Here is a 57,671-nt window from a genome sequence, read left to right as displayed (position 1 = left end):
CCGATTGGCAAAACGGCACGCCGCAGTCCATACAGCGGGCGCCCTGCTCGCGAAGGTGTTCGACTTTGGGTTCGGTGTAGATTTCGTCGTAGTCGTTGATGCGGACGACGGGCAAGCGCCAGGCGACTTTCTTGCGGTCGAACTCTTTGAATCCTGTGGGTTTGCCCATGGTGAAGGCTCCGAAAAGGTGATCGATGTGGGATGTTTTTTATGGGAGGTCGGGTTCCAGGCCCCAGAGCGAGCTGCCGCGGCGGCTCGCTTCGTTTGCGCGCAGTCGGTTCGCGTGCCGTCGGTTTCTGACGGCAACGCCTACACCGCGGCCGCTTCGCCTTCGCTTTCGGCGGCCATCTGTTCCAGCACGCGTTTGTAGTCGATGGGCATGACTTTGACGCACTGATCCAGGAAGGTCTGCCAGTTGTCCAGGACTTCGGCGGCGACCGTGCTGTCGGTGTACCGCTGGTGTTTCTGGATCATCTCCTTGACCTCAGCTTCCTCATCGGCCGTTTCGATCCGTTCCAGCAAGACGGTCGCCAGGTTGCACTGCAGGTTGAAATCGCCCTGTCGATCCCAGACATAGGCGATACCTCCGGACATCCCGGCGGCAAAGTTCCGTCCGACCGATCCCAAGATGACCACTCGGCCTCCGGTCATGTATTCGCAGCCGTGCTGGCCGACGCCCTCGATGACCGTCCGAGCACCGCTGTTGCGGACGCAGAACCGTTCGGCCGCGACCCCGCGGAAGTAGGCTTCGCCCGACGTCGCTCCGTACAGGCAAACGTTGCCGACCAGGATGTTCTCTTCGGGAACGTAGCTGGCATCACGCGGCGGATAGATGGCGATCCGGCCGCCCGAGAGGCCTTTGCCGACGTAGTCGTTGGCATCGCCCTCGAGTTCGATCGAGATCCCGTGGGCCAGGAACGCACCGATGCTCTGGCCGGCCGAACCGGAGAACTTCAAGTGGATCGTGTCTTCGGGCAATCCGGCTTGACCATATCGCTTGGCGACCTCGTGGCTGAGGATCGTACCGACGGTGCGGTTGATGTTGACGATTGGCGATTCGATCGTGACCGGCGTCTTGTTTTCCAAAGCGGCCTGGGCCTGCGGAATCAAGGTGGTCACGTCCAAGGATCGTTCCAGCCCATGATCCTGAGCCTGGGTGCAGCGGACGCCGACAGCATCGTGCGGCTTGACCGCCGGGGTCAGAATCGCCGACAGGTCCAGCCCGTCGCTCTTCCAGTGCTGGATCGCTGTATCGGTCTGCAAGACATCCGAGCGGCCGACCATCTCGTCGATCGTGCGGAAGCCCAGCTTGGCCATGATGTGTCGCGCCTCTTCGGCGACCATGAACAGATAGTTGACCACATGCTCGGGTTTGCCGGTGAATTGCTTTCGCAGCTCCGGATCCTGGGTGGCGATCCCCACCGGGCAGGTGTTCAGGTGGCACTTCCGCATCATGATGCAGCCCAGGGTGATCAGCGGAGCGGTCGAGAAACCGAATTCTTCGGCCCCCAGCAGCGCCGCGATCACGACGTCGCGTCCGGTCTTCAGGCCACCGTCGGTTTGCAGGACGACGCGGCTGCGCAGGTCGTTCAGGACCAGCACTTGATGGGTTTCGGCGATCCCCAGTTCCCAGGGCAGGCCGGCGTGTTTGATGCTGGTCAGCGGCGAGGCGCCGGTGCCACCGGTGTCGCCGGAGATCAGGATGTGGTCGGCATGGGCCTTGGCCACGCCCGAGGCGATCACACCCACGCCCACTTCGCTGACCAGTTTCACGCTGACCCGAGCGGCCGGATTGGCGTTCTTCAGGTCGTGGATCAACTGGGCGAGGTCTTCGATCGAGTAGATGTCGTGGTGCGGCGGCGGGCTGATCAAGCCCACGCCGGGCGTGCTGTAACGGATGCGAGCGATGTTCTGATCGACTTTGCGACCGGGCAATTCGCCGCCTTCGCCGGGCTTGGCACCCTGCGAGATCTTGATCTGGATTTCGTCGGCGTTGGACAGGTATTCGATCGTGACGCCAAAGCGGCCGCTGGCGACCTGTTTGATGGCCGACCGTTTGCTGTCGCCATTTTCCAACGGCTGGAAGCGGATCGGATCCTCGCCGCCTTCGCCGGTATTGCTCTTGCCGCCCAGCCGGTTCATCGCCACGGCCAGCGTCTCGTGCGATTCGGCGCTGATACTGCCGAAGCTCATCGCCCCGGTGCAGAATCGTTTGACGATCTCTTCGCGCGGCTGGACTTCGCTGAGCGGGATTGCCGGGCCGGCAACGCCTTCTTTAAAGTCCAGCAGACCCCGCAGCGTACAGCGGACTTGATTGTCGTGGTTGATCGTCTGAGCGAACTTCCAGTAGGCGTCTTCGTTGTTGCTGCGGGCGGCGATCTGCAGACTGGAGATCGCTTGCGGGCTCCAAGCGTGCTTTTCGCCCTCGGCTCGCCAGTGGAACTCGCCCAGGTTGGGCAGCTGTGGCAGATGGCGGTCGCCCTTTTCGGGATAGCCCAGAGCGTGACGACGCAGCGTCTCCTCGGCCAAGACGTCGAAGTCCACGCCGGCGATGCGGCTTTGCGTACCGGCAAAGCACATGTCGATGACGTCGCTCTTCAGTCCCAGCGCCTCGAAGATCTGAGCACCCTTGTAGCTTTGCAGCGTGCTGATGCCCATCTTGGCCATGACTTTCAGCATGCCTTTGGCGACACCCTTGCGATACGCCGCGACGACCTTCTCGTCGGTCAAGTCTTCGGCCAGCAGGCCATCGGCGTGCGATTGCCAGAGGGCTTCGAAGGCCAGGTAGGGATTGATCGCGTCGGCACCGTAACCGATCAGCAGGCAGTGGTGATGCACTTCGCGAGCTTCGCCGGTTTCCACGACCAAACCGATCCGGGTCCGCTTGTGGCGGCGGACCAGGTGATGGTGAACCGCACCGGTTGCCAACAGAGCGCTGACCGGAACGCGATCGGCGGAGATCTTGCGGTCCGACAGCACAACGATCTGAATGCCCTCGTCGGCCGCCGCTTCGGCTTCGGCGGCGATCCGCGAGAGTGTCGCTTGGAAGCCGGCTTTGCCTTCGCCGCGATCGAAGGTGATGTCGATCACGCGGGATCGCCAACCTTCGTAATTGATGTGTTCCAACGCCGCCACTTCTTCGTTGGTCAGAATCGGATGCTCGACGAGCAATCGGTGGCAGTGCTCGGGCGTCGCTTCCAGCAGGTTCTTTTCCGGACCGATGTAACACTCCAGCGACATGATCACTTCTTCACGGATCGAATCGATCGCCGGGTTGGTCACCTGGGCGAACAACTGCTTGAAGTAGTCGTAGATCATCCGCGGCTTGTCGCTCAGGCAGGCCAGCGCGCTGTCGTTGCCCATCGACCCGACCGGGTCGCGTCCCTGCTCGACCAGGGGCCGCAGCATGAAGGACATCGTTTCCAGGGTGTAGCCAAAGGCCTGCATCCGGGGCAGCAGCGTGCCGGGATCAAAGCCGTGCGGTTCGCCGTCGGGATTCAGGTCGGCCAGCCGGATGCGCTGTTCACGCAGCCACTTGCCGTAAGGCTTGCGTTTGGCGAAGCCCAGTTTCAGCTCGTCGTCGGGAATCAAGCGACCCTGTTCGAAATCGACCAGGAACATCCGGCCCGGCTCCAGTCGGCCCTTCTCCTTGACGAGGCCGGGATCGACCGGCAGCACGCCGACTTCGCTAGCCATGATCACGCGGTCGTCGTGCGTGATGTAGTAACGGCTGGGACGCAGCCCATTGCGGTCCAGCGTCGCGCCGATGTACTGGCCGTCGGTAAAGGCGATCGAGGCGGGTCCGTCCCAGGGCTCCATCAACGACGAGAAATACTCGTAGAACGCCCGCTTCTCTTCGGGCATCGTCTGATGCTTCTGCCAGGCTTCGGGGACCATCATCATGATGGCCTCCTGCAGCGTGCGGCCGTTCATCAACAGGAACTCCAACACGTTGTCAAACGTGCCCGAGTCGCTCAGGTGCGGTTCGACCACCGGGAACAGTTTCTTCAGCTCTTCGCCAAACAACTCGCTGGCGGCCGAGCCCTCGCGAGCCTGCATCCAGTTCTTGTTGCCCCGCAGGGTGTTGATCTCGCCGTTGTGGCTCATGAACCGCAGCGGTTGGGCGCGGTCCCAGGAGGGGAATGTGTTGGTCGAGAAACGGCTGTGCACCATCGCCAGATGGGTGCTGAAATCTTCGTCCCGCAGGTCCGGGTAGTAGGGCAGGACCTGGGCCGGCGTCAGCATCCCCTTGTAGATGATCACGCGGGTGCTGAGCGAGCAGACGTAGAACATCAGGGCCTGCTCGAGCGTCTCCGAGCCGCGCAGCTGGTGGCTGGCCTGCTTGCGAATCAGGTACAGTTGGCGTTCGAAGGCACTGCGGTCGAGGCCTTCGGCGGCGGCGACGAACAGCTGTTCGACATAGGGTTCGGAGCGCCGGGCCGTGGGGCCGACGTCGGCCAGATCGGTCTCCTGAGGCACGTCCCGCCAGCCCAGCAGTTGCTGGCCGGTCTCCTTGACCAACGCCTCGACCGCGTCCTTGCACGTCTTCCGCTCTTTCGGATCGGTCGGCAAGAAGATCAGACCGGCGGCGTAGCGACCTTCTTCGGGAAGTTCGACGTTCAGATCACGCTTGGCAACCTTGCGGAGGAAGGCGTCGGGCAAGCCGCACATGATTCCCGAACCGTCCCCGGTGTTGGGCTCGCATCCGCAGGCCCCGCGGTGGTCCATGTTCTGCAAGATAACGTCCGCGTCCAGGACGATCTGGTGGCTGGGCTTGCCCTTGATGTGCGCGATGAAACCGACCCCACAGCTGTCCTTCTCCAGTTCCGGATCGTACAAACCGTGCTTGCCGGGGAGGTGATGGGTGGATGGCTGGGGGTGAGATTGCTCGTTCATCTGTCGCTCTTCCAAATTCGCGTTGGCTTTCACTGAATCGTTCATAGGGGCCGAATATTGTGGGTTGCTTGATGGCAAAGGTTGATGCGGGTTCAACTCGTGATCGTGGCGCTGGCGGTTCATTGCTCTGGCCTCGAAGCGTTGCCCGCCGAAGCGGTCTGGCTGTTTCGCAGGGCCGGGCCGGGAGGCTCTTCTTTGCCTTTGCCGCCGACACGCGTCTTCGCGTCGGCCTTCGCTTTGGCTCGGCTGTCGCCGGTGGTTCGTCCGCCGGGGTTGGTTTGCAATTGACGGGACGGACTGGGCGACGCAGGGGGTTTCGCCTGTTTGACCTGCTCGACCTGCCTAACTTGCTTGTCCGGCTGGTCCTGCCCGGCCTGTTTGGCTTGCCGGACTTTCGCCTGCCGGATTGGCTTGGCGGGTTTGCCCGTCCGCCGGCCGGTGGTTTCCAGCGGTTTGCCCAACAGCATTTCGGCGAATTCACTTGCCGCCGGACTGAGCTTGCCGGAACGGCGGCGGATGATTCCCAGCGGCCGTTCCAGGGACAGTTCCGGACAGGCAACCACTCGCAGGCTGTCGTTGGCCGTTTCCCGTCGCACGGCCGCTTCGGGCAGCACTCCGATTCCACGGTTGGCCTGGATCGCGCGGATCATCGAATCCAGATTGTCGAACTCCATGAAGTACTCGACGCGGACGCCGTGCTGGGAGAAGAATTGATCGATCTCCCGGCGAACCTTCAGCGACGTCTCGAACCCGATCATCGGCAACCGATCCAGCTCGGCCAACTGGACCGGGCCGCCGGCTGCCATCGGATGTTCCGGGGCGCAGATCAAACGCATCGGTTCGCGTTGCCAATGCGTCGCCCGCACCGTCCGGGTGCTGCGCGCGTAACTGATCAAACCAAAGTCCACCTCGCCGCTGGCCGCCAGCTCCAGGACCTGGGTCGGCGTCGCCGGTTCGATCCGCAGGTCCACGTCGGGATGCATCTGCTGGAACGCTTCGCTGGCCTCGGGCATGTAGCTGGCCGCGACCGAATAGATGGCCGCCACCCGCAATCGTCCCTGCAGCCGACTGCCCAGGCTCCGCACCTCCTGCTCCAGGGCCCGGTAGTCGCCGAGGATCTTCCGCAGCCCCTGATGAAACACGGCCCCGGCATCGGTCAGGTTCAGCGGCCGCTTGCTGCGATCGACCAACCGCACGCCGAGGTTCTCTTCCAATTGCAGCACCGCTTGACTGACAGCACTCTGCGTCACCGCGTGGCTCTCGGCCGCACGGGAGAAGGATCGCTGTTGGGCGACCGAGCAGAAGAGTTCGAGCGAGCGAAGCTGCATAGAGCCACTGAATAAGAGTTGCTAATAATAACGGTGCGCTAGATCGCCCCGGACCGATAATGAGAATAGGAGCGGCCCCGCCGAGCGTCAATAGCCGCCGACCGATCCGCGGGTTATGCTATCGCCCGGCGGCCGAGCAATGCAACGGGGAGAAGCCGACCACTAGGCCAGCAGCGACCTTCTCATCGCGACCAACGCACCGCTGCGAAATACGAGTTTTCCAGGGTTTTTGAGCATTTGCCCCGGGCACCCGTGGGGGATTCCATCGGCCCTTGGACCTGCGAAAAGATCACTAGCACCATAAGCGGAGCTAATCTTGCCGCGCAAGAAAAACTGAAAAAACGATGCTTCCGAGGCTATTCCGGCTCGCCGCCGGCCGCCCAGCGTTTAGGCAGCGTGATGGCGTAGAGGATGATCACGGCGCCACCGCTGAGGAGGGCCCAGGGGACCGCTTCGGCAGGTTGCCAGACCCGGGTGGTGGCCGCCGGCGGCATGGTGGGGTCCATCAGTTCGGTGGCGGAGGATTGTTTGGCCGCGTACAGCGAAGCGCTCTCGATCATCAAGCATTCGATTCCCAGGATGATCATCATGATCGCCACGGCCAGGAAAAAGGAGCGCCACATCGTGTCCACCTCGAACGGTTTCTAGAACGGGTCAATCAACGAAACGTCGCGGCCCGGCTCGCCAATCTGCGACCGGTCCTGCGACCAATAGACCTATCGCTTATATCGCCCCGGCCGCCTCCAAACTGTACGCCCGGTACGCTGGCCCTCCACAGCCCCTACGGCTCGCATATCCGGAACCGCCCGTGCCCCCTGCCCGCCCGTGTCCCCCGCCCGCCCGTGTCCCCTGCCCGCCTCTGTCCCCTGCCCGCCTCTGTCCCCTGCCCGCCTCTGTCCCCTGCCCGCCTCTGTCCCCTGCCCGCCTCTGTCCCCTGCCCGCCTCTGTCCCCTGCCCGATCGGGCGGCAGATGCGGTAGGCTATCGGCGGCCCGGGCCGGTCCGCGGCCCACGTCCTAAAATCCCCCGTGCGCGTTCTCTTGGAATACCGTGGCTTCGTTAAGCGTCTCTCTGAACCGTCTGCAACTGAAGAACCCGATCCTGGTCGCCTCGGGGACGTTTGGGTATGCCCGTGAGATGGAGGGCATCGTCGATTGCGCGCGCTTGGGCGGGATCCTTCCCAAGACGATCACGGCCGAGCCGCGTGAGGGCAATGCGCCCTGGCGCACCGTGGAGGTCTCGGCCGGTTTGTTGAATTCGATCGGGCTGGACAACGATGGCGTGGACGCGTTTATCGCTCACCACCTGCCGTACCTGTCCCAGGTAGAAACAGCGATCATTGTCAGCGTGGCCGGCCGTACCGAAGCAGAATACGTCGCCTTGTCGCAGCGGATCGGCGAGTGTCAGGGCGTGGCGGCAGTGGAACTGAATCTGTCCTGCCCGAACGTCTCCGGGGGAGTGGATTTTGGCACCGACGCGGAGGCTTGCCGGCGGGTTGTCGCCGCGGCTCGGGCGGCCTGTCCCGTACCGATCCTGGCCAAGCTGACTCCGAACGTGACGCGAATCACCGAGGTGGCGGCGGCCGCCGCCGACGGCGGTGCCGACGCGGTGTGCTTGATCAATACGCTGCTGGGAATGGCCGTCGATTGGCGGCAGCAGCGTCCCTTGCTGGGCAACGTGATGGGCGGCCTGAGTGGACCCGCCATCAAACCGGTGGCGCTGCGCTGCGTGCATCAGGTCCGGTGCGCAACCGACGTACCGATCATCGGAATCGGCGGGATCGCCACGATCGACGACGTGATGGAGTTTCTGGTGGCCGGTGCTTCGGCCGTGCAGATCGGCACGGCGAACTACTACGATCCTCAGGTATCGACGCGTCTGATCGATCAATTGCCCGGAGCCCTAGCGGAGCTGCGGGCGGACTCGGTCGAACAGGTCGTGGGCAGCCTTCAACTGCCTCGCTGATGAAACATCGAAATACCGAAATACCCAAGCACCGAAGCACCGAAGCACCGCCAGGCGAGCCGCCGCAGGCGGTATCATCAAGAAACGATTCCTCGGTCCCAGGAGACGCCCGATGCCCAATGCCAAACCCGATCATCCGATCATCGACGCGATGACACGACGCTGGAGTCCTTATGCGTTCACGCCGCGCACCGTCGAGCGTGACAAGGTGCTGCAGTGTTTCGAGGCGGCCCGCTGGGCGGCCAGCAGTTTCAACGAACAGCCATGGAGTTTTCTGCTGGCGTTTCGCGAACAGGAAGCGGAGTTTCAACGCATGCTGGCCTGTTTAAGTGAAGGCAACCAACAGTGGGCTGGCAACGTGGGCGTCTTGATCCTGACGGTCACCCGCGAGCATTTTCAGCGCAACGACAAGCCCAACCGGGTGGCCCAGCACGACCTCGGCGCAGCCGCCGCGCACTTTGCCCTGCAGGCGGCGGAGCTGGGTTTGCAGGCTCATCAGATGGCCGGAGTGGAACTCGAGAAGGTTCGCAGCACGTACCAGATCCCCGACGGATACCAGCCGCAGACGGCTATCGCCCTGGGATACCCGGATCCAGATCCGCCAGCCGGCAAACTGGCCGAGCGGGACGCCGGACCGCGCGAGCGGCGTCCGATCGAAGAACAGGTTTTTCACGGCCGCTGGCAACAACCGGCGTTTTAAGCACGTCGGCATGAATCTTTCGATAAAACCCCGTGACAACACCCTCCCGCGCAGCGGGAGGGTCGGGCTCTGAGGCCCGGGGAGGGCCCTACGAAAACCCTCTCCGGGCCTAAGAGCCCGACTCTCCCAGAGGGAGAGTAAAGCCGAATTAAATGTTGCGACGTGCTTAGAGGCGCTATACTGAGACGATGGTCCCCTCGCGAAACAATCTCTCTGGAGCTGCGATTCCCGCTTCGGCCGGCGGGGCGGCGGTCCGCCGCCGCAGGACGCGTCCGCAGATGAGCATCGCATTCATGTTGCTGTGCATGACGATCCTGTGCGCGATGTCGGGGGCGATGTTCTACGCGGCTCGGGTGCCGGCGGTCAGCGACGAAGTGGCCGCGTGGTTTGGCAAGGAGGTAGAACCTCAGGAAACCAAACGCACCGTGCATTTGGCCTTCTTGTTGTTCACCTATGCGTCTCCGCTGTTGCTTTCGGCTCTGTTGGGCGTGGTGGTCAGCGTGCTGCGATGGATCCGTCCAGCCGATCCGGCGGAGCGCGAAGTCGGCCCGAGCAGCCCCTGGGATGAACCTGCCAGCACCGAACCGAAGTCGGCCGCGGGCCAATTCAAGTGAGCTGAGCGATGAGCGATATTCTGAGGCTCTGTCCCCGGTGCGGCGCGAGGCTGGAGGTCCCCGAAACGGCGATCGGCAAACTGGCGCAGTGCCCGGTCTGCGAACACGTCTTCGTCGTCCCGGCCGAGGACACCACAGCGGCCCAAAGCGACGCCCCGGCACGTCCCGATCACGACGCGGCGCAGGCCGCCGCGGCCAACGATGCGTTGCCGCCGGTGGTTGTGCGCACGCCCGAGCCCTCGGCCTTTATCAATCCTCTGCCGGAGCTGTTTCGCGCCGCCTGGAAGCCGTTGGTCGCGGCCGGGTTGGTGCTGTTGGTCATCACCGCCACGTCGACTCTGCTGGGAATCGTGCTGACGGTCGCGGCTCAGGAAAGCGGCAATGCGATCTTCGGGCTGATGAACGGCGTGCTGCGATTATTGCTGACGCTGGCCTATTTCTATCTGGCTGTGGGATTGATCCGGATGAGTACGGACCTGGCCCGCGGCCGAGAGATCCGTGTGGGCACGCTGTTTCAGACCTCGATGGTCGTGTTTTGGCGAGCCGCCCTGTGCTATCTGGCCCTGATCTCGCCGCTGGTGTTGTTGCCGATTCCAATCCTGTTGGTCGGCCTGGCCAGCGGTTTCGAGCCCCAGCCGACGATCCTTGCTGGGATGGTCTGTTTGTTGCCCTTGATCGCGGTGGTAGTCGTGCTGGCGTTTCTGCTCTGGCCGGCGATCATGCTGGTGGTGGATCGCAACATGAAAACTCTCCCAGCGCTGCGGACGGCCTACAGAATCGCCGTGAGAAACAAGTTGAACACCCTGCTGTTGATGTTGCTGTCGATGGCCTTGAGCACCGCGGGCGTGTGTTTGTGTTATGTGGGCCAGGCGGCCAGCGTTCCCGCAACCACGTTGCTCGCGGCACTGGCGTATCTGCAAATGACTTCCCAGCCTTCGGTCAGCGGGGACACCAGCGGCATCCACGCGGCCAGCATGGATGGGCCCCACGCGGCTGTCCGTGGCGACTCCGCTGAGGGCACGGAGCCGAATGCATGACCACCCTGGAGACCTCGCCGCAAAACTTCCCCGGCCCGAACCTGTGGCGGCTGCGAACGCGCACGCTGACGCTGGGTCAGCGGCCCTTGGTGATGGGGATCTTGAACGTCACGCCGGACAGCTTTTCCGACGGCGGCCGGCACTTGGCCGAGGATGCGGCGGTCGAAGCGGCGCTGCGGATGGAGGACGAGGGAGCGGACATCATCGACGTGGGCGGTGAGAGCACGCGTCCGTACAGCGATCCGGTTGCGGCCGAAGCGGAACGAGCTCGGGTTGTACCGGTGCTCGAGCGATTGGCGGGGCGGCTGTCCGCCGCGGTGTCCATCGATACCAGCAAAGCCTTGGTTGCCGAAGCGGCCGTCGAGTGCGGCGCGGAAATCATCAACGACGTAACCGGTTTGACCGGCGATGCGGCCATGACCGAGGTGGCCGTGCGAACCGCGGCGGGCGTCTGTGTGATGCACATGCAGGGCACCCCTCAGACCATGCAGGATGATCCCCGATACGACGACGTTACGGACGACATCGTGCGCTACTTGCTCGAGCGTGCCGAGGCCTGTCTGGCGGCGGGGATCCAGCGGAATCGCATCTGCCTGGATCCGGGAATCGGTTTTGGCAAAACTCACCAGCACAACCTGACGCTGCTGCGCGACGCGGCCCGCTTCACCCGCCTGGGCTGGCCCATCCTGGTCGGTCACTCGCGCAAAGGTTTTGTCGGTCATGTGCTGGGCGACAAACAGCGTGATCGCGACGCCGGCACGCTGGGGGCCTCGCTGGCCCTGGCCCGCTCGGGAGTCCACGTCCTGCGGGTTCACAACGTGGCCCAAACGGTCGACGCATTAAAACTGTTCGAAGCCGCCGGCGGTTTTCAGTAGCAGCCTGTGGCATAGGCTTCCAGCCTGTGATCTTGTTTTCGAAGGCTGGACACCACGGCGCCTACTGTCCCTGAGACGGACGTTCCAGGATTCGCAGCAGGGCTTGGAAGGAGCGTTCGTAGATTCCCGGCGACGTGCTTTCTCGCGGGCCGGCGACGTTCAGCGTTTCCGGCCGCACGGCCGCGAACCACTGCCAAACCGTCTCCGGCGACCAAGGCCGATCGATGCGCAGGCTGAGACTCGGCCGAGCGTGCTGCTTGGCCAGTCGCCGCGTCAGCAGCGTGCCGCCTTTGAGCTTTGCTTCGTACAGGATCAACGTGGCGTCGCTGTCCAGCACGTTCTGTTCGGTCCGCACGGTGTAGTCGCGACTCTCATTCTCGCGCAGTTCGTACCGCGAGGGGACTTCGCCGTCTTCGGCCAAGCGGCCGCGGGGACACCAACCGCCATGGTCCAGGTCCAGCGCGATCGCCGCGTCCAGACCCGCTCGATCCACGCCTGTCTGTCCGCCGGAGACGATGCGAATCGGACGATACGTAAGCGATGGTGTTTTCCCGGCGGTCAACCCGTGCCCTCCCTCTGCCCCAGACACGAGCGGCATCGAAGCTCGCGGTATGGATGCTCGCTGCATGAATGCTCGTCGTGAGAATCAATTGTCCGCGTCCGTTCCTTCGGGCGGCAAGAAAGCATTTTAACCGATCGCCAAGGCGTGGTGCGGCAGGACGGCAATGTCTCGTTCCGCGTCGGCTCGGCTTCCCCGACCAGCAGCGGCGGGTGGTTCCTGGAGCGGCACAGACCGCCGACCGGGGGCGCGACGGCCCTGTCGATTGATGTTCTGCGGTGACGAAACCGAGCCAAGCGCCTAATTGACTCAATAGATCGAATCAAATGGGTCAGGTCTCTTGGAAATGCAAGTGGGCGGTGGGTTAAGGGAAAACCTGGCGATCGAACGAGCGCACGCCGGCGAGGATCTCGAACGAACGCAACCGATCTTGGTGCTCATACAGGTCACAGGTGAAGATCAGCTCGTCGGCCAGCGTCTGCTGTAGCAGTTCCTCGATCTTCGCTTCGATCGTTTCACCGCTGCCGATCATGGCAAGGCCTAGAAAGCTGTTGACCGCCTGCTCTTCATGCGGTTGCCACAGGCCTTGCATACTCGGTACGGGCGGACGCATCAGCATGCTTTGGCCGCGAATCAGGGCCAGAATGCGTTGGTAAGTGGTCGTCGCCAAGAACTCAGCCTCCGCATCCGTATCGGCGGCAACCAAGGGCACGCCGAGCATGACATAGGGCTTCTCCAGCACTGCCGACGGCTGAAACTGGCTGCGGTACAGCTCGACCGCTTGCATCATCATCCGAGGGGCAAAATGCGAAGCGAAGGCGTAGGGCAACCCTTCCTGGGCAGCCAACTGGGCACTGAACAGACTCGAGCCCAACAACCAGAGGGGCACATTGCTGTCCATTCCCGGCATCGCAATCACCTGCTGCCCTGGGCCGCGTGGCCCTAGATACTCCTGTAGCTCGGCGAGGTCGTTCGGAAAATCATCGGCGTTGCCGCCACGATGTTTCCGCAATGCCCAAGCGGTCCGTTGGTCCGATCCGGGTGCGCGGCCGAGTCCCAGATCAATACGTCCCGGGTACAAGGCTTCCAGCGTACCGAACTGTTCTGCGATCACCAAAGGAGCGTGATTTGGCAACATCACTCCACCGGCGCCGACTCGCATCCGCTCCGTACCCGCGGCCAAATGAGCGATCAAGACCGCGGTTGCCGAGCTGACGATCGCGTCCATATTGTGGTGTTCCGCCACCCAAAAGCGTGTGAAGCCCAACCGTTCCACATGTTGTGCCAAGGCCAGAGAACGCGCGATGGCGGGGGCAGGTCCGTGGTCGGTGTCCTTGCGCGAAGCGAGATCCAAGACCGAAAACGGTGCCTGTCGCGGAGTACTCATATCGGTGCTTCCTTCAGTGGTAACAGCGCTCGTCCACAAGAATGAGGGCGGCGACATGCTCCGGCGGCGCCTCGGTTCAGCATGACATTCGCCGCAGCAATTCCACCAAATCATTCGGCAGGGGTTTGTGTTCCTCAATCGAACGGGCAAGCGGACTCAGGACCAACTCTCCGTCGATCTGTCCCGCCATCATTCCTGTGGCTCCGTCGAGAATCGACTGCACCGCAAAATCGCCGAGCTGAGTCCCCAGGATGCGGTCGGCCGGCGTCGGCGTTCCGCCCCGCTGGATGTGCCCCAAAGCGACGCTGCGGGTGGGGAATTCGCAACCGGCCTGTTCCAGCTGGCGACTCAGCGCCGCCGCCCCGCCCTGTTCGCCGCCTTCGGAAACGACAACAATAAACGATTGTTTTCCGCGGCGTTTTAATTCCGAAACCAGCTCGACGATGGCTTTGGCGTCGACGGGAACTTCCGGAACGCACGCGACCTCGGCTCCCGCGGCTACGGCGGTGTACAGCGCCAGATAACCGCTGTGCCGCCCCATGACTTCGACCAAAAACAAACGTTGGTGGCTTTCCGCCGTATCTCGCAGTTTGTCGATACAATTCACCGCCGTTTCGACGGCGGTCGAAAACCCGATCGTGAAATCGGTGCCGATCACGTCATTGTCGATCGTCGCCGGACAACCGATGATCTGACCGGTCCATATCGCGGCCAGCTCCGCCGCACCGCGAAGCGTCCCGTCACCGCCGATCGGGATCAACGCGTCGATGCCCAGCCGTCGTAGGTTTTCGGCCGCGCGCTCGCGGCCGGCTTGGGAAGCGAAGGACTGGCATCGTGAAGAATGAAGCATGGTGCCGCCGTGCTGGACAATATGCGCAACGGACCGCGCATCGAGCGTCCAAGCACTTTCCGAATCATTCACAAGACCTTCTTGTGATAGACCTTGGTAGCCGTGCCTCAGTCCGATGACGTCGTGGCCGGCTGAGATTGCGCTGCGCACGACGGCCCGCAGGCAGGCATTCATGCCGGGTGCGTCACCGCCGCTGCAAAGGACTCCGATCCGCATTGCGAAAGACTCTTGTTGCTGGGAATCGTGTGCTCGAACACCGCGTTCGTCAGGACGAGAGCAATTGCCGCAAAACCATTTCCAGGATGCCGCCGTTGACAAAATACTCGACCTCGGCAGGCGCATCGATGCGAACGATTGTCTCGAAGGAGGACTGCGAACCGTCTTGCCGAACCACCGACACGGTGACCGTTTGCCGCGGCTCGATGCCATCGCGAATGCCGGTAATGGTCAAGGTTTCGGTTCCGTCCAGGCCCAACGAGCGGGCGGACTGGCCATCTTGGAATTGCAAGGGCAGGACTCCCATGCACACCAGATTGCTGCGGTGGATGCGTTCGTAACTCTCGGCAAGGATGGCCTTGACGCCCAACAGCGCCGCCCCCTTGGCCGCCCAGTCCCGCGAGCTGCCCGAGCCATACTCCTTGCCGGCAATCACCACCAGCGGCGTGCCTTCGTTCATGTAACGCATCGCAGCGTCATAGATCGGCATTTTTTCGCCGCTGGGCGTGTGGATCGTCCAGGGACCTTCCACGCCGGGAACCATGGCGTTGCGCAGGCGAATATTGCCGAACGTGCCGCGCATCATGACTTCGTGGTTGCCACGCCGCGAACCGAAGCTGTTGAATTCGGCGGGCGGGACGTCGTGGCTGGCCAGATACTCGCCGGCCGGAGAGTTGACGGGGATCGCACCGGCGGGCGAAATGTGATCGGTGGTGATGGTATCGCCGAGCACGGCCAGCACGCGTGCGTCCTGGATGTCCGCCAGGGGAGCCGGGGAATCGGCGAAATCAAGAAAGAACGGAGGTTCGCGAACGTAGGTCGAATCGTCAGCCCACTCGAACAGGGTGCCGGTCGGCGCGGGCATCCGCTTCCACTTGTCATCCCCTTCGAATATCCGGCCGTACTCCAGATCGAACTGCTGGGAACTGACCGAACTGGTGATCAGCGATTCGATCTCTTCGGCGGTCGGCCAGATGTCTTTTAAGTACACGGGATTCCCCTGTTGATCGGTGCCCAAGGCATCGACGCTCAGGTCGCACAACACGGTGCCAACCAACGCGTAGGCGACGACCAGCGGCGGCGAAGCCAGATAACTGGCTTGCACTTGACCGTGAATCCGGCCTTCGTAGTTTCGATTCCCGGACAGTACGGCGGCTACGGTCAGGTTCCGGCTGGTCACCGCCTCGGCGATCTCCTCGGGCAGGGGTCCCGAGTTGCCGATGCACGTGGTGCAGCCATAACCGACCAGGTTGAAGCCCAACTTTTCCAGATAGGGCAAGAGTCCCGCCTTCTTCAAATACTGCGTAACCACGCGCGATCCCGGAGCCAGCGAAGTCTTGACCCAGGGTTGACTTTGCAAGCCCGCCTCGACTGCCTTTCGCGCGAGCAGGCCAGCGGCCAACATGACCGACGGATTAGAAGTGTTGGTGCAGCTGGTGATGGCCGCAATGACCACCGAGCCATCGCCAACGGTGCCACCGGTGGCCGCGACCGCCGTACCGGCCTGGTCTGCTGACAACGCGTGCTCCGGTGCAGTTCTTTGGAACTCGTCATCCGGCGGCGGACCGCCTTCGGCCTTCAGCCGGGCGAGCTCCTGGGGATTGGCGTCGGCGACCGCGCCTTCGAGCAGGGCGTGAAAGGAGCGGGTGACGCCCGACAGCGAGACACGGTCCTGCGGCCGCTTGGGACCGGCCATGCTGGGTTCGACCCTGCTCAGGTCGAGGTCCAGGACTTCACTGAATTGCGGCTCGGCGTCGTCGTCGGTACGGAAGAGTCCCTGCTGGCGAGTGTAGCGTTCGACCAGATCGACGTTGTCTCCACGACCGGTCAGACGCAGGTAATCCAGCGTGTTGGCATCGACGGGAAACAGGGTTGCCGTGGCCCCAAACTCCGGCGACATGTTCGATAACGTGGCCCGGTCCGCGATGCTGAGCGAACTCAATCCGGCTCCGAAAAATTCCACAAACTTGCCCACCACGCCATGTTTCCTGAGCATCTGGGCGAGCGTCAGCACGAGATCGGTTGCGGTGGTTCCCGGCGGCAGGGTACCGAGCGTGCGGACCCCGATCACGACCGGTTTCGGCAAAAACATCGGCTGGCCCAGCATCGCCGCTTCCGCCTCGATACCGCCCACGCCCCAGCCCAACACGCCGAGGCCGTTGATCATCGGGGTGTGCGAATCGGTCCCGACGAGAGTGTCGGGATACGCCCAACCGTCACGTTCGATCACGACGCGGCCAAGATGTTCGAGGTTGACCTGATGACAGATCCCCATTCCCGGTGGAACCACGCGGAAATCGTCGAATGCCTGCTGGGCCCAATTCAGCAGCGAGTAACGTTCCTGGTTGCGCCGGTACTCCCACTGCAAATTCGTCGCGTAGGCGTCCTCGCTGCCGAAGCGATCGACCTGAACCGAGTGATCGATGACCAGGTCGACCGGAACAAACGGATTGACGCGTTGAGGATCACCGCCGGCTCTGGCGATCGCACTTCGCATGGCGGCAAGGTCCACCACCGAGGGAACGCCGGTGAAATCCTGCATCAGGACGCGCGCCGGCATGAATGCCAGCGACGCATCGGCGGCGGTGGGCCAGTGGGCAAGCGACTCCACGTCGGCCCGCGACACGTCCCTGCTGTCAAGACGCCGGGCGATGTTCTCGAGCAAGACTTTGACGGTGTGGGGGAGTCGTGCGATGTCTGCGCCCGTCTTGTCAGCCAGCTTTGCCAGGCTCACATACTGAACCGTCCCCGTGGCGGTGGTTAAAGTTGCTGCAATGCCGAAGGGGTCATTCGTCATCTGGTGGTTCCTTATCCGACAACGGTGAAGCGCAAGAAAGAACGGCGTAGCTCTTTAACTTCAATCAGTATGGGCCATCGGCCAGGCAAAAGAAAGCGACGTCGGCGGCCGCCGCCCTGCCTCGCTGTCTCGACCCCAGACGTCACCGCGGGACGACGCCGCAAGGTGGTTGCGGGCCGTTTCGCTCCGGTGCGTCTGATCCCTGCGAGCCGGCAAATCTTCCTGCGAGCCGGCGATTCTGGCTGCGAGCTGGCAAATTTCCGTGCGATCCGGTAAACCGCTCTTGCTGGCAAGCCGGCCGATCCGCTAACAGCAACGCACGGAGGAATATCAACTATGTGTCGTCGCCTGTTTCTTGTCTTGATCGCCTGTGTGGGCACCGTGCCCGTCCTGTTTTCGGCTGCCGCCCAGGATGGACCGGTCGAACCCTACGTTGTCTTCATCGCGCACGAGGACGTGTATGCGCGATGCGGTCCGGCCGGAGAGTTCTATCGAACCGACCCGCTGCGGATCGGACAAGAACTAGACGTGTACGTAGAAACCGACGACGGTTGGTTGGGTGTTCGTCCACCGGAAGGCAGTTTTTCCTGGGTGCCGGCCGATAGCATCGAAGTCGACGCGGAGGGAACGCACGGCGTGGTCGTCGATCGGCGTGCGGTTGCTTGGATCGGAACCCGTCTGGGACGCGCTCGCACCTACCGCTGGCAGGTCCAACTGGCCGAAGGCGAAACGGTCACGATCCTCGGCCAAACCGAACGCAACTCCGGTGACGGACCGCAACTGTGGTATCGGATCGTGCCGCCCTCGGGCGAGTTCCGCTGGGTGCACCGCTCGCAGATCGCCGACAGCGCGGAAGAACTGGTCCAGATCCAGCGGCGCAGCGCCGCGCAAATCGCAGCCGCCCAGCCGCCGCGGCTTTCCGAACAAGAACTGGACGATCTGGCCCAGGCGACGCCGGCTACGGCAACCGAAGAGACGATGCGCGACGAGGCGGCCCCCCAGCCTGAAAGCTTGGCCGACAGCCGCGATGAGGCCGCAGATGCGACGCGATCGGAGGCCGAACTGAGCGACCGGGCCGAACTGAGCGACCGGGCCGAACTGGAAACGGATCCCGAATCCCGCGAGCAACCCATCGGCTCGGGCGTCGCCCGGGCGCCGGGGCTAGCGCCCAAGCTGGAAGTGGATCCGGCGATTGTGGTCCACGATATCCAAGCCTCCGAAAGCTCCACCGCGAGCGGTCTTGCTCAGATCGGCACGGCCCAGCCGCCGGAGCCGGCCCTGGCCGCCGACGACAGCAGTTGGGTCGCGGGCAGCCGCACCCCGGCCGTCCAGCAGGTATCCGCAACCGCCGCGTTTGCCCCGACCGGCAGCCCAGCGGGCGGCTCGACCATCTCGGGCCTACAGGAGACAACGCCCCCGTCCCTGCGACCGGTGTCCGCCCCCAGCGCCGCCGAACAACAACAGCTCGCTCGCAAGCTATCCCGCCGCCTGGTCGACGCCGACGTCGACGCGCTGCAACTGGAACTGTCTCGGCAGATGGCCGCCGGCAGTTCGGCCGCCGTGGTCGAACCGATCCGCCGCCGGGCTAGAATGTGGTTGGAACAACACAGCGATCCGGTCAAACGCGAACGCGCTCGCGTGTTGGTTGAACGCGTCGAGCAGTATCAGCGGATTTCGCGCCGACGCGATGGCGAAGCTCCGGTCGCACCGACGGACCTTTCCGAAGCCTCGCTCACGACGACATCCGCGGCCGCAACGTCAGCGGCCCCCGAAGGCTACGACCGGCAGGGTTTTCTCGTCCAGGTCTACTCCGCGCGCCCTGATTCGCCGCCGTTCGCCCTGACCAACGGGGCCGGCCAGACGCTGGCTTATGTCAGCCCGATGCCGGGGCTGAACCTACGCAATCACCTGAACGCCAAAGTCGCCCTCGCGGGCGACCTGGATTACCTGACCGGACTGGAAACGCCGCACATCACGGCCAAACGCGTCCTGCGCGTCGGCCGTTGATGGATTCCACATGCCTTCCTATTTGACGCCTGGCGACTGCCCAATCGGACGGGCCGTGAACACAACCCGGTAGGGCCGCTGGGGATCGCAATCGCCGGGGTTGGGAATCAAGACGAAATCGTCGGTGATCACGGGCGTCAGATCCTGGCCATCGACCAGCTGGATATCCTCGACTCGGTGCGGCAAGAAAGCCACCAGGGGCCGGCCGCCTCGCTGAGCTCCGTTCTCGTTGATCGGTTGAAACGACTCCTCGCCACGCTGGGGACGGATTGTCAGCGTGTAGCGATCACCGTCGATGGACAGGTCTTGTTCGTAGGCCAGCGGCTGGGGCTGCATCCGGGCTTGCCAAGCCGGGTCGCCGTACAGGGCAACCACGTCGCGGTCCCACATCAAACCCCGGCCGTCCTGCGGCGTCAGCCCCATGGTTCGACCGGCCGCGGTGGGATTGAGACCATCGGACGCCATGCGGCCCACGGGGATGTCCTGACGCACCAAGCCATCGAAACCCGTGTCCAGGCGGTGGATCAAGGCGTGGTGGTTGGCATGAAAAGCTTCGGCCAAGGTGTAACGGCCCGGTTGTTCGACAAAGTAATCCAGCACGCCCCAGCCGCCGTAGCCGTACCAGGTGACGACCGTGTAGCCGACCATTTGGCGAACGCCCACACTGTTCATCCAAGCAAGCGCCATCGCGTCCGGGCCATCGATGTGTCCCATCAAGCAATTGCCAATCGCCAGGTAGACCTTGGGCGAGTCGCTGTCGATGGCGAAGCGTTCGCCTTGCAGGGGAACACCGTACATCTGCCCGGCTTGAGACCGAAAGGTTCCGTTGGGATAAGCGAATCCGATCTGCCAGTCGCGTTCGGTGGCGTGTCCCGAAGTGACGAACAGGTCGGCGCGGTAGTCGGTCAGGGTGTCGGCCAAGGCTCGGGTCGTGTCGGCCGGACCGCGTGTTTGCCGCGGCGCTTCGCCGAGCTGGCGTTGAACCTGTTTGTGTTGCACCAGTTCGTCGTACCACAGGCCTTGCTGGCACATTTCGAGGGCCACCTCGGTTCCCGAAGCGACTTTGCGAACCGTCAACGGCTGGTTCGTTTTCGCGATTTGCAGGGCGTTCTCGGCGTCGTAGCCGGTCAGGACCGCCCACAGCGTGTCGGCGTAGGGATCGTCGTCGAATTGGCGGCACAGACGATGCACGGCGGCGATGAACTCGCGGCCGGCTTCCTCGGACCGGGCCACAAAGCAGGTGTAGCGAGGGTGCCGTGCCCGCAACGCGTCGAGCACTTCGCTGGCATCCTCATCCCAGACCAGGATCGTTTCGGTTTGATGTTTATCGGCCAGCGCCGCGACCACCTCGGCCCAAGCGGGTTTGTCGTAGGTGGCACGCGAGACCACCACCGCGTAATCGGCCGCCAAGGTAGCTGCCTGATTACCTGCTTGGGTGGTCGCTTGCGAATCGGCCAGGACACTGCCGGCAAACAAAAACAGACTCGTGAGAAACGCTGTCGACGTTCGGTTCATCGTCAAAGATCCAGAGATAGGGAGGTCTTGGTCCGCCGATTCGTCAATCGCACAATGGGTCGAACCGCAGATCGGGGCGAACTGCACAGCGGCTCCGTCTACGTCAAAAACTCGAGCACGCGGGCGGGCGAACCGCTGAGGACTTCCCGGCGGCGGTGCCACTGGCGGTCCTCCGGGACCAGCTCGCTGCGCAGCGGCCACGGCGCGAACACGTCCTCGCCAAAGACCGCTTGCAACTTGCTGGAATCCATCGTGACGTTGCCCGCCCGTGGTGGAATCGGCCCGGCTTCGTGTCGCGGACAACCCTTCAGGTGCGACGGGTCGTAGCCGCCCACCAAGTTGATCACCTGAGCGATCTGGTACAGGCTGAGCGCTCGCGGCCCGCCGGCATGATACAGCCCGGCTTCCTCGCCCACCAGCAACCGCTCGTACAACTGGTTCATACAGGCCACGTAGGTGGGCGTGCGGACCTCGTCATAGTACAGCGTGGCGGGTTTGTCTTTGGCGAAGCGAGACTCGATCCAGTCGATCGCTCCGGCGTGCCCATTGAAACTGGGGCCCATCGGCAGGGAGATCCGCAGGATGCAAGCGGCCGCGCAGCGCTCGAGCACTTCCAGCTCGCCCTCGACCATGGTCTTGCCGTACACCGTCACCGGGTCGGGCGTGTCCCGTTCGGTGTAGTTGCCTTCGGGGCGGCCAGCGAAGACCAGGTCCGAGGACAGGTGGATCATCCGGGCGCCGTGCCGCGCCGCCGCACGAGCGATGTTGGCGGTTCCGCGGACATTGATCCGTTGGGCCATAGCCGGATCCAGCTCGCAAGCCTTCAGGTGGCAGGAACCGGCAAAGCTGAGCACGGCGGCAAAGCGGTGCTGGTTCCAGAGGGCATCGACCGCTGGGGTGTCATCGGTGTCGCAGGCGATGATGCCGGGACCCTGCAGACGCCAATTGCGTTTGGGGCGAATGGCCCACACCGCGTCGCCGTAACGCTGGCGAAAGAAAGCAAACGCATTGTACCCCGGCACCCCCGCCAATCCGGTGATCAACAGGGGCAGAGGAGATTCGACCGGGGCCAGCATCGACTATTCGCGTTCACTCAACAATCGCAACACGTCGTCCACCACGTCGGGGTCGACACTCTCTTCGTCGGCGCCGGTCAGGATCTGTTCGGCCGTCGTGGGCTGCTGTCCCGGGGTGGCTACCGCAGCCATGGCCGAGTCGATCGCCGCGGTACGCCGCTGGGCCACATCGGCCAGATTCGCTGCCGGCGCGTCGCTTCCCTCGCTTGCGGCACTAACCGTGGCCGACGAATTGCTGGCCAGTTTAACCGTCGGAATCTGGTTTGCCGACAGGGGCGCGCCGGTTGCCCCCGGGGTTGGCTTGGGCGAAGCAGAAGCCGACGAGTAATCGACACGTTCGATCCGTGGCGATTCCCCTTGAGCCGCTTCGCTATTGGCGAACTGGCCGGAGACCTGTTCGCCCTGAGCCTGTTCGCCCTGGGCCTGTTCGCCCTGGGCCTGCTGGGTTGCCGCGGCGGCACTGCTCGAGCCACCGGTGCCGTCATCCAAATTGACGCGAACCAAGCGGTAGTCGCCACTGGTCGCCCGGACTTCCAGGTCGGCATCGTTGCCATTGATCGCCACGGTGCGAGTATCCCGAGTTCCGTCGGCCTTGGTCACTTCAATGGTCAACTGGTCGCCCGCGGCGTTCAGCGACACCGTCGGGGCACTCAGATCGCCCATGTCCTGCGGCGAGAGCACAAACAGGTTGGATTGCCCCGGAGCCACCGCCGCAAAGACGCTTTGCTTGGGCGTGGAGCCCAGGAAATCTCGCAGCGACATGAATTCCGGCCGCAGCGATCCCAGTTCCGGCAGGGCCTGGGCGAAATCGCCATCGTCGGCGGCGCTGGTTATTTCGATCGTCTGGGCCGATTCGCCACCGATCAGAAACGGCATCTCGGGGATCTCGATGCGGTAGTTGCCGGGCGCCTGGTCGGTAAACACGATTTGGTTGCCCGTTACCGCCGCGTCGACGCTCAGGTCCACCGTCTCGCCAAAGTCGGTCGTGCCGACCAAACGCGCCGTGTAGGGAATGATCATGTTCGAACTGGGCAGGGTGATGACGAAATCGCGAGGCACGTAATCTCGCACATTAACCGTGATCGTGCCGCTGGCCGTCGAACCGGAGCCGTCGGTGATGGTGTAGGTAAACGTATCGGTGCCGGTAAAGCTGGCCGAGGAAGGCGTGTAGGTAATTGCATCGCCACTGATCGCCACGGTGCCTCCGCCCGAGGTCGAACCCACCGCGGTGATGGTCAGCGTTTCATCGGGCCCATCGACGTTGGTCCCGGCATCGGCGATGTTGAAGACGGTCTGGGCGGAACCGCCTTTGGTGATGGTTTTGGTCACATCGGCGGCCGGCGGCGGATCGTTCACGCCGGTCACATTAAACGTGATCGTTCCCGTGGCCGAAGCCCCATTGGAATCGGTGATCGTATACGTAATCTGTTCGCTGCCAAAGAAATTCGCCGCCGGCTTGTATACGACTTTGGTGCCGTCGTCCGACAGGCGAACGGTGCTGCCGTTGCCGGAACTGCCGACCGAGGTCAGACTGAACGTTTCCGACGAATCGGGGTTGGAATCGTTGGCCAAGACATCGTATTCGGCTTCCGCCGCGTCTTCGGTGACGGTGAACAGGTCGTTGACGGCTGTCGGCGGCGGGTTGGTCGCGGAAACATTCACCACGACCGAAGCCTGGCTGGTCTGCGAGCCATTGGAGATGGTGTAGGTAAACGTATCGGTACCGGTAAAGCCGGCCGGGGGAGTGTACAACACGGCCCCACTGCCCGATTCGATCGAGACCGTTCCGCCAGCGACGGGCGTACCGACCGCGGTGATCGTCAGGTTCTCGCCGCCGTCATTGGCCAGAACATCCAAGCGGTTGCCCGTGGAATCCTTGGCCACGCTCTGCGTGTCGCCCACGGCGGTGGGCGCGGCCGCCTGGGCCGAGACGGTCACCGACACGGTGCCGCTCTGCTGGACCCCCGCGGTGTCGCGAGCGACATAGGTAAAGGTTTCGGTACCGGTGAAATCGGTCGCCGGCGTGTACAGGACGACGCCGTTGTCGATCGTGACCTGACCGCCGGAGTCGGGCGTTGAGACACTGACCAGGGTCAGCGTATCGCCGGCGGCGGCTTGATCGTTATCCAGCACATCCAAAGTGTTGTCGGTGCTGTTTTCGACGGCCGTAAACTGGTCGTCGTTGACGCTGAAGGCGGCCTCGATCACAACGCTGGCCGCTTCGTAGCTGATCGCTTCGGTGGGCGTTTCGTCGTCTTCGTCGTACAGTAGAAAACTGGTGCCCGATCCGTCGGCGGGATCCGGCACGAACGTGGCCTCGCCGGCCTGCAGGGCGCGCATCCGCACCGTGGCGATCAGGGTTTCGTCCGAACCGTTACCGCTGAAGGAATTGCTGAAGGCCCCCAGTTCGTCGATCAAGCCGTCGGAAACCGTGCCCACGGTGTTGGGGAAATCCGGTCCCGCACCGAACGGATCGGTATCGACCGGGCGGGCGAGATCGTTGTCGAAAACAATATCGGTGTACGCCGCAAACACGCCGGTCGCCGAGAATGATCGGGCATCGCGAACGGAGAACGTCAGCAGAAACTCCTGGCCGGCCGTAATGCTGCTGATGGCGTTTCCATCCAGGTCGGTCACGCCCAGGATGATTTCTCCCTGGGCCACCGCTTCGACATTGATGTCGATCGACTGCGTTCGCACGTTTCCGGCCAGGTCGGTCATGGTGACGTTAAACGACTGCGTTCCGGTTTGCGCCTCGGTCGGTGTCCAGCGGATGATGCCGGTCTCGGGATCGATCGTCGCCCCGGCCGGCGGATTGCTCAGTCCATACACCAGGCCCTCTCCCTCTTCGGGATGCGACAGGTCGGCGGTGTACTGAGCCCCGACGTTGGCCTGCAGCCCGGCGGGCAGGCCGACCGCCACCGGCAAGACGTTGTCGTAGACCACCGTCAGAGGACTGCTGGTCGGGCTGTTGACGCCATCGGCGCCCCGCTGGCGAGCCACCACCTCGTAGGTGCCGCTGCCCAGCGTTTCGAAGTTGCCAGTCGTGATCGTAACGGTCGACCCGGTCGCCGCACCGACGCCGACCACGGTGTCGTTGACCAACAGTTCGACGGTCGATCCGGCCGTCACTCCGCTGACCGTAAAGGTCAACTCGCTGGCGCCGGTGACGTTGTCGGTACTGCTGCTGCCGGTATCGCTGGCCGCGGCCAGATCGATGGATCCGGGTGCGCCGGCCGAGAACATCACGTCCAGGTACTGGATGTCGATCGGCGCCGGGCTGGCCGGTACCGACGGGGTCGCAGCCCCTTGGGCATAACGCACAGCCACGCCTACGCGGACCGTGCCGCTGTAGTCGCTTGGCGGGGTCACGGTGACCAAGCCGTCATCGGTCACCGTCACGGTCGCGCCGGAGGTATCGGCCGAGTCGACCTCCGCCAGGTATTCGACCGCGTCACCCTCGAGGTCGACCGATTCCAGCTGGAACTGGGCGGGCGTCCCCTGCGCCGAAACGACCGGATCGATGTCTTCCAGGTAGGGCTGGGCGTTGACCGTGTCGGGTCCCACGGTGACGGCCACGATCTGGCTGTACTGGTTGCCATCGGGATCGGTCACGGTGAAGGTGACGTTGGTGGTCCCGGTGCCGTTGCCGGTCGGCCGCAGCATCACGACCGAATTCTCGTTGTCTTCGAAGACGGTGACCGATTCGATTTCGACCGGCGTGACCGGATCGCCCTTCTGCGCGTTGTTCACCGCGACGCGGCTGATGCCTTCGCGAACGTCTTCGCCTTCGACCAACTGGCCAAAGACCGAGTGCTGGTAATCGAGACCCTGTTGGTTGCCTTCGGTGATGAAGAACTGGCTGTCGTTGGTGTCGTCGGTGCTCTTGGCATAGGACAGCACGCCGGTCGTGGTGTGCTGGAGATCGGGATGGAACTGGTCGTCGAAGTCGCCCAGCGAGGATCCGCCCGTGCCGTCGCCGTTGGGGTCGCCGCCTTGGAGCACGAAGTTATCGAGAATGCGGTGCAGCGTCAGGCCGTCGTAGAACCCGGAATTGGCCAGTTCGATAAAGCGGCTGGTCGGCCGCTCGGCCCGCTGTTCGAACAGTTCGAAGACCATGTCGCCATAGCCCTTCATGTCGAAGCGAACGCTGCGGTTGCCCTCGAGCACGATGGCTTCCAAGAGGTTCGGATCCTCGACCGTCGCCGTCACGGTCAGATTCTGCCCGTTGGGATCGTAGGCATCGATCGGGATGTGGATCGGCGAGCCGATGGCGACGCTCTGATCGGCAATGTCGGCAAACGTGGGTGATTCCGACGTGGGGATCGCCACGCCCGCCGCATCGGCGATCTCCTGCAGGGTCAACACGCCGGTCAGACGCGTGTTGGCATCGAAATCCCAGGTGGGAAATTCCTGAATTTGATTGGCCACGCCCACGGCGTTCAGATTGCGCGAGCCGTCGGTGACCTCGACGAAGGGCAACTCATGAGCCCCGTCCTGGAACAATTCTTTCTGTTCGGTACAGAACGCGCACCAATCGGCACCGTAGAACACCACGCCTTGGTCTTTCAGCAGTTTGGCAAAGGCGACCAGATCGGGCTGCGGTTCCCCCTGGGCTTCCTCGCCCTGGGCTGCTTCGCCTTGGGCCTGCTCGCTGGCGGCCGCCATGCCGCTGGCTGCCGCATTTCCGAACGTTTCCGCCGACCCGGTCGCGAACAGCTCGACATCCCCGGCCATCATCTGGCGTCCTTCGAGCGTCTCCAGCTGCAAGCCCCGCCGCGTCTCGGGCTGCTCACCACGCCGCAACAGGGCGGCCAACAGTTGGCGGCCGGCTCGACGAGTTTGTGCGGACTGCGAAGCGTTCGAAGAACGGGAGTTCTGTGGCATCTTGGTCACTATCAAACCTAATGGGAATAGTACACGTTGAGGGGGCGGCTGGCCCGGCACCGATCGGGTTCACTTCCAGGGTCGGCCAGATTTCGGCGGTTTATTCAGAGAATCCGTTGCAACCCCTACGGCTTAACAATCGCCCGCTTCGGCCGGCAGGTTCCACCGACAAGCGTAAACCAAGCTTCCGCCAGGACCTGTGGCCTTAGACGATGCGGTGGATAGAAAAGTTCCGCCGCTTAGGGATTAGGGACTTTGTGCCGGATGTGCGCGGCGCATCCGTCAAGAATCATCCGTCGGGAGTTCCATCGGGAGTTCCATCGGGAGTGCGGCCCAGCCCTTAAGAATGCCGCAGAGCGGATTAAGAATCCAGCAGACGGGCGTTCAGCTGTTGCTCGCAGCGGCTGATGATCCGTTCGACCAGCTGGTCGGCTTCGTTGCCGGTCAGCGTGGCGTCGCTGCGCTGCAGGTCGATGCTCAACAGGACGCGTTTTCGCTCCTGGCCGTCTTTTTCAGGGTCGCGGTAGGTTTCCTGATAGCGGACGTCGGTCAATTCGGTACCCAAAGCGCTCCGCACAACGTTCCTCAGCTGCGACCAACGCACCGATTCCTCGATCACAAAGTTCAGGTCGCGAGAGACCGTCGGATAGGGGCTGACCGCCTGGAACTGCGGCACCAGTTGACAGTGGGCCAGCAGCACCGGCAGAGACAGCTCCGCGGCCGTGACCGGTTCGGGCAGTTTCAGGGTTTTCTGCAGCTGGTCCGAGACGACGCCGACGAAACCCAGCGTTTCTTCGGCCAATTTCAAACGAACGGTCTGATCGGCCACGAACCCCTCCAGGGTTTCGCCGACGACTTCCATCTGCAGCGTTACGCCCAGACGCCCCAGCAGCGTTTCGACGATGCCCTTGGACTGCGCAAAACTGCCGCCGTACACCCAGGCCAGGGAATACTGTTCGTCGGGCAGATCACTGGACCGGGCGCCGGGCTGGTAGGTGTGAGCGATTTCGAACAGATCGGCGTGCCGGTTGGCCGCCGCCCAGTTGGCCGCTCGGCTGCCCAGCAGGCTGGGGATCAGGCTGCGGCGCAAGCGCCGGGCCCCCTCCAGCATGGCGGTTTCGGTCTGCAAAGCGGGCCGATCGGTCCAGGGGCTGAGCATCGCGTCCAAGCGGTCGGTCACAATGCTGGGCGTCATCGCTTCGCTGATGCCGGCGGCAGTCAACAGATGCCGGACCTGCTCGACCGCCGTGTCGAAGCTGCGTTTGCTGCTGGGAGCGACCGGGATCGGAGCGTCTTCTGGGATCTGGTCGTAGCCGTGGATCCGCGCGACTTCCTCGATAAGGTCGGCTTCGCGCGTCAGGTCATGCCGCCAGGACGGCGGGTTCCAAGCGATCTGCTGCGGCTGGTCGGTAACCTGTTCGCAGCCCAGCCGAGTCAGGATGCGGACCACCTCGTCGCGGTCGATTTGAATTCCCAGGATCCGTTCCAGCTGGGACAGCCGCAGCGTGACGGCTCCGGGGGCGGGCGTGTGGGGGGCCGTATCGACGCTGCCCTCGGCCAGGGTTCCGCCGGCGGTTTCGAGAATCAGTTCGCAGCATCGACGGCTGGCCCAATCCACACCTTCGGGGTCCACGCGGCGCTCGAAGCGGAACGAGGAGGGGCTGTGCAGCTTCAATCGCCGCGCGGTCCGCCGCACCGACAGCGGCGAGAAAATCGCCGACTCGATCACGACGTCGCGCGTCGACTCGTCAACTTCACTGTCCGCTCCGCCCATCACGCCGGCGATCGCGATCGGCTGGGACGCATCGGCGATCACGCACATCGATGGGTCCAGTTCGTAGCGCTTGTGATCGATGGCCTCGAGCGTTTCGCCGCGACGTGCCGGACGCACCTGGATCTGGCCGCCGCCGTCCATTTTCGCCAAGTCAAAGGCGTGCAGCGGTTGGCCGCATTCCATCAAGACGTAATTCGTCACGTCGACCACGTTATTGATCGGCTGGTACTCCTCCAGCGATCCGTCGCGGCGTTTTTTCCAAAACACCGACCGCAAGGCTTCGACCAACCAGTCCGGGCTGGGCTGGACCTTCACGCCGCGAATGAGTCTCGCCGTATAGCGAGAACAGGCTTCGGGAAAGCGGTTTTCGACCGAAACCTGGTCGGCGACGGGCGGGCCTTCTGCGGCCGGCCGAGCCTCGGGGATCGACAGCGGGGCGTCGTACAGAACGGCGATCTCGCGGGCCACACCGATGTGCCCCAAACAGTCGCCGCGGTTGCTGGTGACTTCCAGATCGATGGCGATGTCCTGATCGATTGCCTGAGATCCCTCGTGATTGAGTCCCGATAGGCTGAGCCGCTGGGCGAGGTCTTCGGGCGTCATGTTCAGGGGCACATAACGCTGCAACCATTTCCACGAAACTAGCATTTTTCGAACTTACTTCTTTGACTGGACGGGTGAGCAGATTTCAATCAGCATGCCATCGGGATCGCGGACGTAGGCGACGGTCTGTCCCCACGGTTTCTCGCTGGCCGCCGCGACCAGCGTCGCACCGGCTCGCCTGGCCGCTTCGACCGTGCCGGCAACGTCATCGGTCATGAAAGCGATCTCCACTCCCCACGGCTTGCTTTGGCGGGCATCGACGCGTTGGTAGCCGTCGGGCAGGTTTTCCTTGGCCAGATCGTGGTTCGCAAACGCCAGCTTGGTGTTGCCGGTGTCCAGTTCGCCGTAGGACTGCGAGGGATGCAGAAAACAGGTCTGCAGCCCAAAGGCTCTCTGGTAAAACTGCAGCGTCTGGGACACGTCGTGGACGTAGACGATCGTGTATGCGAACCGTAACATCGTCGACGCCGCGTTTTAGAACTGGGACAAGAACCGCATATCGCCGCTGTACAGGTCACGAATGTCCGTGATGTTGTGGCGACGCATGCACAACCGTTCCACGCCCAATCCAAACGCAAACCCGCTGACCGTTTCGGGATCGTACCCCACGGCCGACAACACGGCCGGATCCACCATCCCCGCTCCGCCGAACTCGATCCACTGGTCGTTCCACAGGAAATCGACTTCGACGCTCGGTTCGGTAAAGGGAAAGAAAGACGGCCGAAAGCGGATCTGGACGTCCGAGCCCAGATAGTTGTTGGCGAACACCCGCAGCACCGTCTTCAGATTGGCCATCGTCACCTGCCGGTCCACCATCAGGCCTTCCATCTGATGGAACATCGGAAAGTGGGTGGCGTCGGGCGCGTCGGGGCGATAGACGCGGCCCAGTGAGACGATGCGAATGGGCGGCTGACGGTTTTCCATCACCCGAATCTGCACCGTACTGGTCTGGCTCCGCATCAGCTGCGAATCGGCTTCGCCGGCAACCGCATCGGCCGTCGCCAGATAGAAGTTGTCCAGGGGATCCCGGGCCGGGTGGTCTTCCGGAATGTTCAGGGCGACGAAGTTGTGCCAGGGATCTTCGACCTCCGGACCCTCGGCCGTTTCAAAACCCATCCGTCCCATGATCTCTTTCAGATGATCCATGGTTTGGGTGATCGGATGGATGTGCCCGAGCCGCAGCGGTTCGCCTGGAAGGGTCGGGTCGGCCGGCGGGCCGGTCGTGGCCGACTGAGCATCGGCCAACGCCTCGGTAGCCCGCTCGAGGCCGGCGGACAGCGAGCGTTTGACTTCGTTTAACTTCTGCCCCGCCTGCGGTTTCTCGTCTTTATCCAGTTTGCCCAGTTGCTTTTGAATCTGCCGCAGCGCCCCGTTCTTGGCGCCCAGGAAACGAACCCGGGCGTCTTCGAGCGACTGCTGCGAGGAAACCTTTGCAAATGCCTCGCTGGCTTCGTCCTGCAGCGACTGCAGGCTGGACAAGAAATCCGCCAAACTCATTTCAGAGAATTCTCCACTCCTGCGATCCTTAGGCAGCCAGAGCGGCTTTGACCTTGTCAAACACCGCGTCGAAGCCGGCCGGATCGTTGATCGCCATCTCCGAGAGGGTCTTGCGATCCAGTTCGATGTTGGCCTTGCCCAAGCCGTGGATGAACTCGCTGTAACGCATCCCGCGCTGGCGGACGGCGGCGTTGATACGCACGATCCACAGCTTGCGGAATTCACGCTTGCGAACGCGACGATCGCGATAGGCGTAAGCGCCCGAGCGGACCAGGGTTTCCTTGACGCTGCGGGTCAGCCGGCCGCGACCGCCGACGTATCCCTTGGCCCGTTTGAACAGCCGCTTTTTCGCTTGCCGACGTGCGGCACCTCTTGTCGTACGCATCGAATCCGTGCTCCTACATGGCCCCTCCCCACGGAAAGGCCGGTTTTGATTGACGTCAGGCCGTCGCGAACTGCCGCGACCGTTACAACCCAGTCAACTTGTATCGTTTTTGTTGTCCTACACCGCTTCCGGCGATTGGCCGGCGCCGGCATTCAGCTGCTGTACTTGCCCAGAGCCGCGTGGATCATCGGCTCCATGCATGGGTCCAGCGTCGTGGTGCCACGCAGATTTCGCTTCCGCTTCTGGGACATACGCGCCGCCAAGTGGCTGGTACCACTGCTGCGATGCATCGCTTTTCCCGTTGCCGACAAGCGGAACCGTTTCTTGGTCCCCTTGTGGGTCTTCATCTTGGATTTGCCTTTGCTAGCCATCGAACCAGATTCCTGCTGGGTTGGATGTAAATAATATCGAGCCGCACACTATAGGGACCAAGTCGGCGGTGCGGAACCCCTGTCCGGCACATTAAGTGCTATCAGCCACTCCCGTAGCCGCAGTCGCCAGACTTTGGAGTCCCCCCGTCCAAGCTCTGCCGAGCCGGGGTGTGACGGCAGGGGCTATTCACAGGCTGGAAGCCTATGCCACGGTTGCCTCGTCCAGACGCTGTCGAATTAACGCTACGCGCCGGTGAAGACGCCGGCCAACTGCTGATTCATGTCATCGGTCGCAGCGGCCACGGCCTCTTGCCATTTTGCTTCGCCAAATTTCTCGGCGTATTCGTCGCGGCGGTGAGCAAAAATAATGTGCCGCGAACTGTTGACGATCGCGCCGAGCCCCCGGTCGTCAAAACCCGCCAGCACGTCGGCCGCACCGCCGCCCTGAGCTCCGAACCCCGGAATCAGGATGAACGCCGAAGGCATCTTTGCCCGCAGTTCGGCCAGTTGTTCGGGATACGTCGCCCCAACCACGGCTCCCACCGGTCCAAATCCCGAAGCCCCTTGCCGGGAGCTGTTGTACTGATCGACCGCCTCGGCGACTCGCTGGTAAACCGTCTGCCCGTCGCTCGGACGGTCCTGCAACATCCCGCCGCCGGGATTGGAAGTTTTGACCAAGACGAAGATGCCGGCGGCACGCGCGTCACACTGGTCGACGAACGGATCCAGGCTGTCCTGCCCCAGGTAGGGGCTGACCGTCAAACTGTCGCACCCCCACACGCTTGCCCTGCCGGCACCGAGATAAGCGTCCGCGTAGGCTTCGGCCGTACTGCCGATATCGTTGCGTTTGCCGTCCATGATCGTCAGCAAGCCACGCCGGTGCGCATGCTGGACGACCCGGTGCAGGGCCATCAGGCCAGCCGGCCCGAGTTGTTCGAAGAACGCCGCCTGCGGTTTGACCACCGGCACCTTGTCGGCGACCGCGTCGATGATCTCGCGACAAAAGGTTTCGTACGCGCCGGCCCAGGCGTCGGGCCCGGCATCGCCACCGGGCAACAGGACCTTGGGCAGCGAGGCCTTGCGAGGATCCAAGCCCACGCAGGTGACCGACCGCAGGTCGAGGATCTTTTGACACAAGCGGTCACTGAAAGAAGCAGTCATAGCAGATCAAAGAAAGAGAGAGTCGCCTTTCGCTCCGCGAAAGTAGTGTCGCCTTTCGCTCCGCGAAAGTAGCCGAGTGTCGCCTTTCGCTCCGCGAAAGTAGCCAAGTGTCGCCTTTCGCTCCGCGAAAGTACTTGAGTGTCGCCTTTCGCTCCGCGAAAGTACTTGAGTGTCACAGTCACATTCACAGGCTGGAAGCCTATGCCACTGATCACAGGCTGGAAGCCTATGCCACTGGTCACAGGCTGGAAGCCTATGGCTCCGCTTACGCCTCGTCCATGCGAACGCCGACGGTCAGCAGGATGTTGGCGTAGCGTTGCTGGTCAGCGGTTTGAATCGTCAGGATGTGGTCGTCGGTCGAGACGGCTTCGTAAAAGGCCCACTTTTCGGTCGGCTCCAGCGGCACCTCCAGCCCGGCTTCGCGGATCGTCTGACGGTACTGCTGCCACACCGGAGGATCTCCGTCGAGGGCGTAGGGGCCGCTGGTCTCGGTTTCCATCGTCTGGATCGCTTCGACCGGGATGGCCGACAGGACGGCTTGCAGGACCTGGTTACAGGTCACCACGCCGGGCATCAAATTCAAACTGACCAGCTCGGCTCGGGGCCCGCGTTTGGTTGCCGCCGGGTAGTTGCCATCGGCGATCAGGATCGAACTGTGATGACCGGCAGTGCCCAAAATGGCGTTGATCTGGGGGTGGATCAGGGTGTGTCGAAGCATCGCTGTGTTCTCGGCGGCGCGGGGGCAAGCGAACAAACCAGTGGTTCCGCAAGAGCTTAGCGAAATGCGTCGATCCGGCAACGGCGCCGCCCCTTAGAGTCCGCCGTCGACCTGTTGGTTCGATTCTGTCGGGTAGTCCAGGCCTGGGTAGTCCAGGCCGATGCGAACGCCTCGACCGAACAGGACACCTGCCCTGCCAGGCAACCGTCGCGCCCAAGCACGTCGTGACGGCGTACCCTGCACGTCGTGACGGCGTACCCTGCACGTCTTGACGGCGTACCCTGCACGTCGTGACGGCGTACCCTGCCCCTGGCTGCGGCGGTCGATCCGCGTTCAATCTGACGGCCGCCCGGTCGCTCGCCCACCCGGCCGCCGTCAGGGCGACCAAACCGGCGCGTCCAACCGCCGGCAACCAGTCTTTGGCACGGCGTTTGCTCCCCGCTTGCTCTTGCCTCGGAACTAAACTAGCCAGTTTGCAAACACCCAAGATGGTCAAGAAAATGACGGGCATTAGGAATCATCTCCGCGACGGCAGGCCAGCGGTGGCTGGCTATCCGCCGGGATGTGAACCGACCTTGGTAGTGAATGAAATCGACCCCAGTAACCTGTGAGCAAGCACAAAGCGATGTCCACCAAACAAGAACTGCAAGCCCGATGGAACGATCTCAAACAGCGACTGCAGCAGCATTGGCAGGAGCTGACCGATGGCGACTTCCAGCATGCCGCGGGATCGCCCGAGCAGTTGGTTGAGACCATTCACAAGAAGACCGGGGCCGCCCGCCGCGAAATCGAAGTGCTGCTTTCCACGATCGTCGACGAACAGGAGCGCATGATGCATCGGGCCACCAGCAGTACCCAGGACTACGCCGAAGCGGCTCAGCAAGCGGCCCAGCAGTATGCCGACGAAGCGGCGGCGCTTGCTCGCGACGGTTACCAGCGGGCGGCCGCGATGGGCAACGACCTGTCTCGCAAACTGGTGCGGACCGTTCGCGAGCGGCCGACCGAGTCGTTGGCGGTGGCTTTTGGCGTCGGCGTTCTGGCCGGTGCCTGCCTGTTGCTGAACCGGCGAGGACGCTAGCGGCCCACGCGGCGTTTTCCTTTTTTTCCTTCTTCCAGCCCACCTTCTCCCAGCCCACGAGCCCCCGCAGTGAGTACCACGGCGACCAAGAAGCAGTCCGAGGCGATTCGTCAGCGGATGCAAGAGATCCGCAACGAATTGCCCTACAGCGTGGACGAGGCGCGCAACGAAGTCCGGAACCTGACCGACTGGAAGCACTACGTCCGCAAGCATCCGGCGATCGTCCTGCCGGCCGTTGCCGCGGCCGCCTACGTGCTGGTTCCCAAGTCCAAATCCAGCTCCGACGGCACCTATCGACTGAACAACGATTCCGGACCGGACCGGACCGTGCGGCTGGAGACCGCCGCGCCCAAAAAACGCTCGATGATGACCGGCGTGGTCAGCGCGCTGATGACCGTCGCCCTTCGCTCCGCAACCAATATGGCCAGTCAACGCCTGTCACAGATGATGAAACCGCAATGATCGCACCCATGGAACAACACGCCCAACGTTATGCCCAGGCCGCTCATGCCCAGGCCGCTCGGCAAGAAGACCCTGCGGTAATCCGTCGGCACCGTCAACGCGAGGACTCCGCGTCCCTGGTCCAGCGCATCATCGGAGAGCATCCGGTGGCGGCCGTGGCGGCCGCGGCAACCCTGGGCCTCGTCCTCGGCTGGATCGTCAAACGCCGCTAACCACCTACGGAAATATCATGAACAACGAATCTGGATTCAAGCGAGTGGCGCGTGACGTCAGCGACCTGTTCGAACTGCAAATGCAATTGTTTGCGGTCGATAGCCAGGAAGCGGTGCGCAAAGTCGTCAAGGCTTCGGTCCTGCTGGGCATCGCCGCGGTGATCGGCCTGAGCGTCGTGACGGTGTTGATCCTGGCCGCCGGCTGGGGCATTCACGAGGTCGCCGAGTGGCCGCTGAGTGTGTCGATGCTGACGTCGGCCGTCGTTTTTTTGCTGGTCGCCGGCATCCTGGGTTGGGTCGGGGTCACCGCCCTGAAGCGAGCCCTGGCCTTGCTGGACGAACCCAAACGCGAACTGGCGGAAAACCTGCGCTGGATCAAAGCCACGCTGCTCGCGCCCGACACGTCGCCACGGAACCTGCTACGCCGCGAATCCTTCCACAGCCGTTTTCAAGTCTCGTCCGATCGTTAATCCCCTGCAGTACAAGGAACTGTTTCGATGAATAAACCCTCCTCTCCTCCCCTGAATCCCCAGACCGACGAATCCAGCAAGATGGGCGAGTACGGCGAAGTCGCTCGTGAAAAGCTCTCGGCCGCCGCCCAGTCGGCCGCCGAACAGGCCACCGCCGCGGCCCGGCAGTGCAGCACCCATTTCGTGGCTGAACCCGCCCAGGACCTGTACACCCGGCTCCGGGATTACGCGAAACAGAAACCGGACGTGGCCGCCGCCTGGTGCTTCGGTCTGGGCGTCCTGATCGGTTTCAAGCTACGCCGCTGAGCACGCCGCTCGGCCGCCGAGCGTGACGCTACGCCGCCGAGCGTGATGTGTGAATAGTCCGTGTTTTGGGAACCCGCGATACTGCGCAACTTTCGATTTAGCCGCAAGCGCATCGCATCGCTTCGCCGAGCCGGCTAGGGCGATAGCCCCGCGATTGCGGCGACGAAACCGAGGCTATCGCCTAACGGCTCAATCAACCGACAGCCCGGCAAATCGACAGCCCGGCTGGGCACCGGCCGCAGCCCGTCTGCGGCCGGGCACTTCCATGCATCGCCGCTTCGGCTGTATCCTAAGCACGTCAAAACATTTAATTCGGCTTTACCCTCCCGCTGCGCGGGAGGGTGTTGTCGCGGGGTTTCACCGAAAGATTTATGCCGACGTGCTTAGACGGTTTCGAGCCGGAACTTATCCGCTTTTCATTCAGCCAGGGTGTCAGATTGACTATACGGAGAAAGCCGCGCCGCCGGCGAGCAGGCCAGCGTTGGCTGGCAGCACTATTGGTACTCGTCGTGGTCGGCTGCAAATCGGACTCGCCCACCCCAGCGACCGGCGCCGCCGGTCCGCCGCCCGCCCCGCCGGTGCGGGTCGCCAAGCCTGTCACCGAAACGGTGGTCGAATGGGCCGAGTTCACCGGCCGCTTGCAGGCGGTCGACTTTGTGGAAGTCCGATCGCGAGTCAGCGGCTACCTGCAGTCGGTGGAGTTTGAAGAGGGGCAACTGGTCGAAGAGGGCGACCTGCTGTTCGTCATCGATCCCCGGCCCTTTGAAGCTGCCAAAGCGATCGCCGAGGCCAAGCTGGAGGAGGCCAAGGCCCGCCAACAGCAATCCCAGGCTCAACTGGAAACGGCCCAGGCCGACCGCCTGGTCGCGGAGTCGAATCTGGAGTTTGCCAAGAGCGAACTGGACCGGATGACCCAGCTGCAGCGGCAGAACGCCGTTTCGAAATCCGACTTTGATCGGGCGCGTAACGAGCACTTGAAAGCCAAGGCCCAGCTGCAGAGCGCCGTAGCGGCCATCTCGGCGGCCCAGGCGGCGATCGCAACCGCCAAGGCCAGTATTGTTACGGGCGAAGCCGCGCTGGACGAAGCCGAACTGGATCTTCAGTACACGCGAATCGTCGCCCCGGTCGAAGGCCGAATCGGCCGGATCAATATTACCGAAGGCAACCTGGTCAGCGGCGGCAACGAACAATCGATGGTGCTCTCGACCATCGTCTCGCTGGATCCGATGTACTTTGTGTTCGACGCCAGTGAACAGCAGGTTTTGCGCTTCAGACGGTTGATGCAGGCAGGCAAACGCCAGAGTGCTCGCGAAGTCCGGTATCCGGTCTACCTGCAGTTGGCGGATGAACAGGGATACCCGCATCAGGGATACCTGGATTTCGTGGACAATCGCTTCGATCCGCAAACCGCGACGATGACCGCGCGGGCCGTGTTCGACAACCAAAACGCGATGCTCAGTGCGGGCATGTTCGGCAAGATCCGGCTGGCCGAGACGCCGCCCTTCGAAGCCCTGCTATTGCCCGACGAGGTGATCCGGGCGGATCAATCCCAACAGGCCGTCTTTGTCGTCGACCAGCAGAACGTGGTGCATTCACGCCTGGTCCAAACCGGCTCGCGCGCGCTCGGCTTGCGAATCGTCTACGACGGTGTCTCCGCCGAGGATCGCGTCGTTATGGGCAGCCTGCAACAGGTGCGTGAGGGGCTGGAGATCGATCCCCAACCGGTGGACATCGAAGTCGATCGCAGCCAGATGAATGTGCGCGAAGCCGAGCCGGCGGTGCCCGCCGAAGCCGATTCGACTGAATCGGGGCCGTCTGAATCGGGTTCGCCTGAATCGGGTTCGCCTGAATCGGGGCCGCCTGAAGCTGGTTCGACTGAGACCGCAGCGTCCGAGGCCGCGTCCTGATGCACTTCTTCATCAACCGGCCCATTTTTGCCACCGTGATCTCGATCGTGATCGTGATTCTCGGGGCCATCTCCTATTTCCTGCTGCCGGTCGCGCAGTATCCCGAGATCGCGCTGCCGACGGTCGTCGTGCGGGCCAGCTACAGCGGGGCGACGGCCGAGACGATCGCGCAAACCGTCGCCACACCGATCGAACAAGAGGTCAACGGCGTCGACGACATGTTGTACATGGAATCGTCTTCGACCGCCGATGGAACGATGACGTTGACCGTGACGTTCGAGAAGGGCACCGACCTGGATGAAGCCCAGGTCCTGGTACAGAACCGGGTCTCGTTGGCGGAACCGAGGTTGCCCGAGGAGGTCCGCCGCGTCGGGGTGACGGTGCAGAAGAGTTCGCCAGACATCCTGATGGTGATTCATCTGTTCTCTCCCGATGGATCACGGGATTCGCTGTACGCCAGCAACTACGTCCTGCTCCGCCTGAAGGATGTGATCGCGCGTCAGGATGGCGTGGGCGATGTGCAGATCTTCGGATCTCGCGAGTACGCGATGCGGATTTGGTTGGACACCGATCGGCTGGCTACGTTGAATCTGACCACTGGCGATGTCGTCGCGGCACTTCGCGAGCAAAACGTCCAGGTGGCGGCCGGTGCCATCGGACAACCGCCCAACGAATCGGCCCAAGGCGCCTTTCAATTAAACATCAGCACGCAGGGGCGTCTGCAGACGGTCGCCGATTTCGAACAGATCGTGGTCAAACGCGGCAGCGGAACCGGTCTGGTGCGGCTGGAGGACGTGGCCCGGATCGAATTGGGCGCCCAGGACTACTCCAGCGAAAGCTACCTCGATGGCCAGGAGGCGGTGGGCATTGCGGTCTTCCAACGCCCCGGTTCCAACGCCGTGGCAACGGCCGCCCGCGTGGTCGATCTGATGGAGGAATTGAGCCGCGATTTCCCCCAAGGTTTGGCCCACGACATCGCTTACAATCCGACCGAGTTTGTCGAACAGTCGCTGGACGAAGTCATCAAGACCCTGTTCGAAGCAACGATCTTGGTGGTCCTGACGGTGTTCCTGTTTCTGCAAAAGTGGCGGGCCACCATCATTCCGGTGGTCGCGATTCCGGTTTCCTTGATCGGCACGTTCGCCGTCCTGTTCGCCTTCGGCTTCAGCCTGAACCAGCTTTCTTTGTTCGGACTGGTGTTGGCGATCGGGATCGTTGTGGACGATGCGATTGTGGTCGTCGAGAACGTCGAACACTGGATCGAACGGGGTAAAACGCCCAACGAAGCCACCCACCGGGCGATGAGCGAGGTCGGATCGGCACTGGTCGCCGCGACCGTCGTGCTGATTTCCGTCTTTGTTCCCACGGCCCTGATCCCGGGGATCACCGGCGAGTTCTATCGCCAGTTCGCGATTACGATTGCCGTTTCGACGACGATCTCGTTGATCGTTTCCCTGTCGCTGTCGCCGGCGATGTGCGCGTTGCTGCTGCGACCCTCCAAGAAAGTGGGCGAGGGTGCGGCGAGAGACGCGGTTGTGACGAAGAAAGCGGGCAAGGGCAAACGCAGCCTGGGTTCGTTTGCTCCCGGGTTGGGCCGCGTAATCACGGCGCCGTCGCGTTGGTTCTTCGCCGGTTTTAACTGGATGTTCGATCGCACCCAATCGGTCTATGTGGGCATCGTTTCGCGGCTGGTTCGTGTCAGCTTAATCGGGATGCTGCTGTATGCCGGCTTGTTGGCCCTGACGTACTGGGGTTTCGTGACGGTGCCCGGTGGATTTATTCCGCCCCAGGACCAAGGCTATGGCGTGGTCAGTGTCGAACTGCCGCCGGGGGCGTCGCTGCGCCGCACCTCCGAGGTGGTCGAACAATTAACTCAGGTCGCCGAAGAAGTCCCCGGTGTGGGACACGTCGTCGGTATCGTCGGCTTCAGTGGCGCGACGCGAACCAACAGCTCCAACGCCGCGGCCCTGTTCGTGACGTTTGCCGACGCGGCAGAGCGCGCCGAAGCCGGGCATTCGATGGACTTTATCCTCGCCGAACTTCGCAAGCGGACCGCTGGCATCGATTCGGCACAAGTGCTGGTCATCCCGCCCCCGCCGGTCCCGGGGATCGGCACCGGCGGCGGTTTCAAGATGCAGATTCAAGACCGCAGCGGTGCGGGCGTCGAACAACTGCAGCAACTGGCGCAAACGATTGCCGGCGAGGCGATGGCCGATCCGCGCACCGCCATGGTCTACTCCACGTTCCGGACCAACACCCCGCAGCTGTATGCCGATATTGATCGGACCAAAGCCGAACTTCTGGACGTGCCGCTTTCGAACGTCTTCAGCACCCTGCAGACGGCCCTGGGCAGTCTATATATCAACGATTTCAACTACCTGGGCCGTACCTACCGTGTCACCGCTCAGGCCGAGGCCCAGTTCCGCGAGGACATCGATGACATCACCAACCTGCGTACCCGCAGCACCACCGGGGCCATCGTGCCGCTGGGCTCGCTGCTGCAGATGCAGCGGCGGACCGCACCGGACCGCATCGTGCGTTACAACCTCTATCCGGCGGCCGACATCAGCGGGTCGGCGATGCCCGGCGTCAGCACCGGCGAAGCGATGGCGTTGATGGAACGGATTGCGGAAAAGCATCTGCCCGAAGGCTTCGGCTATGAATGGACGGACCTCTCATATCAAGAGAAGCAAGCCGGCAACACGGCGTTGATTATCTTTCCGCTGTGCGTGTTGTTCGTGTTCCTGGCGCTGTCGGCCCAGTACGAGAGTTGGCTTTTGCCTTTGGCCGTCATCTTGATCGTTCCGATGGGGCTGTTGTTCGCGATCACGGGCGTCTGGATCGCCGGGATGGACAACAACATCCTGACCCAGATCGGATTTATTGTGCTGGTCGCTCTGGCTTGTAAGAACGCCATCCTGATCGTGGAATTCGCCAAACAGGAGGAGGACACCGGCAAGGATCGATTCGCCGCAGCGATCGCCGCGGCGAAGCTGCGATTGCGGCCCATTCTGATGACGTCGATCGCGTTTATTCTGGGTGTGGTTCCGTTGGTCATTTCAACCGGGGCGGGCAGCGAGATGCGTCGCTCGCTCGGTACCGCGGTCTTCTCAGGAATGATCGGGGTGACCATCTGCGGTTTGTTCCTGACCCCCGTTTTCTATGTCGTCCTCCGCCGCTTTGCACGCGATCGCCACCGGTCGGCCGAGCCTTCCGGACAGTAAGCTGACGGATTGATGAACCGACTTCGGTACGAAGGTATAATCCTTCAGCCGGCGTATCACCGAACTTGCTGTCGCCCAGCTTTGCGACAACTTATTTCAAAGACATACATCCTTCCGCGATGAACGGGACCACTTCGACGCCAGCTTTGGCAAGCACGTCGAACAGTCGATCCACACGAAGCTGAATCCATTCAGGTAGTGTCCGCCATTGACCTGTCATCGGCTCCTGCAAAAAACTGCCACGATTTTGCAACTGAAGGGAATGTAAGTCGCCAAACAAAATGCCCAGGTTCGCGCCGTCGACCTTTTCTTCCAGAGCGTGCGTCGGCAACCGCCACAAACTTGCAGCACGTTGCTGATCGTCTCGGCGTGGCTCACAACGATTGCGGACCTCTAAGCACGTCGGCATGAATCTTTAGGTGAAACCCCGCGACAACACCCTCCCGCGCAGCGGGAGGGTCGGGCTCTTAGGCCCGGGGAGGGCCCTACGAAAACCCTCTCCGGGCCCAAGAGCCCGACTCCCCCAGTGGGAGAGTAAAGCCTAATTAAATGTTGCGACGTGCTTCGAGTTTACGAAATTCGGCATTTGGTTGGTCGGTTGGCGAGATCCCCTAGCCGTCCTCGGCGAGCTTGCAAAACTACTCCCACGGGTGCACAATAGCCGCTTCGCGTGGCTGACGTTGTTGGGTTCGTTGTAGAGCGAGCCCGCGGCATCGGGGGCTGGACACAATGGCTCAGGAACCGATGGACCGAACGCAGCCGGTTCGAACAATCTTGGTCTTTCTAAGGAGCGTTACTGTGAAGCGTCTGATTTCGATTTTCAGCTCGGTACTCGTCCTCGCAGTCGGCATTGTTGCCGTCGGCCCGCCCGTTGCCGGCACCGTTGCGGCACAGGACGCTGGGGCTTCGCCGGCCGGCGCCGCGGGGCAGCCCAGCGAGAAGGCCGTCGAACGATCCCGCAAGACGGTCGAGTTGCTCGACAACGTTTTCAAGCAGACCATCGTTATGGTGACCGACAAATACGTGCATGATGACGACGATTTCCCGGCCGGTAGCGCCGCGGTCCTGCTGTTTAAAAAACTTTCCGATTCCAGCGACAATACCTTTCGTCTGATCGACGCTACGGGCGACCCCTATGAATCGGACAACGTCGCCAAGGACGAGTTCGAAAAACAAGGTATCAAGCAGTTGAAGGCCGGCGAGAAGTCCGTCGACGAAGTCGTGATGCAGGACGGCAGAGCCTATTTGCGAGCCCTGACCGCCGTGCCCGTCGTGCTGGACAAGTGCGTGATGTGTCACCCTCACTACGAGGATGCAAAACCGGGCGAACCGATCGGTGCGATCAGTTACACTGTGCCTATCGAGTAAGCGCGGCACTGGTCTGCGCTGAATGATCCCACGCCGGCCGCGGACGGCGCGGGCGGTGGAAATTCCTAGCAGATCGATTTGGGTGAAACCTATGGTTGGTTGGCAATCCGGGCTCCGCGGCGTCGCGTGCGTGCTGGTTCTGAGTCTTGGATGGCTGGCCGGCGAGAGGACCGGCGCGGCGGCCGCTGAACCGGACCGCCCCAACATCCTGATTCTGCTGGGCGACGATATCGATCGCGACTCGCTGGGCGTGTGGGGCGGCCCGGTCCACACGCCTCATCTGGAACGCTTGGCCAAGGAAGGCATGCGTCTGGACCGCGTGTACTGCAACGTTGCGATGTGCGCACCGTTTCGACAGGAACTGTACAGCGGCCGCAGTGTGTGGCGAACGCGCGCGATGCCGAACCATTCGAAATCGGTCGAGGGAACGCGCAGCCTACCGCACTATCTGAGACCACTCGGCTACCGCGTCGGCCTGCTGGGCAAACAGCACATTGGTCCCCCTTCGGCGTATCCCTTCGACCGTGTAGGGAGTTTGCCGGGCAAGAAGGACAGCAACGCGGCGGCGGTTCGACAAGCCCGTCGATACATCACCGAGGCTCGCACGGCGGACCAACCGTTTTGCCTGGTCGTCGCCGCGCACGATGGGCACTCACCTTACACAACAGGCGATCCCAGTGCTTATGACGCCCAGGCACTGCCTTTGCCTGCCGGCAGCGTGGACACCCCGCAGTACCGACAACGATTGATCCAGCACTACGCCGAAGTCACCAACCTTGACCGCTTGCTGGGCCGCTTGCGGGCGATGCTCCGCGAAGAACAACTGGAACGCAACACCCTGGTGCTGTTTTGCAGCGAGCAGGGCAACGCGTTTCCGTTTTCCAAATGGACCTGCTTTGATGATGGTCTAGCAACCGGGGTCATGGTCGCATTGCCGGACGTCATTCCTGCGGGCACCCAGTGCGACCAACTGATGTGGTTGGCAGATTTCGCTCCCACCATTCTGCAGGCCTGCGGCGGCGAACCGTCCAGCGACGATTTCGACGGGCGTAGCCAGTGGATCAATTTGACCGGGGGCGATCAAACCATCCACCGGTACGCTTTTGGCGCGTTCACCAATTGCAACATCATCGACAACCGCACGCGAGTCTTTCCGATTCGGTCAGTGCGTGATGCCCAATACTCGCTGATCTGGTCGCCCCGACACGACGAAGAGATCACCTCGAATACGACGTTGACGGCGGCACTGGAATATCGCCGCAGCGGCAAGGTGGCCAACGCCCGGAACGTCGCGCTCTCCTGGGCTCTCGCGGCAGAACAAACCTCTACGGACGCGGACGATGCGTTGGTCGACCGATTCTTCACGCGGCCCGAGTGGGCCCTCTACGATCGGCAACGCGATCCCGAAGAATTAATCAATCGGTTTGACGACGAGGAACTGAGTGAGGAGAGAAAGCGTTTGCAAGACGCGCTGCGGCAATGGTTGACTCGCTGGGACGACGCCGATCCCGTCGCCACCGAACGCGGTTTTCGGGACCGCGCCGGGAAGTGAGGGTAGGCTACTGCTGACAGGCTGGAAGCCGATGCCCTTAAATCGTAAGCACGTCGGCATGAATCTTTCGGTGAAACCCCGCGACAACACCCTCCCGCGCAGCGGGAGGGTCGGGCTCTTAGGCCCGGGGAGGGCCCTACGAAAACCCTCTCCGGGCCTAAGAGCCCGACTCTCCCAGTGGGAGAGTAGAGCCGAATCAAATGTTGCGACGTGCTTAGCTCGGCTGTCCCAGCCGAGACCTGTCTTGATTTACGGCTGGGACAGCCGTGCTACTGTTCACAGGCTAGAAGCCTATGCCACTGAGAGTTGCTCGGCTGTCCCAGCCGAGACCTGTCTTGATTTACGGCTGGGACAGCCGTGCTACTGTTCACAGGCTAGAAGCCTATGCCACTGGTTAGCGAAGTCCTACCGACAACCATCCATCGCGGGCGGTGATGCTGCGGGGATAAACCAGCATGTCGCTGCTCTGCTGCCTGGGGATTTTCACCGGGCGGTTAAGAATGGCTTTGGGGAAGGCATCCCGGAACGCGATTTGAATGTTGCGGCGGATCGCCACTTGCGAGACGCTCAAACGGCCGCGTCCGGGGTAGTTCACTTCCACATCGCCTTGGCGCAGCAAGTAGATCTTGTCCTGGAAGTAGGTCGGCCGGTAGACAGCCGTGATCTCCACCGCTCGGTCCAGTTCGCGGCCGCCTTGGCTGAACCGCGTGCCGCGAACGCCCACCCGGACGGTGTCGTCGCGAGCTTCGAAGATCAGCGGGCGGAAGGAGGCGAAATCGATTTCGAACGGTTCGTCGGCGTCTTCGGGTACGTCGGCGGCATCGCCCGCAGCATCTTCGCTGGCGGCCGGCACGATGAACGGTTCGGGCCGGGTGGCCCCGTCTTTGGGCTGGAGGTTTCCGAGCAGCGATTCGAGCTGCTTGCGCGTCATCGTCCGGCCGGCCAAGACACGAGACGCGACGTTATCGATCGCCGACTCGTGGAACTGGGCTCCGATAAACATATCGGGCGTCAACCCCGGCGGTGCGTTCAGGGCCAAGACCTGGTCTTCCTCGGCCTGCCGCATATCGACGTAGATAAACTCTTCGCTGGCATACAGCTGGCGGCTGGGGACCGAGACGTCCAAGCGTCCAAACACCCGTTCGAGATCCTCTAGGGGCAGGTCCAACGAACGGCCGGCGTACTGCGAGGTCTCGCGATCGAACTCGCTGCCGACCTGCTGCTGTAACTTTCGCACCGAGATCTGTTCGGCCTTGGGTTTTTGCTCTGCGGCGCGTCGGGCGGCGATCTTTCGAACCAACTTCAAATGGTGATTGATGTTGGTGATATTGGAATTCAGATTCGCCTGGGCATAGGTGGGTTCCAGAGAGATCCCTTGTTCGCTGACCAACAGCGTTCGCGTGGCCGAGACGTTGCCGTTGGCAACCGTGTTGACCGTGACCGGTCCGTTGTAGCCGACGTTGCGAGCGGCAAAATTACCGTGCATCGAAAGCTGGATACGGATCGTATCGTAGGAGGGAATCAACTGGGCTTGGACCGCACCGTGGAGGGTCGCCTGTCCGCGGATACGCGTTCCGAGGATGCAGTCGTTGACCGGTTGGGTGCGGTTGATGGGCCGCGAGGCGAACTGTTGGACCAAGCCCTCGCCAATCATCAGGCGAATGTTGGGATGCGAAAACCGACTGCGGACGATCGGCGCCATGGCTTCCTCTTGACCGGCCGCTTCCAACAGTTCCAGAACGACCGAGACAGCGGCCGCGTCATCGGCCGAGGGGACGTCGTCCATTTCGCGAACCCGCTGGGCCAAGCGGTCCAGTTGCTGTTGCAGTTGCTCGATCGTCCGCTCGGGACGCCGAAACCGGACCGCCGACTGCAACTGCCGCAGCGAGCGCCGCAGCCGCCGCATCGACCGCATGTCCAGGCCGGCAAAATTACGGGTCATGCGGAATTGCAGATCACGGGCCAAACGTCCCTGTTGGGCGGGAGGCGCGTCCTGGCGAATGGCTTCCAGCAGCGGTTCCGCATTCAAATAGTCCAGCCACGCTTGGCGGTTTTCCTCCGACGTGTTCTGACGAAGGTACTGCTGGAGGGCTTCGAAGTTCTCCAACACCTGGGCCTGCGACGCGTTTAATTCAGGCAGTTTCGACGCGTCCAGTTGTTGCTTGGCCTGTTGGATGTTCTCGGCCAAAGCCTCGCGCTGCTCGGCGGCCAGTTGTCCGTACGCTTCGCTGAGCAACGGACTGGCGAGGCTCCACGTCAACAGGCTGGCAATCAAGCTTGCCAGCGTCTTGGATGCTGGCGGATACAGTGTTCGACCCATCATTCCCCATTCCTTTATTTTTGCTAACAGGCAAACTTTGACGGGGCCATTTTCCCCCCCCGCCCCACGCTTGTAAACCGGCTATGCTGACGTCGTCCCTCCGCCCAGCTTCCATGACTGTTCTCGTTCACCAAAAGGCCTCGACTATGAGCGATCCGTTCCATACCGCCCAGCAACACCTGAACGACCGTTTCTTTGCGGAGATCGACAAACAATTGTTGTCGGACCTGCATGACGATCTCGAGTATGCCGACGAAGCCAGGGCCCTGAGCGAGGCGACCGGAATTGTCGACACCGGATTGTTGGCTGAATTGACCCAGCAAGACGTTTCGCCCGAAACCCTGGCCGCCTTTCGGATGGTGCCGCTGCTGCACGTGGCTTGGAGTGATGGCGAGCTGCAGCCCGGCGAGCGGGACGTGCTGTTGGACGTGGCCGCCAGACGCAACATGGCCCAGGGTTCGGCCGCCCTGCGAGTGCTCGAGCAATGGATGGAGCGACCGCCGCAGCCCGAGTTGATGACGCTCTGGCTGGATTATTTGGAGGAGATCTGCAAAGCCCTTTCGAGTACCGCGATCTCCGTGCTCCGCAGTGAGATCGTCGGACAGGCCGAAATGATTGCCGACGCCGCGGGCGGGTTTCTGGGCATCCGTTCGACCAGTAAAGCCGAACGAGACGCCCTGGAGACGATCCGCGACGCCTTCGACCGCGTCCAGCACTAGGGACAAGGTCGGCTTATAGGGATTGTAGCGACGCAGGATTCCGCCCTTTCTTGTTTTTCGATTCCCGTTTCGCCCGGGCGGCCGCAATCGTGACCTAGATTTCAGATACCCCCAACGCCGTACGGCTGTAGATGCAGAAAACGATACCCAGCCGGCGGTCCTTTTCGGGGCCTTCTCTGTTGATCGAGGTATCCTATGAACCGCGTACGTTCACTAGAAATGGCGAGGTGTCGGCTTCGTGCTGCCGTTCTGCTTCCGCTGCTGGGCTGTGCCCTGTCCGCCACGGCGGGTGCTTTGACCGCTCCGGCGTCTGAACCGTGGGTTCGGGTCGAGGAGGACTGGACACTGGTCCTCAACGAACCCGACCCAGAACTTCACTCTCCACAGCTATCGATCTACGTCACGCCGGACCCTGATCGGATCGACGCCTTCTTTCAGGTGCAACTGAACCACGCCGCCGATACCACGTTCGCGGGCGGCGGGTTTCGCGTGGCAGCGTTTCGCGAAGACCGGACCGTCGACGAAGCGGTCAGCGAGACACGCACGGCGCTGTCGCATCACGGTGACACGATCCAGTGGACCAATGTGTTTGCCATTCGCGATGATCGAATTCTGTTCGCGATCAAGGATGGCCAGTCCCAGTCCTGGGGTGCGTTTGGCGGCCCGGATTACCTGCTCAGTGTGCCCGCCGACGGTCAGAGCGACTTTCGCAGCTACTCACCCTATCAGTCCGCTCGCGAGGTGGATCTGGGGTTTGGCAAGAACCGGGTCGCCAGTCTGACGCTGCAGTGCGTGCGAGTTTACCGCAGCGACGGGACGTTCGAATTGGTCCCGGTCCGGTTGACAGTCAAATAACCGCTTCCCTGTCCTCCCTTTTCTATTCCACCACAAGTAATGCATCGAGATCGTCGCCATGATTCTGCTAAGTCCAAACAGGAAACCTGAGTTCGCCCACCGCCGCGGGAGAGTGCGTCGTGGTTCCGTCGCGGTGCTGGGCGTTTTCGCCATCGCGGTGATCGTCATACTGCTGGGGATGACCGTCGACCTGCGGCATATCCACAACGGACAGGAGGAGCTGAATCGAAGCTGTGACGCGGCGGCCCTGGCGGGTTGTTGGGAATTGTTCGATGCTCAAACCCGAGGCCTCGACGAGCAATACACCGAAGAGGCCAGTTTGCAGGAGGCCCAGCGATTTTCCCTGGCCAACGATGTTGGCGGATCCGGCCTCCAGCTCGCCTCCAGCGATTTTGTACTGGGGCGCTACGATTACTACGACCGCACGTTTTCCACCGACAGTGACAAGCCACATAACGCGGTGCGGGTTTTTCTGCGCCGCCACGCGGAAAGCAACGGTGAACTGCCGCTGTACTTCGGTCAGGTGCTCGGGCGAGCCAGCCAGCCCTTGGAAGCGACCAGCACCGCAGCGATGTTGCAATCGATCGAAGGGTTTCACGACTTGGACGATGGTGAGACCCTGGACATCCTGCCCTTTGCACTTGATCTCGAAACCTGGCTGGCCGTGCTGGCCGGACAGACCGAAGACAAATTTCGCTACAGCGACGGCGTCCGCTCGGGATCCAACGGACTGCACGAGTGCAATCTCTATCCGCAGGGCACCGGCTCGCCCGGCAATCGCGGCACCGTCGATATCGGCGCCGCCAACAACAGCACCCGCGATCTTTCCCGACAGATCCTGCACGGCATCTCCAAACAGGACCTGATCGATCTGAACAAACCTCTGAAACTGGACGCCAACGGCGAACTGCTCCTCAACGGCGACACCGGAATCAGTGCCGGCGTCAAAGACGAACTGGCCGCGATCATCGGTCAGAAACGAGTGATCCCGATCTTCAGCCAGGTTACCGGCAACGGCAACAACGCGATGTACACGATCGTACGATTCGCAGGCGTGCGGATCCTGGACGTCAAACTGACCGGCCGGATGAGCCAGAAACGGGTCATCATCGAACCGGCTCCGATGATGGTTCGCAGGGCTCGCGTCGCGTCGAGCGAGTCGGCCGCTAGCGACTTTCTGTACACGCCCGTCATGTTGGTTAACTAAGGGATCCAGAAGATGATACTCCCGACCTCTAAACCCAGACGAGCCAAACGAACCAGGCGCACCAAGCTTCGCACTGGAGCTGCGGTGGTCGAGTTTGCCGTGGTCGCGCCGGTCATGATCTTGCTGATCCTGGGCGTGTTCGAAATCGGCCGCCTGATGATGGTCAAGAACGCCGCGACCTACGCCAGCCGCGAAGGAGCCCGCGTCGGGGTGACGCCCACGGCCAGCCGCGACGAGGTTGTCCAGCGAGTCGAAGAAGTCATGGCGGCTTATAACATTCCCGATCCACAGATCGAGGTTCAACCGGAATCGCTGGGCATGGCCGAACCGGGCGACATGGTCACGATCACCGTGTCGGTCGACGCCGCCTCGGTCAGCTGGGTCGGCAATGCGTTGGACCTGGCGATCACCGACGTCGTCGGCAGCACCAGCATGCGGCGTGAAAGCACGCAGTAAGCGGCCGCAGCGGCTCGCAGTGTCAACCGTCTCCTGGGAAGGTCGCGAGGAACGAGTCAGGAGGAATCTCTCCGTGATCTCGTTCCGGTTACCTCAACGTGCACGCCTGATCTGTTATCGCCGCGTTTGATCGCCGGAAGGGCAGATGCCAGCGCTACAGCCAAATAAAAACGCCGCTTCACACCCACCGTGTGGGCTGTGAAGCGGCGTCGTAAAACACACGCTGCGCGGCGTTGGTTCCTGGCAGCCCCGCGTTAGCGGTCGCGCTGTTCCAGGAGGTACTTCATCAAGTCGTTGAACTCCTTGCGGTTTCGCAATTGCCGCGTCAGATTCGCGGGCATCAACGAGACCTTGGATTCGCTGACGTCCTCGATGTCGTCCTGCTTAATCGTGATCGGATTCGGATCCGCGACGTTTCGCAGCACCAGTTCGTCATCATCCTCCGAAATCCGCACACCGGTGTGCAGCGAGCCATCGACGGTCAGCACGGTGATCTGCGCGAAGTCCTTGTTGATCAACTTCGAAGGACGCAGGATCGAATCGACCAAATCGGCATCGGAAAGCTCCGTCGACATCTTCGCCAGGTCTGGTCCCAATCGGGCGGCACCGCCGGGCGGATTGTGGCAAGCGAAACAGGCCGCCGAAGATTGATAGAACAATCGTTCGCCGCGTTTGGCATTGCCCTTGGCTCGAGCCACCTTGGCCAGTTGTTCTGGCGCCGCCTTCAGCAGGGTCTGTTCCAGGGCCTCGTTGGAGAACTCTTCGGCCGCACCCGCCGATCCGGCCAACGCAGCGGCATCCATCGGATGTTCGGCCAGCAGGTCCTCGGGGGTCCAGAACGTGGTGCGATCGACGGTTTCCTCTCGCACGCGCCGCACTGTCTCGGGACGCACCGGCGAGGCTTGATTGCCCCAGGAGTTACGCACGAAGGTCAACACGGCAGCCAGTTCATCGTCTTTGAGCAGTGAACGGAAAGCCGTCATCGGGGGCACGCCGCGGGCCGGGTCGTAGGTCTTGCCATGGACCGTGATCTTGCCCCACATGCCATGCAGCGACAGTTTGATCAGCCGCTCTTCGCTGCCCGTAACCCAGGGGCTGTCGACCAGCGACGGATACACGTTCGGGCTGCCCTTGCCGTGCGGCAGGTGACAGGTCGCACAGTGGCTTTCGCGTTGATAAACCTGTGACCCCACCGTGTAGACTTCTTGGTCCTCGGGGCTGAGATGCTTCGGTGGCTCGAATTCAACGAATTCCAGTTCCGCCGGCGCTTCAAATCCGCTGGAGCCGGTTGCATCGACGTTGTGCCAGAAATGCTCGACCGTTTTGGCCGCGACCACAGCATGGCCCACCGACGAACCGAGCAACTTGTTCAGCAGGGCTTCGTCCTGCACGCGATGCTGTTGATGCAGCCAGAGCGCTTCCAGCAAGTGATGAGCTTCGGTTTCGTCGTTGGGATCAAAATCCTTCATCCATTTGCGAGTCGCGGTGATCACCGCATCGGAATCCCGTTCGCTCAATTCCACACGCGTGCGGTGCCGGACGCCGTTGACCGGATGCTTGAGGTTCTCCAGCAGCGCTTCGATCGGTTGGCCGTCGATCGCGACCGGTTCCTGCAGCGGACGGTCTTTGACGGTCAAGCGGAAGATACGGCCGTGGGAGTGATCGCGATTGGGGTCGCGGATGTTGTGCTGCATGTGACCGATGATCACATTCTGCCAGTCGGAAACGTACAGCGCACCGTCGGCGCCCACGACCGCGTCGGTGGGCCGGAAGTTGCGGTCTTCGCTGTTGAGCAGTTCGATCCCGGGTTCGCCCCAGACATGTCCGAACGGGCGGTCCGCGCCGTTACCGTCGCGATCCAAATCGTACTGCTTGACGCCCAGGAAGCCGATCGTGTTGCAGATCAAGAAGTCGTCCTGCAGCTCTTCCGGGAAGTGCGTCGAAGACAGCACCTCGTTGGCGGCCACCGGGCGAAATTCTTTCTCCAGCAATTTGTGCATCTTGAATCCCTTGCCTTCGGGACGCACTTGGTACGAGCGACCGCCCGTGCCGTCGTTGGCGTAGCAGTACCCCCAGCGGTCAAAGCTGGTGCCGTGCGGGTTGGGCGAGTTGCCGGCGTGCGGGGTGATGGCAAAGGTCCGCGGGTCGAAGCGGTACATTCCCGAAGCCCCGATCGTCAGGTTCTGCTGCCAGGGCGTTTCGTGGTTATGCACCAGGAAAATACCGCTCTGCCAGTAAATGCCGCCGTCGGGACCGTAGATCAGATTGTTGGCGGCGTGATGCGTGTCGGCCGTGCCCAACCCCTGCAGGATCGGGTAGCGCACGTCCGCCTTGTCGTCGCCATCGGTGTCCTTCAAGAACAACAGATCCGGTCCCGAGGTGACCAGAACGCCCCCGCCCCAGAATTCAAAACCCAGCGGGTTGTGAACCTTGGCGAAAACCGTTCGCTTGTCCGCCCGGCCATCATTGTCGACGTCCTCGAAGATCATCAGGCTGTCGTTCATCTCCTTGCCGGGTTCCCATTTGGGATACGTATTCCAGCTGGCCGCCCACAGACGCCCCTTACTGTCGATCTGCATCTGGACGGGGTTGGCAAAGTCCGGGAACTGCTCCTCGGAGGCGAACACGTTCAGCTCGTAGCCCTCGGGCACTTTGATCTTCTGGCGCGACGCTTCGGGGCTGAGGTATTCCACACTGCCTTCTTTGGCGGCGCTGGAACTCTTGCTGCCCCCGCCGACGTTCGAAATCACTTCGATGGGCGGCGGCACATTGCTGTCGTCGACGGTGTAGGACTGGCCCCGAGCGGCAGCCCAGATGGCTGGATCGCGATTGGCCGTCATCACATCCAACATGACCAGTTCATGCTGCAGGACCTCGGCATTGCTCTGTCCGTCGACAAAGGTCAGAGTCGAACGTCCGCCCCAGATGTCGTTGCCATCGGTCGCCCGGTAGCGGTTGTGCCAATGCCAGTTCTTGTCGTTGATGGCCTCGAAAACCGGCTGCATCTCCGGCGTGATCTCGACTTCTTTGCCCAGCAATTGCTCGGCGATGATCAGGGCCAACTGGCGATAGCCGTCGCCGTTTAAGTGAATCCCGTTCAGGGTGTACTGTTCGGAGCTGGACTGAAACAGCTGCATCGTCGGCGTGAACAGATCCACGAACGTGGCGCCGGTCTGTTCCGCCGCCGCTCGAGTCGCTTCGGTGTAGATCGCCAGATTCCGGTTCAGCTCGCGGCCATCGGGCAGGTGAGGATTGCCGAAGTTTTCGTAGGCGATCGGGCTGAACAGCACGAACCGCACCGTCTCGCCCTGCTCGGCTCGGGCTTCGCTGTAGCGATCGACCAATTTCCGCAATTCCTGTCGATAGGCGGCTGCCCCCTGTTCACCAGCAAAGGACTCGTTGTATCCGTAAAAAGCAAACACCACGTCCGGAGCAACATGCTTGAGGTATTCCTCGTCGTTGGTAAACCCTTCGTTGCGTGGACGCTTATTAACCATATCGCCCGAAAAACTCATGTTTCGGAAGCGAAGGTTTTTGTCTTTCAGTTGGCTTTGCAGCACGGTTTCGACCCAGGGGTCGTGCTGCATGCGGTCGGCGAGGCCATTGCCATAGATGGCGACGACATCGTCCTGTTCAAACGTAAACGGCTGTTCGGCCGAGACGGTCGTCGTGGTCGAAACCAACAGAGCGGCCGCAGCCACCGACAACCCGATCTGTCTTGCAAGACCAGAGACTATGTTCATAGAGGCAGGAAAAACAAAGAGAGGGGGGGAAACAAACGGACAGCAGCGAGCAACGCTGACTGCAAACCGTCTGGCAGCCCCACCAGCGCAGGGTTACCAAAAATCGAGAGCGACGCCGAGCGGTAGCGAACTCGTTCCGCCCGGACGTCGGTGCCGAATTATAGCCGAAAATCCGTTCCCCATCCCCTCAATGGCCCATCCCCTCGATGGCCCGATCCCTAGCCTCTGTGCTGGTATCCGTAGCCGTGGCGGATGTAGTGGCGATCGGCATCGTAATCGCCCTCGTAATCGGCTCGCAAACGGGTTTCCAGATCGTCGTTCCACGTCGGGTGGGTATCGCGGTAATGGCGCTGGGCGGTGTAGCCAAAGCGGAAGGCTTGCTCGCGATTTTCAAAGGCATCGTCCGAACCGGCCATCTGTTTGACCGTGTCGTCAACATCCTGATCCATATCGCGAGAGGATTTCGAACCAAAGTCCGCCTTGGTCTGCTCCCAGTCGTTGGCGAAGGCTTTTTTGATGCGTTCCCAGGTGCTGAGGTCGTCGTTGGTGTAGAAATCGGACGTTTTACCGGCCATCGCGGTGGCTCCCGTAAAAGTGTGAAAGAGATACTCGTGGTGAACGGCTGGGTCAGCCGCACACGAGCCACGCCGTGCGGCTCGCTTCCACGATCTTCATGCACAACTTCATGCACAAACGGTGCCAAATCGTCTTGCACACACGGCGCCCAGCACACCAACCGGCCCAGCACACCAACCGGCCCAGCACACCAAGCGGCCCAGGCATCGACGTATCGGGCATCGACGTATCGGGCGGACGCCGGCTGGTTCAGCCTTTGACGGCGGCCGCCAAGGCCCCTTCGCACAGCGGCTTGATGGGGCTGGCCGATTCGACCAGAGCACGAATCGTCACGCTGGCAAACGCCTTCTCGGTCGCCGCATACGCTCGATCCAGTTCCGCATGCAGGGGACACAGCGACGTGTGGTCCTTCAAGCCCAACGGACATTTACGAATCCGCTCGATCGGTGCGACCGTATTGATCACGTCCAGAATGGTCAATTTGTCGGTCGGGGCGGTCAATTCATAGCCGCCTCCGGGACCGGGCCGCGAACGCGCCACACCGGCTGCGCACAGATCCTGCAGGACCCGCGTCAAGTAGCGGCGAGGGACCTTGGTTTGCTCGGCCAACACGTTGGCCGACAGCGGTCGCTCCGGCGAACTGCCCATGCACGCGACGGCACGGAGCGCATACTCAGCGGTTTTAGAGATCATCAAACAAGGCAATCAGGGCGATCGATCCCGCTAGAGGCGTAGTTACCAAATCACGCCGCCGGGACACCTGAACGAGTACATCAAGTCTAGCCGGCGGCCCAATCGACGGCAAGCGACGGGCAAAGCCGGCCCCAACTCCGGCGAGTCGCCAGAGGCGGGGGACGATTCGCGGCGGTGACGGGAAAAACCGGCGGCCGGACCGAGTTGGCGGGCGGATGGTCCCGATGACCATTTGCAGCGTGCCTTGGTGCACCCTGTTTCACATCCCTGCTTCAACACTTGGAAAACCGATGATCGTTCGATTTGCTTTGGGTACGTTTTGTTTGTCGCTGCTGTTCGCCGCAGGAGCCGCTGCGGCGGAGCGGGAGGGAATCGCCCCAGAGGCCGCCGCCGCGCGGCCTCTGGAAGCCGGTGGCCGGATGCCCGATGCCCAAGTCCGCAGCCCCGATGGAAAAGCGACCACGCTGGCGAAAATTGTTGATGGCAAGCCCACCGTGCTGGTGTTTTTCCGCGGCAGTTGGTGTCCGGCATGCACCCGCCACACCGGCGAGCTGATCAAGGTCTACCCCGAACTCAAACGTCGCGGCGTCCAGCTGGTGGCGCTGAGCGCGGACAGCCCGAAGAGCTCCGCGGCCAACCAGACGGAGCGTTCGATTCCGTTTCCGATCTATTCGGACGCCGATTTAGAAGCCGCCAAGGCTTTCGGATTGGCCTTTCAGGTCGACGCCGGGACCCTGGCTCGCTACGCCGCCAAGGGCTACGACCTGAACCAGGCCTCGGGCCGCAACCATAACGCCCTGCCGATCCCGGCGGTGTACATCGTCGACCGCTCGGGCAAAATCGTCTACGCCCACAGCGACCCGGATTACCTCAAGCGGCTCGATACCCAGGTCATCCTGAAGAACCTGCCGTAGTAGCGACCGGGCTGTCGATTTAACGAGCCGTTTGGGCGAACGGCTCACTTAACCAATGGGTTTTCGAATAAATCGCCCGGCCGGGACTGCGACGGAACGACCGCCCAGCCCATGGCGTGGGCTGGAAGTCTTGGCCACTGTTCACAGGCTGGAAGCCTATGCCACTGTTCACAGGCTGGAAGCCTATGCCACTGTTGCCACTGTTCACAGGCTGGAAGCCTATGCCACTTAGTTCATGGGGGTGGGTTCGTAGGGCATGGTTGAAACCAGGTCCATGGGCCGTGGCGGCACGGGCAGCTCGGCGCCTTCGAAGATCGCGTCGATGGCTTCCTGAGCCGCGTTGACGGTCGCTTCGCGGGTTCGCTCTTTGTACTGAGCTCCCGAGGCGGTGGGCATCACGGGCGCTTCGACGCCGGCGGCGGCCAAGTACTTGGTCAGCTCGACGTGGTTCAGCGGTCCTTCGGTCGTGGGCAGAATGCGATCGGTCGACTTGGCGTCTTCGGCCGTAACGTCTTCGGGCAGGGCGCCGTAGCGGACCACGAAGATTTTCTCGGTGGGGATCGCTTGGATCTGTTCCATGGTGCCGCCACCGACGTGCCAATCCCAGGTATCGATCACGTACCCGATGTTATCGGCCGTCAGGTTCTTGAGCAGCGCCAGGTAGCTTTCCACGGTGTGGACGAACGGATACTGCTTGCCTTCGAGCTGTTCCTGGCCGGCGGTGAAGGAGATCGCCAGGCGAATGTTTTTCTCGGCCAGCACCGCGGCCACCTGCGTGATCCGCTGGGTGACGGTTTCAAAGAATTCCGGGAACGCGGCTTGATCGGTTGCCGGCGGCAGACGCAGCGTGGCCAGATCGGCTTCCAGTTGTCCGGCGACTTCGGTCAGGGGGTGGACCTGGGCCAGTTGCGTGCCAAACTCGTCGTCCGAGACGTTCAGGTCGACGCCACAATCGAACGTACCGATGCGAATCTCAGCGGCTCGCAGGTATTTGGCGGCATCGTCGAAGCTGGTCCGTTGGCTGCGTTTCAGCATGTCCGTCATATTGACTTCCATGCCGCGGAACGCGTAGGTCAGAGCCAATTCGATCAGTTCGCTCTGCCGACCGGTAATCCCCAATCCTTGTGGCGAAAAGTTCTTCAACATTCCTATAAAATCCTCTTTGAATCCGGGATGCTATCGAGTGATGGCAAATCGAGTGATGGCAAGTGTGCGAAACGAATCGCAAAGTATTGCAGGTTTGAGCCGGGTTAGAAAGTAGCGAACTTTTGAGATGAATCCTAGATGAATGATGCGCTTGATGACGAAACGCCGCCGGTCATTTCCGGTACGCTGAGAAAGCCCAAAACCCAGCAAATCACGGGAGAAATCGTATTTTTGGGCACCGGCACCAGCGTCGGCGTACCGGCTCTGGGCTGCGACTGCGCGGTCTGCACCGGCGGTCACCCACGCGATCAACGCACTCGCTGTGCCCTGGTGCTGGGGTTGCCCGAAGGGAATCTGCTGATCGATACCCCGCCCGATCTTCGCACCCAGTTGCTTCGCGAAGGCGTGGGAATCGTCCACGCGGTGGCCTACACGCACTCCCACGCCGACCATCTGTTCGGACTGGATGACCTGCGGCTGTTTCCCTTCTATCTGGGCCATCCCGTGCCGCTGTTCTGTGAAGAGTCGGTCGAACGGCGGATCCGACACTCGTATAACTACGCCTTCTTCGAGTCGCCGGTGACGCACCCCGGAGCCCGTCCGCAGCTGGAAACACGGCTGATCGACGCCCACACTCCCTTCCAGGTGCTCGGCGCGACCGTTACGCCCCTGCGGCTGCACCACGGGTCGACCCAGGTGCTGGGGTTCCGCATCGGGGATTTTGCCTACTGTACCGATACCAACGAAATCCCGGACGAATCGCTGCGACGACTCGAGGGCGTGCACACCTTCGTGATCGACGCCCTCCGCCGACATCCTCATCCCACGCATTTCTCGCTGGACGAAGCCATCGCGATCTCTCGCCAGGTGGGGGCTCGCCGCACCCTACTGACGCACGTTTCGCATGATCTTGGTTATGCGGACCTGCAGCGCGAGTTGCCGCCGGGCGTCGAGCTGGCCTATGACGGGCTGCGTCTGCCCCTGACCGGACACATCGGCAAGATGTGGATGGACGATCCGGCTTCGCCGCAGGCCCCCTCGCCCTAGCCTTCACGCAACGCCTTCTCCCAAACCGACTTCGTCCTGAGCTCCGCCGATGTCCGCCGAGTCTCCCACCGAGCCGTCCTCGCCGTCGCCCGCTCCGCGGTGGCGGTTCACGATCCGCGATGGATTGCTGTTGATCCTGGTGGTTGCCTTGGCGTGCAGTAATCTGCTGTCCTGGGCTCGGCTTCGCGAGGCCAACGTC

The 57,671-nt window shown here is 62.3% G+C and carries 46 protein-coding genes (2 of these 46 cut by a window edge); 22 read left to right on the top strand and 24 right to left on the bottom strand.

The window, feature by feature from the left end; all coding sequences use genetic code 11:
• From GE027_RS06865 to GE027_RS06850, 4 genes are all read right to left on the bottom strand, one after another.
• Nucleotides 1-169, bottom strand: the start of a protein-coding gene (locus GE027_RS06865; RefSeq protein ID WP_153556443.1) for a glutamate synthase subunit beta. The gene continues 1,328 nt to the left of window position 1, outside the view; the window shows 169 of its 1,497 coding nt (coding positions 1-169); it begins with the start codon at nucleotides 167-169; its stop codon lies off the left edge, out of view.
• Between the two features lie 140 nt (nucleotides 170-309).
• Nucleotides 310-4,896 carry a glutamate synthase large subunit gene (gene gltB, locus GE027_RS06860; protein ID WP_153556442.1) on the bottom strand — a complete coding sequence of 1,529 codons (4,587 nt, stop codon included), beginning with the start codon at nucleotides 4,894-4,896 and terminating at the stop codon, nucleotides 310-312.
• A gap of 119 nt (nucleotides 4,897-5,015) precedes the next feature.
• Complete coding sequence (locus tag GE027_RS06855) at nucleotides 5,016-6,224, bottom strand: LysR family transcriptional regulator (protein ID WP_153556441.1); 1,209 nt, start codon at nucleotides 6,222-6,224, stop codon at nucleotides 5,016-5,018.
• A gap of 356 nt (nucleotides 6,225-6,580) precedes the next feature.
• Nucleotides 6,581-6,847 carry a hypothetical protein gene (locus GE027_RS06850; RefSeq protein WP_153556440.1) on the bottom strand — a complete coding sequence of 89 codons (267 nt, stop codon included), beginning with the start codon at nucleotides 6,845-6,847 and terminating at the stop codon, nucleotides 6,581-6,583.
• Between the two features lie 426 nt (nucleotides 6,848-7,273).
• On the opposite strand from GE027_RS06850, the gene GE027_RS06845 reads away from it, so the two are divergent.
• From GE027_RS06845 to folP, 5 genes are all read left to right on the top strand, one after another.
• On the top strand, nucleotides 7,274-8,188 hold the full coding sequence (locus tag GE027_RS06845) for a dihydroorotate dehydrogenase (RefSeq protein ID WP_153556439.1): 915 nt from the start codon (nucleotides 7,274-7,276) through the stop codon (nucleotides 8,186-8,188).
• Between the two features lie 112 nt (nucleotides 8,189-8,300).
• Nucleotides 8,301-8,888: a nitroreductase family protein gene (locus GE027_RS06840; protein ID WP_153556438.1), complete on the top strand. Its 588-nt coding sequence runs from the start codon at nucleotides 8,301-8,303 to the stop codon at nucleotides 8,886-8,888.
• A 188-nt stretch (nucleotides 8,889-9,076) separates the two neighbouring features.
• Nucleotides 9,077-9,502, top strand: coding sequence for a hypothetical protein (locus tag GE027_RS06835; RefSeq protein ID WP_153556437.1), 426 nt, complete (start codon nucleotides 9,077-9,079; stop codon nucleotides 9,500-9,502).
• An 8-nt stretch (nucleotides 9,503-9,510) separates the two neighbouring features.
• The gene (locus tag GE027_RS06830; protein WP_153556436.1) at nucleotides 9,511-10,539 is read left to right on the top strand and encodes a zinc ribbon domain-containing protein; all 1,029 of its coding nucleotides are present in this window, start codon (nucleotides 9,511-9,513) and stop codon (nucleotides 10,537-10,539) included.
• Nucleotides 10,536-11,414 carry a dihydropteroate synthase gene (gene folP / locus GE027_RS06825; RefSeq protein WP_202617344.1) on the top strand — a complete coding sequence of 293 codons (879 nt, stop codon included), beginning with the start codon at nucleotides 10,536-10,538 and terminating at the stop codon, nucleotides 11,412-11,414. The genes GE027_RS06830 and folP overlap by 4 nt, the downstream gene beginning before the upstream one ends.
• 61 nt (nucleotides 11,415-11,475) lie before the next feature.
• Here folP and GE027_RS06820 read toward each other — a convergent pair whose 3' ends face one another.
• From GE027_RS06820 to acnA, 4 genes are all read right to left on the bottom strand, one after another.
• Nucleotides 11,476-11,976: a putative molybdenum carrier protein gene (locus GE027_RS06820; protein WP_237607351.1), complete on the bottom strand. Its 501-nt coding sequence runs from the start codon at nucleotides 11,974-11,976 to the stop codon at nucleotides 11,476-11,478.
• Between the two features lie 361 nt (nucleotides 11,977-12,337).
• Nucleotides 12,338-13,360 carry an LLM class flavin-dependent oxidoreductase gene (locus tag GE027_RS06815; RefSeq protein WP_153556434.1) on the bottom strand — a complete coding sequence of 341 codons (1,023 nt, stop codon included), beginning with the start codon at nucleotides 13,358-13,360 and terminating at the stop codon, nucleotides 12,338-12,340.
• 76 nt (nucleotides 13,361-13,436) lie between these two features.
• Nucleotides 13,437-14,426 (bottom strand): ATP-dependent 6-phosphofructokinase, encoded by a 990-nt coding sequence (locus GE027_RS06810; RefSeq protein ID WP_153556433.1) that lies wholly within the window; start codon nucleotides 14,424-14,426, stop codon nucleotides 13,437-13,439.
• A 49-nt stretch (nucleotides 14,427-14,475) separates the two neighbouring features.
• Nucleotides 14,476-17,223 (bottom strand): aconitate hydratase AcnA, encoded by a 2,748-nt coding sequence (acnA, locus tag GE027_RS06805; protein ID WP_153556432.1) that lies wholly within the window; start codon nucleotides 17,221-17,223, stop codon nucleotides 14,476-14,478.
• Between the two features lie 336 nt (nucleotides 17,224-17,559).
• On the opposite strand from acnA, the gene GE027_RS06800 reads away from it, so the two are divergent.
• Nucleotides 17,560-19,230, top strand: coding sequence for a hypothetical protein (locus tag GE027_RS06800; protein ID WP_153556431.1), 1,671 nt, complete (start codon nucleotides 17,560-17,562; stop codon nucleotides 19,228-19,230).
• An 18-nt stretch (nucleotides 19,231-19,248) separates the two neighbouring features.
• Here the strand turns inward: GE027_RS06800 and GE027_RS06795 are convergent, their stop codons facing one another.
• The 10 genes from GE027_RS06795 to GE027_RS06750 all read right to left on the bottom strand — a co-directional run bounded on the left by GE027_RS06795 (nucleotide 19,249) and on the right by GE027_RS06750 (nucleotide 33,217).
• Nucleotides 19,249-20,745, bottom strand: a complete 1,497-nt coding sequence (locus GE027_RS06795) for a hypothetical protein (protein WP_153556430.1) — start codon at nucleotides 20,743-20,745, stop codon at nucleotides 19,249-19,251.
• A gap of 98 nt (nucleotides 20,746-20,843) precedes the next feature.
• Nucleotides 20,844-21,821 carry an SDR family oxidoreductase gene (locus GE027_RS06790; protein ID WP_153556429.1) on the bottom strand — a complete coding sequence of 326 codons (978 nt, stop codon included), beginning with the start codon at nucleotides 21,819-21,821 and terminating at the stop codon, nucleotides 20,844-20,846.
• Between the two features lie 3 nt (nucleotides 21,822-21,824).
• On the bottom strand, nucleotides 21,825-26,708 hold the full coding sequence (locus GE027_RS06785; protein WP_153556428.1) for an Ig-like domain-containing protein: 4,884 nt from the start codon (nucleotides 26,706-26,708) through the stop codon (nucleotides 21,825-21,827).
• 361 nt (nucleotides 26,709-27,069) lie between these two features.
• Nucleotides 27,070-29,130 (bottom strand): phenylalanine--tRNA ligase subunit beta, encoded by a 2,061-nt coding sequence (gene pheT / locus GE027_RS06780; RefSeq protein ID WP_153556427.1) that lies wholly within the window; start codon nucleotides 29,128-29,130, stop codon nucleotides 27,070-27,072.
• Between the two features lie 9 nt (nucleotides 29,131-29,139).
• Nucleotides 29,140-29,544, bottom strand: a complete 405-nt coding sequence (locus GE027_RS06775) for a VOC family protein (RefSeq protein ID WP_153556426.1) — start codon at nucleotides 29,542-29,544, stop codon at nucleotides 29,140-29,142.
• A gap of 15 nt (nucleotides 29,545-29,559) precedes the next feature.
• Complete coding sequence (gene pheS / locus GE027_RS06770; RefSeq protein ID WP_153556425.1) at nucleotides 29,560-30,582, bottom strand: phenylalanine--tRNA ligase subunit alpha; 1,023 nt, start codon at nucleotides 30,580-30,582, stop codon at nucleotides 29,560-29,562.
• Nucleotides 30,583-30,610: 28 nt separating this feature from the next.
• On the bottom strand, nucleotides 30,611-30,967 hold the full coding sequence (rplT, locus tag GE027_RS06765) for a 50S ribosomal protein L20 (RefSeq protein ID WP_153556424.1): 357 nt from the start codon (nucleotides 30,965-30,967) through the stop codon (nucleotides 30,611-30,613).
• Nucleotides 30,968-31,119: 152 nt separating this feature from the next.
• Nucleotides 31,120-31,338, bottom strand: a complete 219-nt coding sequence (rpmI, locus tag GE027_RS06760) for a 50S ribosomal protein L35 (protein WP_153556423.1) — start codon at nucleotides 31,336-31,338, stop codon at nucleotides 31,120-31,122.
• Nucleotides 31,339-31,581: 243 nt separating this feature from the next.
• A complete protein-coding gene (gene pyrF / locus GE027_RS06755; RefSeq protein ID WP_153556422.1) occupies nucleotides 31,582-32,499 on the bottom strand; it encodes an orotidine-5'-phosphate decarboxylase in 918 nt (305 codons plus the stop codon).
• Between the two features lie 265 nt (nucleotides 32,500-32,764).
• Nucleotides 32,765-33,217 carry an RbsD/FucU family protein gene (locus GE027_RS06750; protein ID WP_153556421.1) on the bottom strand — a complete coding sequence of 151 codons (453 nt, stop codon included), beginning with the start codon at nucleotides 33,215-33,217 and terminating at the stop codon, nucleotides 32,765-32,767.
• Between the two features lie 625 nt (nucleotides 33,218-33,842).
• On the opposite strand from GE027_RS06750, the gene GE027_RS06745 reads away from it, so the two are divergent.
• The 7 genes from GE027_RS06745 (at nucleotide 33,843) to GE027_RS06715 (ending at nucleotide 40,876) form a co-directional block, all read left to right on the top strand.
• Nucleotides 33,843-34,295 carry a CsbD family protein gene (locus tag GE027_RS06745; protein WP_153556420.1) on the top strand — a complete coding sequence of 151 codons (453 nt, stop codon included), beginning with the start codon at nucleotides 33,843-33,845 and terminating at the stop codon, nucleotides 34,293-34,295.
• 69 nt (nucleotides 34,296-34,364) lie between these two features.
• Nucleotides 34,365-34,757 (top strand): hypothetical protein, encoded by a 393-nt coding sequence (locus GE027_RS06740; protein ID WP_153556419.1) that lies wholly within the window; start codon nucleotides 34,365-34,367, stop codon nucleotides 34,755-34,757.
• On the top strand, nucleotides 34,754-34,969 hold the full coding sequence (locus GE027_RS06735) for a hypothetical protein (protein ID WP_153556418.1): 216 nt from the start codon (nucleotides 34,754-34,756) through the stop codon (nucleotides 34,967-34,969). The genes GE027_RS06740 and GE027_RS06735 overlap by 4 nt, the downstream gene beginning before the upstream one ends.
• Before the next feature lie 17 nt (nucleotides 34,970-34,986).
• Entirely contained in the window at nucleotides 34,987-35,439 is a 453-nt protein-coding gene (locus tag GE027_RS06730; RefSeq protein ID WP_153556417.1) for a phage holin family protein, read from the top strand.
• Between the two features lie 27 nt (nucleotides 35,440-35,466).
• The gene (locus GE027_RS06725) at nucleotides 35,467-35,745 is read left to right on the top strand and encodes a hypothetical protein (protein WP_237607350.1); all 279 of its coding nucleotides are present in this window, start codon (nucleotides 35,467-35,469) and stop codon (nucleotides 35,743-35,745) included.
• A 509-nt stretch (nucleotides 35,746-36,254) separates the two neighbouring features.
• On the top strand, nucleotides 36,255-37,652 hold the full coding sequence (locus GE027_RS06720) for an efflux RND transporter periplasmic adaptor subunit (RefSeq protein ID WP_162006608.1): 1,398 nt from the start codon (nucleotides 36,255-36,257) through the stop codon (nucleotides 37,650-37,652).
• Nucleotides 37,652-40,876 carry an efflux RND transporter permease subunit gene (locus tag GE027_RS06715; RefSeq protein ID WP_153556415.1) on the top strand — a complete coding sequence of 1,075 codons (3,225 nt, stop codon included), beginning with the start codon at nucleotides 37,652-37,654 and terminating at the stop codon, nucleotides 40,874-40,876. Before GE027_RS06720 ends, GE027_RS06715 begins: the two co-directional genes overlap by 1 nt.
• A gap of 91 nt (nucleotides 40,877-40,967) precedes the next feature.
• Here the strand turns inward: GE027_RS06715 and GE027_RS06710 are convergent, their stop codons facing one another.
• On the bottom strand, nucleotides 40,968-41,285 hold the full coding sequence (locus GE027_RS06710; protein ID WP_153556414.1) for an RNA ligase family protein: 318 nt from the start codon (nucleotides 41,283-41,285) through the stop codon (nucleotides 40,968-40,970).
• A 389-nt stretch (nucleotides 41,286-41,674) separates the two neighbouring features.
• Between GE027_RS06710 and GE027_RS06705 the strand changes: the two genes are divergently transcribed.
• Nucleotides 41,675-42,244 carry a c-type heme family protein gene (locus GE027_RS06705; RefSeq protein ID WP_162006607.1) on the top strand — a complete coding sequence of 190 codons (570 nt, stop codon included), beginning with the start codon at nucleotides 41,675-41,677 and terminating at the stop codon, nucleotides 42,242-42,244.
• Between the two features lie 91 nt (nucleotides 42,245-42,335).
• On the top strand, nucleotides 42,336-43,796 hold the full coding sequence (locus tag GE027_RS06700) for a sulfatase family protein (RefSeq protein ID WP_162006606.1): 1,461 nt from the start codon (nucleotides 42,336-42,338) through the stop codon (nucleotides 43,794-43,796).
• A gap of 394 nt (nucleotides 43,797-44,190) precedes the next feature.
• On the opposite strand, the gene GE027_RS06695 is transcribed toward GE027_RS06700, so the two are convergent.
• Nucleotides 44,191-46,119 carry a hypothetical protein gene (locus GE027_RS06695; RefSeq protein ID WP_153556411.1) on the bottom strand — a complete coding sequence of 643 codons (1,929 nt, stop codon included), beginning with the start codon at nucleotides 46,117-46,119 and terminating at the stop codon, nucleotides 44,191-44,193.
• Nucleotides 46,120-46,262: 143 nt separating this feature from the next.
• Between GE027_RS06695 and GE027_RS06690 the strand changes: the two genes are divergently transcribed.
• From GE027_RS06690 to GE027_RS06675, 4 genes are all read left to right on the top strand, one after another.
• On the top strand, nucleotides 46,263-46,835 hold the full coding sequence (locus GE027_RS06690) for a tellurite resistance TerB family protein (protein ID WP_153556410.1): 573 nt from the start codon (nucleotides 46,263-46,265) through the stop codon (nucleotides 46,833-46,835).
• 195 nt (nucleotides 46,836-47,030) lie between these two features.
• Nucleotides 47,031-47,690: a hypothetical protein gene (locus GE027_RS06685; RefSeq protein WP_153556409.1), complete on the top strand. Its 660-nt coding sequence runs from the start codon at nucleotides 47,031-47,033 to the stop codon at nucleotides 47,688-47,690.
• A 112-nt stretch (nucleotides 47,691-47,802) separates the two neighbouring features.
• On the top strand, nucleotides 47,803-48,897 hold the full coding sequence (locus tag GE027_RS06680; RefSeq protein ID WP_162006605.1) for a TadG family pilus assembly protein: 1,095 nt from the start codon (nucleotides 47,803-47,805) through the stop codon (nucleotides 48,895-48,897).
• 84 nt (nucleotides 48,898-48,981) lie between these two features.
• The gene (locus GE027_RS06675; RefSeq protein ID WP_162006604.1) at nucleotides 48,982-49,353 is read left to right on the top strand and encodes a TadE family protein; all 372 of its coding nucleotides are present in this window, start codon (nucleotides 48,982-48,984) and stop codon (nucleotides 49,351-49,353) included.
• A 254-nt stretch (nucleotides 49,354-49,607) separates the two neighbouring features.
• Here GE027_RS06675 and GE027_RS06670 read toward each other — a convergent pair whose 3' ends face one another.
• From GE027_RS06670 to GE027_RS06660, 3 genes are all read right to left on the bottom strand, one after another.
• Nucleotides 49,608-53,096 carry a PVC-type heme-binding CxxCH protein gene (locus GE027_RS06670; protein WP_153556406.1) on the bottom strand — a complete coding sequence of 1,163 codons (3,489 nt, stop codon included), beginning with the start codon at nucleotides 53,094-53,096 and terminating at the stop codon, nucleotides 49,608-49,610.
• A 218-nt stretch (nucleotides 53,097-53,314) separates the two neighbouring features.
• Complete coding sequence (locus GE027_RS06665; protein ID WP_153556405.1) at nucleotides 53,315-53,671, bottom strand: hypothetical protein; 357 nt, start codon at nucleotides 53,669-53,671, stop codon at nucleotides 53,315-53,317.
• A 250-nt stretch (nucleotides 53,672-53,921) separates the two neighbouring features.
• A complete protein-coding gene (locus tag GE027_RS06660) occupies nucleotides 53,922-54,365 on the bottom strand; it encodes an RrF2 family transcriptional regulator (RefSeq protein ID WP_153556404.1) in 444 nt (147 codons plus the stop codon).
• A gap of 290 nt (nucleotides 54,366-54,655) precedes the next feature.
• Between GE027_RS06660 and GE027_RS06655 the strand changes: the two genes are divergently transcribed.
• The gene (locus GE027_RS06655; RefSeq protein WP_162006603.1) at nucleotides 54,656-55,279 is read left to right on the top strand and encodes a peroxiredoxin-like family protein; all 624 of its coding nucleotides are present in this window, start codon (nucleotides 54,656-54,658) and stop codon (nucleotides 55,277-55,279) included.
• A gap of 228 nt (nucleotides 55,280-55,507) precedes the next feature.
• Here the strand turns inward: GE027_RS06655 and GE027_RS06650 are convergent, their stop codons facing one another.
• Nucleotides 55,508-56,425 (bottom strand): TIM barrel protein, encoded by a 918-nt coding sequence (locus tag GE027_RS06650; RefSeq protein WP_153556402.1) that lies wholly within the window; start codon nucleotides 56,423-56,425, stop codon nucleotides 55,508-55,510.
• Nucleotides 56,426-56,563: 138 nt separating this feature from the next.
• On the opposite strand from GE027_RS06650, the gene GE027_RS06645 reads away from it, so the two are divergent.
• Both GE027_RS06645 and GE027_RS06640 read left to right on the top strand, forming a co-directional pair.
• Entirely contained in the window at nucleotides 56,564-57,472 is a 909-nt protein-coding gene (locus GE027_RS06645) for an MBL fold metallo-hydrolase (protein WP_153556401.1), read from the top strand.
• A 49-nt stretch (nucleotides 57,473-57,521) separates the two neighbouring features.
• Nucleotides 57,522-57,671 carry the beginning of a hypothetical protein gene (locus tag GE027_RS06640; RefSeq protein ID WP_153556400.1) on the top strand. Its footprint extends 540 nt past the window's final position, so only the first 150 of its 690 coding nucleotides appear in the window; it begins with the start codon at nucleotides 57,522-57,524; its stop codon lies off the right edge, out of view.

The sequence above is a fragment of the Roseimaritima sediminicola genome, from assembly GCF_009618275.1.
In the GTDB taxonomy this organism is placed as follows: domain Bacteria; phylum Planctomycetota; class Planctomycetia; order Pirellulales; family Pirellulaceae; genus Roseimaritima; species Roseimaritima sediminicola.
The sequence above is the reverse complement of the archived record's forward strand: the minus strand, read 5'-3'. Positions and strand labels throughout refer to the sequence as shown.

Bases quoted from the DNA above. Each gene is read 5' to 3' on its own strand.
- gltB (WP_153556442.1), bottom strand. From the start codon at position 4,896: ATGAACGAGCAATCTCACCCCCAGCCATCCACCCATCACCTCCCCGGC.
- GE027_RS06855 (WP_153556441.1), bottom strand. From the start codon at position 6,224: ATGCAGCTTCGCTCGCTCGAACTCTTCTGCTCGGTCGCCCAACAGCGA.
- GE027_RS06850 (WP_153556440.1), bottom strand. From the start codon at position 6,847: ATGTGGCGCTCCTTTTTCCTGGCCGTGGCGATCATGATGATCATCCTG.
- GE027_RS06840 (WP_153556438.1), top strand. From the start codon at position 8,301: ATGCCCAATGCCAAACCCGATCATCCGATCATCGACGCGATGACACGA.
- GE027_RS06835 (WP_153556437.1), top strand. From the start codon at position 9,077: ATGGTCCCCTCGCGAAACAATCTCTCTGGAGCTGCGATTCCCGCTTCG.
- GE027_RS06830 (WP_153556436.1), top strand. From the start codon at position 9,511: ATGAGCGATATTCTGAGGCTCTGTCCCCGGTGCGGCGCGAGGCTGGAG.
- folP (WP_202617344.1), top strand. From the start codon at position 10,536: ATGACCACCCTGGAGACCTCGCCGCAAAACTTCCCCGGCCCGAACCTG.
- GE027_RS06815 (WP_153556434.1), bottom strand. From the start codon at position 13,360: ATGAGTACTCCGCGACAGGCACCGTTTTCGGTCTTGGATCTCGCTTCG.
- GE027_RS06810 (WP_153556433.1), bottom strand. From the start codon at position 14,426: ATGCGGATCGGAGTCCTTTGCAGCGGCGGTGACGCACCCGGCATGAAT.
- acnA (WP_153556432.1), bottom strand. From the start codon at position 17,223: ATGACGAATGACCCCTTCGGCATTGCAGCAACTTTAACCACCGCCACG.
- GE027_RS06800 (WP_153556431.1), top strand. From the start codon at position 17,560: ATGTGTCGTCGCCTGTTTCTTGTCTTGATCGCCTGTGTGGGCACCGTG.
- GE027_RS06795 (WP_153556430.1), bottom strand. From the start codon at position 20,745: ATGAACCGAACGTCGACAGCGTTTCTCACGAGTCTGTTTTTGTTTGCC.
- GE027_RS06790 (WP_153556429.1), bottom strand. From the start codon at position 21,821: ATGCTGGCCCCGGTCGAATCTCCTCTGCCCCTGTTGATCACCGGATTG.
- GE027_RS06785 (WP_153556428.1), bottom strand. From the start codon at position 26,708: ATGCCACAGAACTCCCGTTCTTCGAACGCTTCGCAGTCCGCACAAACT.
- pheT (WP_153556427.1), bottom strand. From the start codon at position 29,130: ATGCTAGTTTCGTGGAAATGGTTGCAGCGTTATGTGCCCCTGAACATG.
- GE027_RS06775 (WP_153556426.1), bottom strand. From the start codon at position 29,544: ATGTTACGGTTCGCATACACGATCGTCTACGTCCACGACGTGTCCCAG.
- pheS (WP_153556425.1), bottom strand. From the start codon at position 30,582: ATGAGTTTGGCGGATTTCTTGTCCAGCCTGCAGTCGCTGCAGGACGAA.
- rplT (WP_153556424.1), bottom strand. From the start codon at position 30,967: ATGCGTACGACAAGAGGTGCCGCACGTCGGCAAGCGAAAAAGCGGCTG.
- rpmI (WP_153556423.1), bottom strand. From the start codon at position 31,338: ATGGCTAGCAAAGGCAAATCCAAGATGAAGACCCACAAGGGGACCAAG.
- pyrF (WP_153556422.1), bottom strand. From the start codon at position 32,499: ATGACTGCTTCTTTCAGTGACCGCTTGTGTCAAAAGATCCTCGACCTG.
- GE027_RS06750 (WP_153556421.1), bottom strand. From the start codon at position 33,217: ATGCTTCGACACACCCTGATCCACCCCCAGATCAACGCCATTTTGGGC.
- GE027_RS06745 (WP_153556420.1), top strand. From the start codon at position 33,843: ATGTCCACCAAACAAGAACTGCAAGCCCGATGGAACGATCTCAAACAG.
- GE027_RS06735 (WP_153556418.1), top strand. From the start codon at position 34,754: ATGATCGCACCCATGGAACAACACGCCCAACGTTATGCCCAGGCCGCT.
- GE027_RS06730 (WP_153556417.1), top strand. From the start codon at position 34,987: ATGAACAACGAATCTGGATTCAAGCGAGTGGCGCGTGACGTCAGCGAC.
- GE027_RS06725 (WP_237607350.1), top strand. From the start codon at position 35,467: ATGAATAAACCCTCCTCTCCTCCCCTGAATCCCCAGACCGACGAATCC.
- GE027_RS06715 (WP_153556415.1), top strand. From the start codon at position 37,652: ATGCACTTCTTCATCAACCGGCCCATTTTTGCCACCGTGATCTCGATC.
- GE027_RS06710 (WP_153556414.1), bottom strand. From the start codon at position 41,285: ATGCCGACGTGCTTAGAGGTCCGCAATCGTTGTGAGCCACGCCGAGAC.
- GE027_RS06700 (WP_162006606.1), top strand. From the start codon at position 42,336: ATGGTTGGTTGGCAATCCGGGCTCCGCGGCGTCGCGTGCGTGCTGGTT.
- GE027_RS06695 (WP_153556411.1), bottom strand. From the start codon at position 46,119: ATGATGGGTCGAACACTGTATCCGCCAGCATCCAAGACGCTGGCAAGC.
- GE027_RS06690 (WP_153556410.1), top strand. From the start codon at position 46,263: ATGAGCGATCCGTTCCATACCGCCCAGCAACACCTGAACGACCGTTTC.
- GE027_RS06685 (WP_153556409.1), top strand. From the start codon at position 47,031: ATGAACCGCGTACGTTCACTAGAAATGGCGAGGTGTCGGCTTCGTGCT.
- GE027_RS06670 (WP_153556406.1), bottom strand. From the start codon at position 53,096: ATGAACATAGTCTCTGGTCTTGCAAGACAGATCGGGTTGTCGGTGGCT.
- GE027_RS06665 (WP_153556405.1), bottom strand. From the start codon at position 53,671: ATGGCCGGTAAAACGTCCGATTTCTACACCAACGACGACCTCAGCACC.
- GE027_RS06660 (WP_153556404.1), bottom strand. From the start codon at position 54,365: ATGATCTCTAAAACCGCTGAGTATGCGCTCCGTGCCGTCGCGTGCATG.
- GE027_RS06655 (WP_162006603.1), top strand. From the start codon at position 54,656: ATGATCGTTCGATTTGCTTTGGGTACGTTTTGTTTGTCGCTGCTGTTC.
- GE027_RS06650 (WP_153556402.1), bottom strand. From the start codon at position 56,425: ATGTTGAAGAACTTTTCGCCACAAGGATTGGGGATTACCGGTCGGCAG.
- GE027_RS06645 (WP_153556401.1), top strand. From the start codon at position 56,564: ATGAATGATGCGCTTGATGACGAAACGCCGCCGGTCATTTCCGGTACG.